We start from the raw sequence: 45,035 nt of genomic DNA, 5'->3' as shown, positions 1-45,035 counted from the left end.
CCGCCCCACCACCCACATCCACGACCCATCCCAGGGAGCGGCTATGACCGTCACCGAGCCCACCCCGGCCACGACACCGACCGACCAGGCCGTCGTCCTCGACACGATCGAGGAGGCCGTCGCCGAGTTCGCCGCGGGGCGGGCCATCGTGGTGGTGGACGACGAGGACCGCGAGAACGAGGGCGACATCATCTTCGCCGCCGAACTCGCCACGCCCGAACTCCTGGCGTTCACGATCCGCCACACCTCCGGCGTGGTGTGCGTCCCCCTGGAGGGCCAGGACCTGGACCGCCTCGACCTGCCGCTGATGACCGCGCGCAACGAGGAGAGTCTGCGCACCGCCTACACGGTGACCGTGGACGCGCGCGAGGGAGTCACCACGGGCATCTCCGCCGCCGACCGGGCCCGCACCATCCGTCTGCTGGCCGCGCGGGGCAGCGGCCCCGCCGACTTCGTGCGCCCCGGCCACGTGCTGCCGCTGCGTGCCCGTCCGGGCGGCGTGCTTGCGCGGCGCGGCCACACCGAGGCCTCCGTCGACTTCGCCCGCCTGGCCGGTCTGCGTCCCGCGGGCGTGCTCGCCGAGGTCGTCAACGACGACGGCACCATGGCCCGTCTGCCCCGGTTGCGGGCGTTCGCCGACGAGCACGGCCTCAAGCTGGTCTCGGTCGAGCAGCTCGCGGCCCACCGTGAGGCGCTGGGGGAGGCGCTCACCGAGGCCGAGGCCCACCCGCCGCTGGTCACCCGCGCGGTCCAGACACGCCTGCCCAACAGGTACGGCCAGTGGCGCGCGGTCGGGTACCGGGGCACCGCCGACGGGGCCGAGCACGTCGCGCTGGTGTACGGGGACCTGACCGACGGCACCGACGTCCTGGCGCGCCTGCACTCGGAGTGCCTCACCGGCGACGCGTTCGGCTCCCACCGCTGCGACTGCGGCGCCCAGTTGGACTCCGCCATGGCCGACATCGCCGAGGAGGGGCGCGGGGTGATCGTCTACCTGGGCGGCCACGAGGGCCGGGGGATCGGTCTGCTGCACAAGCTGAGCGCCTACAGCCTCCAGGACCAGGGGGCGGACACCGTGGACGCCAACCTGCGCCTGGGCCTGCCAGCCGACGCGCGCGAGTTCGGCGCCGGGGCGCAGATCCTGGCGGACCTGGGGGTGTCGTCGGTGCGCCTGTTGAGCAACAACCCCGCCAAGGCGCAGGGGCTGGAGCAGCACGGGGTTCGGGTCGAGGAGCGGTTGCCGATGCCCTCCTTCGTCACCGACGACAACATCGACTACCTGCGCACCAAGCGCGACCGCATGGGCCACGACCTGACCGGCGTCGTCCGCTGAGACAGGTCCCGCGGTGCGGCCGACCGGCCGTCCCGCCTCCGGCGCCCTCCGCGGGCCGGGGCGGTGCCCGCTCCGGCTGCGGCCAGGGGCCCCCACAGTTCGTTCGGATAGGAAGCAGGAGCCCATGAGTGGTGAAGGACGCCCCGACAGCAGCGGTGTCGACGCCTCGGGGATGTCGGTGGGCATCGTCGTGACCCGGTGGAACGCGGACGTGGTCCAGCCGATGCTCACCAGAGCCCTGGAGGTGGTGGGGTCCTCGGGCGCGGTCGAACCCGCCGTGGTGGAGGTGGCCGGGGCGGTCGAGATCCCGGTGGTCGCCCAGGAGCTGGCCCGCAAGCACGACGCCGTGATCGCCCTGGGCGCGGTCGTCCGCGGGGGCACCCCGCACTTCGACTACGTGTGCCAGTCGGTCACCCACGGCCTGACCGAGGTGGCGCTGCGCCATTCCACCCCCGTGGGCAACGGCGTGCTCACCTGTGACACCCTGGAACAGGCGCTCGACCGCGCCGGACTGCCGGGGAGCGCAGAGGACAAGGGCGCCGAGGCCGCGCTGGCCGCCTTGGACACGGCGGCGGTCCTGCGCGGGCTGCGCCGCTGATCCGGTCCGGTGGCGCGCACGGTGACGGTGGTGGGCTGTCCGCGCACGCGGGCGGTCGAAGAGAGGTGTCGCGCGCGGGTCCAGATCCGGCGGGTGGCCGCCGGTCGGTCCGTGGCGGGCGGTGCGCGCCGCAGGGCCCGGCGGGTCCGTCGGCCGTACGGCGTCGCGGGACGCGGTCCTGCGGCGCGCCGGGGCCCGGCGGACACGGTCCAGAAGTGGAGCAGTTGGTGCGGACGAGGGAACAGCCCGTGGACGGCGAGGAGACGGGACAGGCGGCGCTGCCCAGGACGTGGCGGCCCCGGTCGGTGCGGTGGGTCGCCTACGGCCTGGCGCTGCTGATCGTGGCGACACTGGCGGTCCTCGCGGCGATCCTGCCGGGTAGCTGGGGGGTCATGGACCGGGTCCTGATGGTGGGCCTGGGCCTGGCGATCGCGGCCGCCCTGCACCTGCTGGCCCGGCCGCGACTGGTGGCCGCTGAGGAGGGTGTGACGGTGGTAAACAGCATCCGCACCCACGTGCTGTCCTGGGCGGAGGTCGTGGACGTGCGGATGCCCGAGGGCGAGCCCTGGCCCTCGGCGGACCTGTCCGACGGCACGACCCTGGCGGTGATGGCCATCCAGAGCGCCGACGGCGAGTCCGCCCGGCGCGCTCTGGAGGAGTTCCGCGCGCTGCTGCACGAGCGCGGCGAGGGCCGCGAGCCCGATCACTCGTAGGAACCTCCCGAGGGAGCCGCCGAATTCCTGAGGATCGGTGGCTCCCGGGTGTTGTGCGGGGCGCGTACTTTGGTACCGAGAGCCACCGACGGAACGTGGAAGAGGTACCGCGTGCGCGACATTCGAGCGGCCGTGTCCGACCTGTACGCGTCGGGCGAGACGTTCGCGCTGGCCACCGTGATCGACACCTACAAGAGCGCTCCCCGCGACGCCGGGGCGGCGATGCTGGTCAGCGCCTCTGGGGAGGCGGTCGGCAGCGTGTCCGGCGGCTGCGTGGAGGGTGCGGTCTACGAGGAGGCCCTGGAGGTCATCCGCACGGGGGTCCCCGTGCGCCGCGTCTACGGGGTCAGCGACGACGACGCCTTCAGCGTGGGCCTGACCTGCGGCGGGACGCTGCACATGTTCGTGGAGCCGATCAGCCGGTCCTCCTACCCCCAGCTCGGCTCGGTGATCGGCGCGGTCGACGAGCACCAGCCGGTCTCCGTGGCCACCATCGTCTCCGACCCCTCCGGACAGGGGCGGGCGGGGCGGCGCCGGGTGGTCTGGCCCGGCCACGCCGAGGGGGACCTGGGCAGCGACAGGCTGGCCGACGCCCTGGACGACGACGTGCGCGGCATGCTGGCACAGGGCAGCACGGGCCTGCTGCGCTACGGCGCGGACGGGCAGAGGCGCGGGGACGAGCTGGAGGTGTTCGTGCAGTCCTTCGCGCCCGCGCCGCGCATGCTGGTGTTCGGCGCGATCGACTTCGCGGCGGCCGTCGCGGACCTGGGCACCTATCTGGGCTACCGGGTGACGGTGTGCGACGCCCGGCCGGTGTTCGCGACCGCCAAGCGCTTCCCCACCGCCGAGGAGGTGGTGGTCAAGTGGCCGCACGTGTTCCTGGACGAGATCGCCGACCAGATCGACGAGCGCACGGCCATCTGCGTGCTCACCCACGACCCCAAGTTCGACGTGCCGGTGCTCAGCGCGGCTCTGCGCACCCGTGCCGGGTACATCGGCGCGATGGGGTCCCGGCGCACGCACGAGGACCGGTTGGAACGGCTGCGCGAGGCCGGGGCGGGCGAGGCGGAGCTGGCGCGTTTGCACTCGCCGATCGGTCTGGACCTGGGGGCGCGTACCCCGGAGGAGACGGCGGTCTCGATCGCCGCGGAGCTGGTGCGGGTGCGGTGGGGCGGCAGCGGGCGGGCCCTGCGCGAGACCAGTGGCCGGATCCACCACGACGCGTCGAGTGAACCGCTGGTTCCGGCCGGATTCGGCCACCGTGTGAGGTGAACCGAAACCCGTCGGGCCGCGGAGTGCCTGGTCACGGCGGGCTCGTGGGTGCGGTCGCGGAACAGGGTGGGGCGGGCTGTGCCAGGTCGCCCATCCCGCGCGCCCGTGCGTGGCATCATCGCGTCATGGGTACTGGGGGGCAGGAACAGGGCGGGGAGCGCGCGTGTACGGGCCCGGTGGCGGGCCTGCTGTTGGCCGCGGGTTCGGGGAGCAGACTCGGGCGGCCCAAGGCGCTGGTCGAAGTGGGCGGCGAACGCCTGGTGGACCGAGGCGTGCGCACGCTGACCGCGGGCGGCTGCGCCCCGGTCATGGTGGTGCTGGGCGCCGCCGACACCCCGGTGCGCGGTGCCCACACGGTGCACAACCCCGACTGGCGGACCGGCATGGGGTCCTCGGTGCGCGCCGGGATCGACGCCCTGCCCGACACGGTCGACGCGGTGCTGATCGCGCTGGCCGACCAGCCCCTGGTGACCCCCGAGGCGGTGTGCCGCCTGGTGGAGGCGCACGAGCAGGGCGCCCGCGCCGCGGTGGCCACCTACCGCGGCAACCAGCGCAACCCCGTGCTGCTGGGCCGGGAGCACTGGTCGACGGCCTACGCCATGGCCGTGCACGACGTGGGGGCGCGCCCGTTCCTGCGCGCGTACTCCCATCTGGTCACCGCCGTGCCTTGCGACGACATCGCCAGCCCGGAGGACATCGACACGGTGGAGGACCTGGAGCGGCTCAGCGGCGTGCTGGGCCGGGAGCCCTCCGGTTCGGGATGAGCCCCCGCCCGGGGCCGGGCGCGCCGACGGGCCGGGGCTCAGACCAGGGGCTCGGCAAGGATGCCGAACACGTGCTCGGTCGTCTCCCCGGGAGCCAGCACGATCAGGTCGGTGCCGGTGGCCAGAGCGTTGGCCGGGCAGGTCATGGGCTCGGCGGCCAGGTGCGCCCGGTGGTCGTCCCCGCCGAGGGTGTCGGCGCTGAACAGCTGCAACCAGCCGAAGCCGCGGTCGCACCACAGCGACACCCGGTGCTCGGGGCCGCTCGCCCGTACCCACGCGCGCCCGGCGGAGTCCCTCTCCAGTTCGGTGAAGGCGGTGTCCAGGACGGTGTCGCCCAGTTGGCGGCCGGGCGTGCGGAAGTCGAAGTCGCCGCCGTCCACGGGGACGGGGCCGCCCACGGGCAGCATCTGCCCGTCCACCGGCTGGCGGGTGCCCGCGGTGACCTCCAGCGCGAACTCCCCGCGCGCGGCCAGGGCCGACAGCGGCTCGCCCAGGGTGAGGTAGGGGTGGAAGCCCAGGCCGAACGGCAGGGGGGAGCCGCCCGGGTTGCGGGCGGTGGTGGCGACCCTCAGTCCGTCGTCGGAGAGCCGGTAGGCGACGGTCATCGCCAGGGGGAAGGGGAAGCCGGGGCCGCCCCCGAAGTCCAGCCGCAGTTCGACAGCGTCCTCGGAGACCGACGCGGGCGTCCACGCCCGGTCGTGGACCAGTCCGTGGATGGCGGTGCCTGTGGCCGGGTCGTTGGGCTCGGGACGGTGCTCAACGCCGTCGAAGCGGTAGCCGTGCTCGGTCACGCGGTTGGGCCACGGCGCGAGCACCTGGCCCTGGAAGGCCTTGGGACCGTCCCCGTCGTAGGGCCAGACCACGTCGCGGCCGCGCCAGGTGAGTGCCCGCAGTCCCGCTCCCGTGCGGTCGACGCGCGCTCGGTACTCTCCCGAGCGCAGCTCGATCACCTCACCCACCTGACACCTGCTTCCCCGTCGTCGTCGTGCGTCCGTGTGCCGAACCGGGCGATCATAGCCCACGCGCCCCGCCGGGGGACACGACGGGACACGTGATGCGTGTGACGGAAGTCGTTCAGGGGGTTCGGAGGCGGAGCGCGGCGACCGTCGACACCCACAGCATGGCGGTGACGGCTCCGACGGCCAGGGCCAGCGGGCCGTACTGGCCGCCGGTCATCGCCCAGCCGTTGCCGACCAGCAGAGCGGTGCCCGCGACACGGGAGGCGGCGGCCGCGCTCCGGTGGCCGGTGCGGCCGTAGTGGTGCCCCAGTACGTAGCAGGCGGCGATCAGCGCGGCGAAGGAGACCGATCCGGCGGCCATGTGGCCGTAGCCGTGCCAGGTGAGCTGCTCGGGCATCCCCGCGGGGGTGCCGACGGGGAAGCCGTCGGCCGGGTCCATGACGAGCAGCCCCGCCGCGATCATGCCGAGGCCGTTGACCAGGATCAGCCGCGGCGCCCACGTGCCGCCGGGCGCATCGCTCATGGATCGGCGCAGCCCCAGGGCTCCGGCGGCGGTCAGGGCGCCCGCGACCAGGAAGTTCGTGATCTGGAGCCAGCCGAGTTCGCCGGTGCTGAGGGCACTCAGGGGGTGCCGGGTCGGGTCGAACCCCTCCCGCGCGGCGGCCTGCGCCAGGGAGGCGGCGGCCCATAGGGGCCCTGCGAGGGCCGCGCCGGCGAGCAGCGCGCGGGTGGTGCCCGCGGTGGCGCGGCGGACACGGGGTGCGGTGGCGGTGGTGGCGGTCATGGCCGGGGCCTTTCTCGTGTTCTGTGCTTCTCCCTCTCACGTCGCTGGGGCGATGTGAGAGGGAACGCGGTCGTTCCCTGTCACATCACCTCGTTCGACGTGTATCCGAAGGCGACGAAACGAGACGAAGGAGCACGCCGTGCGATTCCTGATGACCACCCGCCCCGCCGAGGACGTCCGCGACGACGAGGGCCTGTACGTCGAGATGGCCGCGTTCGTGGAGGAGCTCACCGCCTCCGGAGTCCTTCTGGCCACCGGAGGACTGGAGCCCGGCGGCGTCCGGATGGTCTCCGCCGGCGAGGAGATCACCGTGACCGACGGCCCGTTCACCGAGGCCAGGGAGGCCGTGGCCGGGTTCGCCCTGGTCGAGGTCCGCTCCCGCGAGGAGGCCCTCGATGTCGCCCGCCGCTTCCGCCGCATCGTCGGCGACGGTGAGAGCGTCATCCAGCAGGTTTTCGGTCCCTGACCGGCCGCGGAACCGGCCGGGTTGCGCACTCGCCCGGCCGGTGCTGTCATCTTCGGTGTGACCGATGTCCACCGCACCGTCGACGCGGTCTGGAAGATGGAGTCGGCGCGGATCGTCGCCTCGCTCACCCGAATGGCGCACGACGTCGGCGCCGCCGAGGAGTGTGCCCAGGACGCCCTCGTCGTCGCCTTGGAGCAGTGGCCGCGTGAGGGGATCCCCGACAACCCCGGCGCCTGGCTCATGACCGCCGCCAAGCGCCGCGTCCTGGACCGCCTGCGCCGGGAGCACCGTCTGGAGAGCAAGCACAAGGAGATCGCCCACGAGCTGGAGCGCGGCCCCGGGGCCGCGCCCGCCCCGGACGACGGTGTCCTGCGCCTGCTGTTCGTAACCTGCCATCCGGTGCTGTCCACTCCGGAGAGGGTCGCGCTGACCCTGCGCCTGGTGGCCGGGCTGACCAACGGGGAGATCGCCCGCGCCCTCCTCACCGGGGAGGGGCGCATCGCCCAACGCGTGGCACGGGCCAAGCGGCTGCTCGCCGAGGAGGGGGTGGCCTTCGGTCTGCCCGACGGACGGGAGCTGGCCGAGCGCCTCTCCTCCGTCCTCGGAGTCATCTACCTCGTCTTCAACGAGGGCTACGCGGCGACCTCGGGCGAGGACCTGATGCGCCCCGGCCTGTGCCTGGAGGCGCTGAGGCTGGGCCGCACACTGGCCGAACTGGTGCCGCACGAGGCCGAGGCGCACGGCCTGGTGGCGCTGATGGAGCTCCAGCAGTCCCGGGCCGGGGCCCGGACCGGTCCCTCCGGGGAGATCGTCCGACTGCACGAGCAGAACCGGGGCCGTTGGGATCCCCTGCTGGTGCGCCGGGGCTTCGCCGCCATGCTGCGCGCCCGTGACGCGGGCGGCCCGCCCGGTCCCTACGTGCTCCAAGCGGCCGTCGCCGTGTGCCACGCCCGGGCCACCGCCGAGCAGGACACCGACTGGGCCCGTATCGTCACCCTCTACGACCAGCTGGTCGTCCGACTGCCCACCCCGGTCGTGCGCCTGAACCGGGCCGTGGCGGTCGGCAGGGCCCGCGGGCCGGGGGAGGGGCTCGCCCTGGTCGACGAGCTGTCGGGGGACCCGGCCCTGCGCGACTACCACCTGCTGCCCGGCGTGCGCGGCGATCTGCTCCTGCGGCTGGGGCGGGCCGCCGAGGCGAGGCGGGAGTTCGAGCGCGCCGCCCTGCTCGCCGAGAACGCAGCCGAACGCGCCTTCCTGTCGCGCCGGGCCGAGGAGACCGCGGTCCCCGAGCCGACCGGGCCCGACCTGGGCGGAACGGCCCGGGAGTTCCTGGGCCGCGACGACCTGGACCCCGAGACGCTGCGCTCCTACGGCCAGACCCTGGACCGACTGCGCCGCTCACTGGGGGAGGGGCTGCCCCTGGCCGACCTGACCCCCGAACGGGTGGCGGGCGTGTTCGCCAGCGCATGGGGCGGTGCGGCCCCGCGCACGTGGAACCGGCACCGGTCGACCGTGCGCTCCTTCGGCGCCTGGGCGGGGATGGAGGATCTCGCGGCGGACCTGGAACGGCGCGGCGAGATCCGCTCCCCGCGCGCGCCCCTCGGCCCCGAGGTCGTGGCGAGCCTGTGCGACGGAGGGGGTTTCGCCCTGCGCGAGCGCGTGCTGTGGCGGCTGCTGTACGAGTCCGGCGCCAGGGTCAAGTCCGTGCTGGCGCTCAACGTGCAGGACCTGGACCTGGAGGACCGCCGTGCGCGGACGGGCGACGGCTGGGTGGGATGGCGGTCGGGGACCGCCCGGCTGCTGCCCGAGCTCGTGGCGGGGCGCGACCGGGGGCCGCTCCTTCTGTCCGACCGGCGTCCGGGACCGGCGCGGCGCCCCGCCGAGGCCGACCTGTGCCCGCTGACGGGGAGAGGGCGCCTGTCCTACCCTCGTGCGGAGTACCTGTTCAAGCTGGCCACCCGCTCCCTGGACCCGGCCGGGCGGGGCTACACCCTGAGCATGCTCCGGCCCTGAGCGCACCCGCGCGGAGCGGGGCGGCGGGGCCCGCCCGGGGTCCCGGTCGGCCCGCCGGGGGCGTTTCTCCCGGGCTCCAGAATCGGCGGGCGGCTGTCCGGGCGACCGCCCGCACGGCGGGTCCTAGCCGAGCAGGCCGTCCAGGGGGATCAGCACCCCCGAGCCCAGCGCCAGCAGTCCCGTGGACAACAGCACCACCACCATGAACAGGGTTCCCACCACGGCCAGGCGGAAGGCGCCCAGGCGCCGACGGGCCCGCGAGGTGGGCTTCCTGCTGGCCGCCGAGCGGCCCAGCGCCACCAGCAGCACCGACAGCAGCACCGGCAGCCACCACGCCGCGCCCGCGTCGCCGGGCAGGAGGCCGGTGACGGCGCCTGTCAGCTCCGACAGCCAACCCAGGACGGCACCGTCGCCGGCGTCCAGCAGCCCGGTGTAGGCCGAGGTCACGAACTCGCTCTCGGGGTAGAAGCCCTCCTGCGGGCGCACCACGCGGCCCAGCCCGTCCAGGAGCCCGAGCAGCGCCGCGGGGTAGGCGAACCGGCGGCACGCGCCCGCCTTCATGGCCCGCTGGATCTGGCCCATGGTCTTGTCGGCCCGGCGCCTGCGGCGCTCCTGTTCGCGGGGGTCGAGCGAGGGGTCCTGCGGTCCGGCCGGGTTGTAGGGGTGCGGGGCGGTCGGATCCTCCGGGCGGTCGGTCGCGGAGGCCCCGGCGGCGCGCTTGCGGACTCCGGCCGCCTTCTCGCGGACCCGGGACCAGCGTTCACCGGCCGAACCGGCCAGCGACGCCCACCGGTCCTGTCGGCGCGCCCTGCCGTCGGCGCGCTCGCGCTCGGCGACCGCGCCGCCGACCCGCGCCGCCTCGGGCAGCAGGAGCACCGCCGTGACCAGGGCCGCCCGGGTGGCCAGGGCGTCGCGGCCGTTGGCGTCGCGCAGGGCCAGGCGCCGCTGCTCCACCCACCACGGGGCGTGCGGGGCCGCGGTGCGCTGGCGCGGGTGCCAGGACTGGCGGCGCAGCAGGGACCGGCTCCGGGAGGCGGTGTCGGGGAGCAGGACGAGTTCGACCGCCCTGGCCCAGGCGGTGTCGGTCTCGTGGGCGTCCGGGCGCCGGGGCGCGTCGGGGCCCGAGCCGACCAGCTGGTCGACGTTCTCGGACACCTTGCGCATGATCAGGGGCACCTCGTGCTGGACGCGCTCCAGTAGTGCGCACCGACCCGAACCGCCCGAGCGGCAGGCCGGGTGCGGGCACCAGTGCTGGGCGCCCAGCCCGACCGCGCCCGAGGTCACGGCCTCGCGCACCACCGCGTGGCGGCTGGCGTCGCCGGTGGCCAGGTCCAGCAGTCCGTCGGCGCTGATCTCGTGGCCGCGAAAGCGTGGCGGCATCCCGGGCACGTAGCGGGCGGCCAGGGCGCTGATCGCCACGTGGGCCTGTTCGGGGCGGGCGTCCAGGCCGGTCAGGTAGGCGCGGTCGAAGGTGTAGTCGTTGACCTCGCGGTCCAGCCAGCTGCGCAGTTGCGACCAGTGGGTGCGCAGCCACATGGCGCCGGTCTCGGAGCGGTCGAGCAGGTCGAAGGCCAGGCTCGGCGGGTCCTCGTGGCTGGCTCCGGCGAACTCGATGGGGCGCAGGCGCGTGACCGCGCGGATCTGCGGGCGCTCGCCCGCCAGCCACTGCACGACCTCGTCGTGGCCCCAGCGGGCCGAGGGTGCGAGCGTGAGCAGGCCGCGGGCCAGCAGGCGCCAGCGCTCGTCGGTGATGGCGGAGATGTCCACCTCGGTGTTGCGGGCGGTGAGCCAGTTGCCGCCGCGTTCGGGGCGGCGCCCGGCCACCAGTTCGTGCACGATCACTCCCAGGGACCACCAGGCCGCGGGCGCCTCGCGGCGGCCCTCGACGACCTCCGGCGCGGCGTAGTCCTCGGTGACCGCCAGTCCGCCGTAGACGCGGCTCATGGTGGCGCGCACGGCGCCGCCGAAGTCGGTGAGCGCCACGACCGGTGGGTCCGGGGAGCGCACGAGCAGGTTCTCGGGCTTGACGTCGGTGTGGTTGTGCTGGAGTTCGTCCTGCCAGTGGTGCAGGCAGTCGGCTACGGCGGAGACCACGGCGCGGGCGCGCTCGTCCGACAGCGGGGCCTGGTCGATGAGCGATCGCAGCGAGCCGTGGGAGAAGTACTCCTGGGCCTCCCAGGCCAGGTCCTCGCCCCAGGAGCTGGCGGCGGTGCCGTACCCCTGGATGGCGGGGGTGTGCGGCGAGGCGGTGCCTCGGGCGCGCAGGCGGTCGAGGAGTTCGCGGTTGATGTCGTGGCCGGGCCGGTACACCTTGAGGGCGAGTCGGCGCCCGGGGGAGTCGGTGGGTTCGGCCAGGTAGACGACGGCCTCGCCGCCCGCGCCGATGTGGTCGAGCACGCGGTAGCGGCGGCGCAGTTCTGCGGGGACGGCGTAGTCGAGGTCGCTGGCGGGGCCGACCACCACGCGCGAGAGCAGGCGGGCCATCCAGTCCAGGAGCGGGCCGAACAGGGTCCGCCACCAGGGCGCGCGTCGGTCGGTGCGGCCGTCGCCGGGGATGGTGCGGGCGGGGCGCGTTCCGGGGGCCGCGGCGGCCGTGCGGGCGGCGTCCGCCTGACCGGTGCCGGGCAGGACGCTGGTGCGGTCCGCGGCCGGGGAGGACACGCGGGTGGGCTCGGTGTCGCCCCCTCGGGCCGTTCCCGGGAGGAACACACGGGTGGCCCAGCGGGTGCGGGCCGCGGGCGCGCGGTCCGCGTCGGGGCCGATGCGTGTGGTGGGCGAGGTGGGTTCGATCCGCTGGGTCGGCGCGTTCTCGTCACCGGGGTCGGGCGTGACCATCGGGGTCGGAGCCATCCTTCGGATAGGCGTTGGTGTCGTGGACCTGCGGGGGAACGAGGTCCCTCCAGGGTAGGTCCGCGCGGCGCGGTTCGCGTGGCGTTCGCGGCACCGGACCCGTGTCCCCCGTCGTTCCCTCCATCCCGTTTGACTCCCCACCGCTCCGTGAAGTTCCACCGAAACCGGGAGGGAGGCGGTCGGGCTCCGTCCGGACGTTCCCCCGGAGGCCGTCCACAGGCGCGGGCCGGGGCTGGCGCGAACGGGCGCCTGCGGGCTTTGCTGGAAACAGGGGTGCCACCCCTCCCGGCCACCGCGTGCTGCCCTCACACGTGTCCGCGTCCTGTGCGCCCCGTGTGCCTCAGCGCTGCTCGCGCGGGGTCACGTCGAGCCTGTCGCGGGCCTCCTGGTACATGCGCACGACCTCGGCGCGGATCTGGGCGCGCTCGGTGAGTGGCCGCGCCCACGGCACGCGCACGGCGTGCTCGGTTCCGTCCACGGTGACCGCGTAGTCGCCGCCGTCGCCGTCCAGGCCCGTCATGCGCGCGGCGGTGGCTTCGGGCCGACCGCCCAGCGCGCGGCAGATGAGCAGGGTGTCCTCGGGGTGGTCGCCGTTCATGTGGGCGGTGACGGCGGCGACGACCTCCGGGGAGAAGGGGTTGGACGGGGACACGGGACCTCCTGGTCGGCGGGCGGCGCGCACGTGTGACACGAGCGGGGGGAGGGCTGTGCGCCCTCCCCCCGCTGACGATATCCGAGCGGCCCCGAAGGTGATGACGATGTGTCGTCAAAGCTTCCGGAAAGCCGTCCCGACCCGTGTGCTCCCCTGTCCCGTGCGGCCCCGAGTCCGCCCGGCCGTCACGGACGTGTTCAGGCCTGGCGGGTGAACTCGGCGTCGATGTCGATGGTGATCTTGTCGCCGACGACCACGCCGCCGCCGTCCATCGGCATCTCGATGTCCACGCCGAACTCCTTGCGGCTGATCTGCGTGGAGGCGGTGAAGCCTGCGCGGTTGAGGCCGTAGGGGTCGATGGTGGAGCCGTTGAACTCCAGCGCGATCTCGACGGGGCGGGTGTTGCCCTTGATGGTCAGCTCGCCCCGCAGCACGAAGTCCTCGCCCTTGGCGACGGCGCCGGTGGAGCGGAAGGTGAACTGCGGGTGCTCCTCGACGTTGAAGAAGTCGGCGGAGCGGATGTGGTTGTCGCGGTCGCCGTTGTCGGTGTTGATCGAGCTGGCGTCGATGGTGGCCTCGACGGACGCCTGGGTGGGGTCCTCGGGGACCGTCAGCGTGGCGTCGAACTTCTCGAAGCGCCCGCGGACCTTGCTGACCATCATGTGTCGTACGGAGAAGCCGACGACGCTGTGGGCGGTGTCGATCTTCCAGGTTCCGGCCTGGAGTTCCTGCGCTGCCATGGTGTCTCCCTGTCGGGTCGGCGGACCCGGGGGCCGGGCCCGTTCGCTGAGGTGTAACAAGGCTTCTTAGAAGAATCTTCCTCGGAAGAGGAGTTTAGGCAATGCGAGGCCCTCGTGCAAGGCGTTTCCCGACCAGAGCCCACCAAGGACCGACCCGGGGCCCGGCGGTGTGGCGGTCCGGGGGTTTCGGGCACGCCGCTACGATGGGCCGCATGAACAACGCCGGGTGGCTTGACGTCGGAGAACAGCACGTCTGGCGTGGTTTCCTCAGGATGAACGCCTGGGTCTACGACGAGCTGGAGAAGGACCTGCGTGCCCGTACCGGGCTCTCCCTCATCGAGTACGGCATCCTGGTGCACCTGTCTGAGGCCGAGGGCCGCCGCATGCGCATGCGGGTGCTGGCCGACAGCGTCATCGTGTCCAAGAGCAGGCTCTCCCACCAGGTCGCACGGCTCGAACGCGGCGGCTACGTGCGCCGGGAGCACTGCGACGACGACCGCCGCGGGCTGTGGGCCGTGCTCAGCGAGAAGGGCTCCCTCCTGCTGGAGCGGGCCGCCCCCGGCCACGCCGAGCGCGTGCGCTCGCTGATCTTCGACCGCCTCAGCGGGGAGCAGGTCGCCCAGCTCGGCTCGATCATCGGCGCGCTGGAGGAGGGCGGGGCCGCCCGGCGGGGCTGAGGGCCGCGCCCGGCCTGCCCGCGGACCCGACCGTTTCGCGTGTCCCGATCCGCCGGAGGCGGACCGGACCCGGGCGAACGCCGCCCGGCCAGCGCCGCTTCGGGCGTGCCCGCCGCGGACCCCGCGCCCCACGGGTAGAGTCGGTGCACGTGAGCAGACCATCCATCATCGGCGCCCAGAACTTCCGCGACGACGACGGCAGCGTCGATCCCGAGGTCGAGGCACGCCTGCGCGAACACGCGGCGGGCACCACGGGTGACCGCCAGGTTCTGGCCGCGCTCAGCGGAACCCGCGTGCTCATCCCCGTGGTCGCCGTGGCCACCGAGACCGAGGAGGGGGTCGGCGGGCTCACCAAGGACAAGAACAGCGAGGTCGCCGTCCCGATCATGACCGGCAGGGACGGGCGGCGCGGCATGCTCGCCTTCACCTCCGTGGACGCGGTCCGCCGCTGGCGCCCCGACGCGCGCCCCGTGCCCTTCACCGTCAGGGACGCCTGTCAGGCGGCCCTGGAGGAGGAGGCGGACGCGCTGGTGCTCGACGTGGCCGGCCCCGTGCCCTACACCGTGCAGGGCCCCTTCCTCGGCATGATCGCCGAGACCGGCGCCGTCCCCGAGCCCAAGGACGACCCGCAGGTCCTCGGGCTCATCTACCGGGTCACCAAGGACGAGTTCGGCATCGAGCGCGTCCGCATCCACCCCTCCGAGCGCGGCGAGATCGGCGTCCGACTCGAACTCGACGAGCGCGACGACGAGGTCCTGCGGCGCGTGGCCGAGCGGCTCACCGCCGAACTGCGCCACGTGCTGCCCGGGGGCGTCGAACTGAGCGCCGTCGTGCGCGCCCAGCGCGGCGACGCGCCCCCGGGCGGGCCCGGGTCCGCCGACCGGGGCTGACCCAGTACCGTTCGCCTCCGTCCGGGCCGGGAACCCCGCGGTTCCGGGCCGCTGCGCGCCTTCGCCCCGCGCACGCGCCGTGCGGGCGTGCGTGCGGTGCCACGGCGTTCGCGGACGGGGAGTTGTCCACAGGCCGGACCGGGCGGTGTCGCCGCGGGCCCCGGAGGGGTAGCTTCCCATCATGCCCACCCCCTCGACACTCCTCCTCCACCCGCACCTGTGGACGGCGTCCGTCGCCGTCCTCCTCGCCCTGCTCGGAGCGGTGGTGGGCCAGGTCAACGGTCGCCTCGTCCACCTCTTCGGCCCCGCCGGCCCGCCGCCCGCGTCCGCCTCCCGCGGTTCGCTCACGCCCTCCGCCGACCGGCACGTCCAGCCCGCGCGCGACGACGCCACCGCGGTCCCCGACACGGGAGAGGACGTGCACGGCGAGCGCCGGTTCCCGCCGGAGGAGGACGACGACGGCCCGCCGCCGCCCCGCTGTCCCCACTGCCGCGCCGAACTGCGCTTCCTGCGCTGGTTCCCGGCGGTGGAGGCCCGGACGTTCCGAAGACGGGGGGCCTGCCCCCACTGCGAGCAGATCGTCCGGTCCCACCCCGCGGTCGTCGTCGTGACCGCCGCCCTCTTCGGCTGCGTCGGCCTGTGGGCCACCCTCCAACCCGACTGGTGCCCCTTCGGCGTGCTGGCCGTGCTCTGGCTGACCGCTGTCGGCGCGCCGCTGGCCGTCATCGACCTGCGGGTCATGCGCCTGCCCGACGCCGTCGTCTTCCCCGCCTACCCGGTCGCCGCGGTCCTGATCGGGCTGGCCGTCCTGCTGACCCCCGAGGGACCCGACACCGACCGGGCCTTCGGGGCGCTCGCCAGCATGGTCCTGGTCACGGTGCTGTACTGGCTGCTGTGGCGGGTGCACAGCGCGGGGCTGGGCTTCGGCGACGTCAAGCTCTCCGGGCTCACCGCGCTGTACGCGGGGTGGGCGGCGGGGACCCTCGGCGCGCTGGTCGCCGTGTTCTGGGCCTTCGCGGCCTTCTCCCTGGTGGGGGTCGTGCTCATGGCTCTGCGGCGGCTCACCCGCAGGGACCCCTTCCCGCTCGGTCCCTTCATGCTCGCCGCCGCGCTGGCCACCGTCCTGGCGGGAGGAGCGCTTTTTCCACAACCCTGAACCCGCGGTGCCACCGCACGGCGATCCGTGAAAGGATCGTGCACATGTTGCGTTGGCTGACCGCGGGGGAGTCCCACGGACCCGCACTCGTCGCGATTCTCGAGGGCCTCCCGGCCGGTGTGTCCGTCACCTCGGACGACATCGCCGCCGCGCTGCTCCGCCGTCGCGCCGGGTACGGGCGGGGCGCCCGGATGAAGTTCGAGAAGGACCAGGTCTCCGTCATCGGGGGCATCCGTCACGGCCGCACCCAGGGGGGTCCGGTCGCCATCGAGGTCGGTAACACCGAGTGGCCCAAGTGGGAGAAGGTGATGTCCCCCGACCCGGTCCCCGCCGAGGAGCTGGAGAGCGTGGCGCGCAACGCGCCGCTCACCCGGCCCCGACCCGGCCACGCCGACCTGGTCGGCATGCAGAAGTACGGCCACGGGGAGTCGCGGCCGATCCTGGAGCGCGCCAGCGCCCGCGAGACCGCCGCCCGCGTCGCGATCGGCGAGGTGGCACGCCAGTTCTGCCGCCAGGCCCTGGGCGTGGAGATCCTGAGCCACGTGGTGTCCATGGGGCCCGTGGCGGTGCCCGAGGGCGCTCAGGAGCCGCGCCCGGAGGACCTGGCCGCGATCGACGCCGACCCGCTGCGCTGCTTCGACGCCCAGACCAGCGCCCGCATGGTCCAGGAGGTCGACGACACCAAGAAGTCCGGTGACACCCTCGGCGGAGTGGTCGAGGTGCTGGCCTACGGCCTGCCGCCCGGCCTGGGCAGCCACGTGCACTGGGACCGGCGCCTGGACGCGCGCCTGGCCGGTGCGCTCATGGGCATCCAGGCCATCAAGGGGGTGGAGGTCGGCGACGGCTTCCGCACCGCCGCTCGCCGCGGTTCGGCCGCCCACGACGAGATCGAACCCGGTCCGGACGGCGTGCGCCGCCGCACCAACCGCGCCGGAGGCGTCGAGGGCGGCATGACCACCGGCGACCCGCTGCGCGTGCGCGCGGCCATGAAGCCCATCGCGACGGTCCCCCGGGCGCTGGACACCATCGACGTCGAGACCGGCGGGCCCGCGCAGGCCAACCACCAGCGCAGCGACGTCACCGCCGTCCCGGCCGCCGGTGTGGTCGCCGAGGCGATGGTCGCCCTGGTGCTCGCCGAGGCCGCGGTCGAGAAGTTCGGCGGCGACTCGGTAGCCGAGACCGCGCGCAACCTCAGGGGCTACCTGGACGCGCTGACCATCCGCTGACCTTCGGTCCCGACCTCGGTGCGCTTCCGTCCCGTTCGCCGACGGGACGGAAGCGCACCGGAGACCGCCCCGGCGCCCCTTGCCGGAACAGTTGTCCACAGGCGCGTCCCCGGGGCTGGCGGGGCACGAATGGAGGGGCCGCACTGGATTCGGGGCGCCCGTCGCGCTCAGGGGCGACCCAGCCGCCCCGAAATCCGGGCATAGGGTCGGATCGAACGTCCCCACCAGTGCCGTGGTCCGGTCGGTGGACGGCCTCCCCCACCGTCTCCGGGGACCGGAGCCCGCTGGAGCAGGAGGGCGCCGGCCCGCTGGAGTGGTACGGCGTCGTGGCCGTGCTGTCCGCGCACGCGCGGGGGCGGTTCGCGTCCCCCGGCGAGGGTTCGCGTCCCCACGGCGAAGCTAAGGTGGGGGGACGGCAAGACCAAGGCAGGGGGCAGCGCTTCTCAGCGCGCGGTGCCCCTGATTCTCCAGATGGGAAGAGCGTGGCAAAAGCGATCGCGGTGCTCATCGGTTCGCCCGGATCGGGCAAGTCCACCGTCGGCGAGGCCCTGGCCGGGCGCCTGGGCGCCGACCTGTTGTGCACCGACACCGAGGTCGAGAAGCGCGCGGGCAAGCCCATCGGCGACATCTTCGTCGAGGACGGAGAGGAGCGCTTCCGCGCCTTGGAGCGCCAGGTCGTCGCCGAGGGGCTGCGCACCTGGGAGGGCGTGGTCGCCGTCGGCGGCGGCGCGGTCCTGGACGAGGACACCCAGCGCGACCTGGCCGGGCACCACGTGGTCTACCTCCAGGTGGAGTTCGGCGAGGCCGCCAAGCGCGTGGGCATGGACGTGGCCCGCCCCCTGCTCGCGGGCAACCCCCGCACCCGGCTGCGCCAACTGCTCAACGAGCGCCTGCCCGTCTACGAGCGCCTGGCCAGCGTCACCGTCGAGACGACCGGCTACCACCCCGAAGAGGTCGTCGACGCCATCCTGCCCTCGCTGGCCGGACAGGACTCCGGAAAGGCTCAGCAGTGACCGTGACCCGGATCGGTGTGGGCGACTCCGCCGGCCGCTACGACGTGGTGGTCGGCAGCGGGGTCCTCTCCGAACTCCCCTCCCTGGTCGGCGACTCCGCCCAGGTGGCCGTCATCCACCCCCGGGGCCTGGACGGGATCGCCCGCCCAGTGGTCGGCGCGCTGGAGGCCGCCGGTTACCGGGCGCATTCCATGCCCGTCCCGGACGGTGAGGCCGCCAAGACCGCCGCCGTCGCCGCCGACCTGTGGTCCCGGCTCGGGCAGCGGGGCTTCACCCGCAGCGACGCCGTCGTCGGCGTGGGCGGGGGAGCGGCCACCGACCTGGCCGGGTTCGTCGCCGCCACCTGGCTGCGCGGCGTGCGCTCGGTCCTGGTGCCCACCACACTGCTCGGCATGGTCGACGCCGCCGTCGGCGGCAAGACCGGCATCAACACCCCCGAGGGCAAGAACCTCGTCGGCTCCTTCCACCCCCCGGCCGGGGTCCTGTGCGATCTCGCCACCCTGCCGAGCCTGCCCCGGGCCGACTACATCGGCGGCCTCGCCGAGATCGTCAAGGCCGGGTTCATCGACGACCCGGTCATCTGCGACCTGGTCGAGGACGACCCCGAGGGCGCGGCCGAACCCGAGGGCAGGCACACCCGAGAGCTCATCGAGCGCGCCATCCGGGTCAAGGCCGACGTCGTCTCCGGCGACCTGCGCGAGAGCGGCCGCCGCGAGATCCTCAACTACGGCCACACCCTGGGCCACGCCATCGAGCGCGCCGAGAACTACACCTTCCGGCACGGCTACGCGGTCTCCATCGGCATGGTCTACGCCGCCGAACTCGCCCGCTTGGACGGTCGCGTGGGCGACGACCTGGTCCAGCGCCACCGCTCGCTGCTCTCCTCGGTCGGCCTGCCCGTCTCCTACGCCCCCGAGGCCTGGCCCCAACTGCGCGCCGCCATGAGCGTGGACAAGAAGGCCCGCGGGTCCACCCTGCGCTTCGTCGTCCTGGACGGTCTGGCGCGGCCCGCCATCCTCAGCGGCCCCGCGCCCGGACTGCTGTACGAGGCGTACCGCGCGGTCACGGGCGACACCCAGGTTCCGCGAAGCCACTAGACTGCACACAGGCGACGTGCGCACCGGCGTGCCCGGGGAGCTCCCCGAGGTGCCCGTGCCCGGCCCACCGAACACGGACCTGTCCCCTCGGGGGCCGGTCCCCGACGTGTCAAACCCCTTGGAGAGACGACCGAAGTGGCCACGACGAACGACATCAAGAACGGCACGACCCTGCGGCTCGACGGCGGCGTCCTCTGGAACGTCCTGGAGTTCCAGCACGTCAAGCCGGGCAAGGGCGGCGCGTTCGTCCGTACCAAGCTGAAGAACGTCCTCACGGGCAAGATCGTCGACAAGACCTTCAACGCCGGGTCCAAGGTGGAGTTCGCCAACGTCGACCGCCGCGAGATGGAGTACCTCTACCACGACGGCGAGGCCTTCATCTTCATGGACACCAGCACCTACGACCAGATCCCGGTCCCGGAGGCCGTCGTCGGCGACGGCAAGGACTTCCTGCTGGAGAACACCAAGGCCACCGTGGCCACCAACGAGGGCAACCCCCTCTACATCGAGCTCCCCCCCGCCGTCGAGCTGGAGATCACCCAGACCGACCCGGGCGTGCAGGGCGACCGCTCCACCGGCGGCACCAAGCCCGCCACCGTCCAGACCGGCGCCACCATCCAGGTGCCCCTGTTCATCAGCGAAGGCGAGCGCGTCAAGGTCGACACCCGCACGGGTGACTACCTCGGGCGAGTCAACTGATGAGCGGAGCACGGCGCAAGGCACGGCGGCGCGCGGTCGAGGTCCTCTACGAGGCCGAGGTGCGCGCCACCTCGGTGGAGGACGTCATCCGGCGCCGGCGGGCCCAGCCCGAACCGCCGATCAACGACTTCACCGAGAGCCTGGCCCGCTCGGTCGACGAGCGGCGTGAGCGCATCGACGAACTCCTGGACACCTACGCCATCGGCTGGACCCTGGAGCGCATGCCGGTCGTGGACCGCAACATCCTGCGGATGGGCGCCTACGAACTGCTGTGGGCCGACGACATCCCGGACGGTGTGGCGATCGCCGAGGCGGTCGGCGTGGCCAAGGAGCTGTCCACCGACGAATCCCCCAACTTCGTCAGCGGGCTCCTGTCCAGGCTGATGGAGAACAAGCCGACGCTCTCGCTCTAGGGCGCGACCGGCACCGGCGGGCGGGGGACCGCCGCGGCAACGTGGATTGAGGGAACGCAGGTGACTGACAGGACCAGCGTGGCCGCGGGCGGCGGCCTCGGCGCGAGCGGGGCGACCGGCCCGGGGCGGGCCGCCAACGCGGCCCGGACCGCGGTCGTGTGGGACGCCCTCGTCGGACTGCTGGACCGGCTCGGGGACGGGCCCCTGGAGATCGTCGACGCGGGCGGGGGCACCGGAGGCGCCGCCGTCCCCCTGGCCGAACTCGGCCACCGGGTGACCGTGGTCGAGCCCAGCCCCGACTCGCTCGCGGCACTGGAGCGCCGCGCCGCGGAGCGGGGGGTGTCCGTGCGCGGGGTCCAGGGGGAGACCCGTGACCTGGCCGCCCTGTTCGCGTCGGCCAGCGCCGACCTCGTCCTGGTGCACAACGTGCTGGAGTACGTGGACGATCCCGCCGCGGCGCTGCACGACGTGGTCGGCATCACCCGCGGGGGCGGAGCGGTGAGCCTGCTGGTCACCAACGCGGTCGCCGGAGCCCTGCACCGCGCGCTGGCCGGACACATCACCGAGGCCCACCACCTGCTCGGCGACCCCGACGGGCGCTGGGGCGAGGGCGACCCGATGCCACGCCGCTTCACCCGTCGGCAGGTCCTGGAGCTGATCGGCCGGGCCGGGCTGTCCGGTGAGAGCGTCCGCGGCGTCCGCGCGTTCGCCGACCTCGTGCCCGGGCACGCCTGGGAGGGCGACGCCCACGCCGGGCAGCACCTGGTGGAGCTGGAGAGGGCCGCCGCCGAGCACCCCGAGCTGATCGGTATCGCCACCCAGTTGCACGTCGTCGCGTACCGCGCCTGAACCCCGGTGCCGGGGCCGGGGCGTTCCCGGAACGGCATAACCTGGCTGTATGAGCCGACGCCAACTGGAACGCGGCGCCGCGATGCGGGGCATGGTCTCCCCGGACGGTATCGCGGCGCTGGACGCGGACTTCCCCGCGGACGGCTCCGGACCGGACGGCGACTGCCACATCCTGCACCTGGACATGGACGCCTTCTTCGCGAGCGTCGAACAGCTGCGCCGCCCCGAGGCGCGCGCACGCCCGGTCATCGTGGGCGGCACCGGCCCGCGCAGCGTGGTCTCCTCCGCCGACTACCTCGCCCGCGCGCACGGCGTCCACTCGGCCATGCCCATGGCGCGAGCCCTGCGCCTGTGCCCGCAAGCCCTGGTCTTCCCGCCCGACGGCCCCGCCTACCGCCAGGCGTCGGAGGCCGTCATGGACATCCTGCGCTCCGTCACGCCTCTGGTGCAGCCGCTCTCCCTGGACGAGGCCTTCCTGGACGTGTCCGGCGCGCGCCGCCGCCTGGGCGGGCCGGTGCGCATCGCCGCGATGATCCGTGAGCGGGTGCGCAGGGAACAGCGCCTGACCTGCTCCGTGGGCGTGGCCGCCACCCGCTTCACCGCCAAGCTCGGTTCCACCCACTGCAAGCCCGACGGCCTGCTCCTGGTGCCCACCGCCCACGTGCGCGGCTTCCTGGACCCGCTGCCGGTCGGGGCGCTGCCCGGGGTGGGGGACCGGACCGAGCAGACCCTGGCCAGGCTGGGCGTGCGCACGGTCGGCCAGTTGGCCCGCTACGAGCCGGACCTGCTGCGCATGGAGCTGGGCGACAAGGCCGGGACCCGCCTGGCCGAGCTGTCGCGGGGGGTGGACACCAGCCCGGTCGTGCCCGAGTCCCAGGACAAGAGCATCGGCTCGGAGGAGACCTTCGACGAGGACGTGGCCGACCCCGGGGTGGTGGACCGCGAGCTGCTGAGGCTGGCCGAGAAGGTCGGGCGCCGCCTGAGGGCATCGGGGCAGGCGGGGCGCACTGTGAGCGTGAAGCTGCGCCGCGGCGACTTCTCCACCATCACCCGGTCGCGGACCCTGGCCGAGGGCACCGACGTGGCCCGCGAGATCAGCGCCGTCGCCCGCGAGCTGTACACCGCCTCCGGCTTGAGGGGGGTGCCGCTGCGCCTGGTGGGGGTGCGGGTGGAGGGGGTCGTTCCGGTGGAACAGGTGCACCGCCAGTTGGCACTGGGAGAGGAGGAATCGGGTTGGAGGGATGTTGAACGGGTGATGGATCGCGTAACGGCACGTTTCGGGCCGGGCGCGATACAGTCGGCCGTATTGGCCAAGCGTGACGAAAACGACGTATGATGCGGCAACTTCCGGGGCCCTCGGAGCGTTCCCCAGGGTAGGACCGGAATGAGGGTAAGAAGAGAGGCATGGGAGCCGGTGTTTCCGATACAGGGCGGGGGTATCGTGGCCTCTGGTGGTCAGGTACGCACGCAGCTTTTCTTTCCACCGGGCGCTAGCTCATCGTATTCTGGGCATACCACTGACCAAGAGACTGTTCTTCAGTACCCGTCACCCCAACCGGGGACTGCCGTAGGGAGGCGCCGTGCCGCTCTCTGAACACGAGCAGCGCATGCTCGACCAGATCGAGCGGGCGCTGTATGCCGAGGACCCGAAGTTCGCGAACACCGTTCGGCAAACGAACCCCGCGGTCCATTACAAGCGCTGGATCATCAAGGCCGGACTCGGTTTCGTCGTCGGTATCGTGCTGCTGATGACGGGGTTGATGCTCCAGTCCACAGTCGCCCAGGTCGCCATCAGCGTCCTCGGTTTCCTCGTCATGCTGCTGTGCTTCCTGTGGGGCGCCAACGCCTGGCGCAAGGCCTCCGGGAGCGGCGGCGCCGACCAGGGCGCCGTGGCGGCCGAGCCCAAGCAGAAGCGCCGGGGCGGCGGCCGTCCCGGCATGATGAACCGTTTCGAGGAGCGCTGGCGCCGTCGCCAGGAGGGTGAGGAGTAGGACCCCGGTCCCACGCCCTCGGCGGTCGCGCTCGGCCGTGCTCCACCGGTCGGGGATTCCGGAAGGGATCCGCGCCGGACACGCAGTTCCCAGTGGTGGGCTCCGCACAGTGGTGCGGGGCCCACCACGTTTTCCGTGGGCTCCCGTGCGCGCGGCGGGCGGGCATCCGCACACGGAACGGAGCGAGTGGGGGACAGGGCTCGCGTGCGCGGGGCCCGGCCGCCACCGCTAGGACGTCACGGGCTCGGGATCGGCCGCGCGGCGCGGACGGTGCCACGGGGCCAGAGACCGGGGCAGCAGCACCGCGCGGACGCGCGCTGCCGCGCCGACCACCCCGTTCAGCCCCGCCAGGGCCGTCCGCAGGTCCTCGCGCAACCCTTCCCGAGCCCCGGGAGAGGGCGCGTAGCGGGCCTCCTCCTCGGCCAGGGCCAGCCTCCGCAGCGCCGCCGCGGCCTCCGGCGCCACCGGCCCCGGGGCCGCACCCGACATCAGCCCCACCGGAGCCGCGTCGGGCCGGGGCGCCGGACCGGAACCGGCCAGGCGTTCTGCCGTGGCGCGCGGGCTCTCCGCCAGCGACCACGTACCGCCCAGGTCCAGGCAGGTGTCCCGCAGTTCCCGCCACGCGGTGTGCGCGCCGGCCGCTCCCGCGCCGCCGTTCAGCGACGCCGTCCGGGACCAGCGCGTCAGGGAGCGCACCAGCGCGGGCAGGGCCAACAGCAGCAGCACACCCGCGACGGAGCCCGCCACGGGCAGCCACGACAGGTCCGGGCCGTTCCGCGCGTCGTCGCCCGGGGCGGCCACCGACGAGGAGGGTTCGTCCTCGTGCTCCTCCTCGGCGGCCCCGCTGGGCTCCTCGGCCTCCTCTTCGGCCTCGTCCCGCGGAGCGTCGGGCTCCTCGGGCGAGGTCTCCAGCGGCTCCTCCGCGGCCCCGTCCGGGTTGTCGACGCCCGTCTGCCCGCTCCGGGAGTAGTCGGGCACCGACGCCGAACCCTGCCCCCCGGCGGAGGAGGGGGTCGGCTCGAACCGCACCCAGCCCGCGCCCTCGAAGTACAGCTCCGGCCAGGCGTGGGCGTCGCCCACGGACACCGCCCAGCGGCCGTCGCCCTGCTGCTCGCCCGCGGTGTAGCCCACCGCCACCCGCGCCGGGATGTCCACCTGCCGGGCCATGACCGCCATCGCCCCGGCGAACTGCTCGCAGTAGCCCACCCGGTCCTCGAACAGGAAGTAGGCGAGCGGGTCGGCTCCGTCGGGCACCGCGGGCGGGGACAGGTCGTAGGTGAACGCTCCCCCCGCGAAGTGCTCCTGGAGCGCCACCGCGCGCTCGTAGGGGCTCCGCGCGTCCTCGGTCAGGTCCTCGGCCAGCTCCCGCACCCGCGGGTCCAGGCCGCCGGGCAGGTCGCGGAAGTCGCCCGGCAGCGACCGCGGGCCGCCGCTGTCGGCCAGCTCCTCGGCGGAGGGCTCCGGGCCCAGGGTCTCCACGGTGAAGTTCAGCCCCGTGGGCGCGCTGTCGGTCGTGAACACCACGTGGCTCGCCGGGTCGGCGTACCACTCGCCGGGCACGTCCACCGTCCGCGCCCAGTACGGCAGCGGCAGGAAGTCGATCCCGGGCGCGTCGGAGTCCATCGAGATCCGCGTGGTCACCGCCTCGCCGGAGGGCTCCGAGCCCCACCCGGCGGGCAGCGGCAGCTCCCCGTCGACCAGGTTGTCGCCCGAGGCGCTGACCGGCGTCATCGTCCAGTTCGCGCCGTCGAACTCGTCCAGCACGTACGTGCGCAGGTAGTCGGGCCGTTCGGCGTCGGTCCGGTAGGTCAGCACCGTGCGGTCGGAGGAGGAGGCCAGCTCGCGCCGCAGCGAGACCAGCGGGTGCGTGGTGGTGATGCGGCCCCCGCCGGTGCCGATGTAGGTGCCGTCGGCCATCGTGTGGAGCACGTCGGTGCGCAGCGACGGCACCGCGAGCGGCACCGTCAGCGCCAGCAGTACCGAGGCGGCCGAGGCCAGCGCCACCGTCGTCGCCCTGCCCACCGCGCTCAGCACGCGGGCCGAGGAGTCGTGGCCGTCGGGTACGCGCACGCCCCACTCGCGGCCGCGCACCCACACGTCCACCGCGAGCAGCAGCAGGAAGCCGACGGCGCCGCTGCTCGCGGGCAGCCAGCCCAGCCCGGCGCCGTCCACGATCAGCGGGACCGCCATCAGCACGGCCACCAGGGCGCCGACCGTCCCGGGGCAGCGCGCGGTCACCGCGAGGAGGTCCGCGACGATCGCGAACAGCACGAACACCAGCGCGACGATCAGCATGACCCCGGCGGTGGAGGATACCGGGGGCGTGCTGGTGTCGACCGTCTCCAGGCCCTCGTCGAACACCCGCAGCAGGTGTGCCGCCACGTCACCGGAGGGCAGCAGACCCAGGGGCGCGACGTGTCCGGCGAACAGCGGAGTCATCAGCAGCGCCGCCGCCAGTACCTGGAGGAACGGCACCGGGAAGGAGCTCCAGCCGCTGAGGCGGTACAGCGCGGACACGCCGCCCACCGCCGCCGTCATCACGAGGGCCGGAACCCACCAGGCCTCACCCCGTACGATGCCGCCCAGCAGCGGCAGCGCCATCAGCAGGCAGGCCAGGGTGGCCAGGGGCATCAGTGCTCTCAACGCGCAACCTTCCGGGGGGTGTGCGGCCCGGCGGCGGGAGCGGGCGCGCAGGCGCGGCGCCACAGGTCGGGCAGTTCGGCGGTGGAGCCCAGGACGAGGACGCGCCATCCGGCCCCGGTCAGCACGTCGTGGACCCCGCGCAGGGTGTCGGGGCCGGTCCAGGCGGCGTGCGCGCACAGCACGGCGACGCGCGTGCCACGGCCGCCCGTGCGCGCCAGGGCGGCGGCCTCCTCGGGGTCCACCGCGCCCAGCACCGCCACGGCCAGGCCGGTCGTCCCGCGGGATTCGGCCAGCACGCCGATCCCGCCGAGCAGCCCGGGGGCGTCGGAGGGCTCGGCTGAGGCCAGGCCGTCCAGCACGCCCGACGCGCTCGTGGCCCCGACCCGGCCCCGCTCGGTGTGCAGGCGCAGTTCGTGCCCGCCGTCGATCAGGTGCACCGCCACCGAGGCGGCGGCGCTCACGGCGGTCTCCAGGGACCCCGCGGGACCCGGGTGCCCGTGCGCCCCGCGCCGCGTGTCCAGCAGGACCGCGCTGCTCTCCCGCGAGTGCTGCTCGTCCCGGCGCACCATCAGCTCACCGTGCTTGGCGGTGGACCGCCAGTGCACCTTGCGCAGGTCGTCGCCGTACCGGTACTCCCGGGGGACGGGGTCCTGCTCCCCGGCGCCGCTCATCGAACGCCGCGGCGAGTCCTCGCCCTTGGAGCCGTCCGCGGCGCCCAGCGGGGTAAGCGGGACGGTCGCGGGGGTAACGAGCAGGCGCGAGGGGCCGCCCACGTCGCGGCTGACCCGCACGCACCCGAGCGGGTCGGTCACGCCGACCCACAGCGGTCCCACCGGGTAGTCCCCGCGTACGGCCGGGCGGACCAGGTAGGCGATGTCGCGCACGGCGCGCGGGCGCAGGTAGCCCACCGTGTAGCGGGGTTCGCCGCCCAGCGGCACGGGCAGCGTGTCCCGCACCGACAGCGCGGCCACCGGCCAGGTCCGCGAGGAGTTGCCCACCCGCAGTTCCACCCGGGCGTTGTGTCCGGCCGGGATGCGCACGGGGGACAGGGTGCGGCTGTGCACGACCCGGGAGGCGGCTCCCAGGACGGTCAGCGCCGACAGCGGCGGGAGCGCGGTGAGCAGGACGCCCAGGCCCACGATCTCGCGTTGTCCCACGACCAGGCCGGCCACCAGGGCGGTCAGGCCGAGGATGAGCAGGCAGACGCCTCGTGCGGTGAGGGTTCGGTGCGGGCGCATGGACCCTCTCTCGGGGCGGGTGCGTACGGGGCGGGGCGGAGGGCCTCGGGCGCCGGGTCTACTGCGGTCCGGGCACGGGCAGGCGCGCGACCAGCTTGGCCACGATCTGCTCGGGGGTCAGGCGCTCCATCTGCGCCTCGGGGCCGGGCAGCAGCCGGTGCGCGAGCACCGGCACGGCCAGGGCCTGCACGTCGTCGGGAACGACGTAGTGGCGTCCGTCGAGGGCGGCGTAGGCGCGGGCGGCCTGCACCAGGTGCAGGGTGGCCCGCGGTGAGGCGCCCAGGCGCAGTTCGGGGCTGGTGCGGGTCGCGTTGACCAGGTCCACGACGTAGCGGCGCATGCCCGGGGCCACGTGCACCGTGCGCACCCGGTCGGCCAGGTCGCGGACCTGGGCGGCGCTGGTGACCGGGGCCAGGTCCTCCAGCGGAGAGCTGGAGCTGTGCGAGTCGATCATGTCGAGTTCTGCCTGGGGAGCGGGGTAGCCGACCGAGACACGGGCCATGAACCGGTCGCGCTGGGCCTCGGGGAGGGCGTAGGTGCCCTCCATGTCACCCGGGTTCTGGGTGGCCACGACCATGAACGGCCGCTCCAGGGCGCGGGTCTGGCCGTCCACGCTCACCTGGCGCTCCGCCATGCACTCCAGGAGGGCGGCCTGGGTCTTGGGCGAGGCGCGGTTGATCTCGTCGCCCACCACGATGTTGGCGAACACCGGGCCGGGGTTGAACTCGAACTCGCGCCGGTCCTGGTGGTACACGCTGACGCCGGTGATGTCGCTGGGCAGCAGGTCCGGCGTGAACTGCACGCGCTGCACGGAGCAGTCCACGGCCCGGCCAAGGGCCTTGGCCAGCATGGTCTTGCCGACGCCGGGGACGTCCTCGATGAGCAGGTGGCCCTCGGCGAGCAGGACGGTCAGCGCCAGGCGCAGCACCTCCGGCTTGCCCTCTATGACCGTCTCGATCGCGGTGCGGACGCGGTCGGCCACGGCGACGATCTCACCGACGTCCCCCTGGACGTCGCCCCCGCGACCGCCGTGGTGTGTACCGAGTGACACCAGACCCCTCCCGCTCCCTGTGGCTCCGCGCGTCGCTGTTCGGAACTGAGGCTAAGCCCATTCGAACCGATTGCAAACCGAAGTGCCGGAATCAGCGGCCGATCGGTTCCAGGAATGGCCGAAGAGGTCAAAGGGCTCCAATCGTCCTCCTGTTTCCTCGGCGGTGGCACCGCTGCGGCGAGGGAGGGCGCGGAGGGGGTGGGGCCCGGCTCCGGCCGGCCCGGGGCCCGCTGCGCCGGTCCGACACTCCGGGCCGCCCCGCCGCGCACCCGCCCTAATCCCCGCGCACGCGCGCGGGCACGCCCGGCGTCGCCTCAGGTCGCCGCGGCCCAGAGGGGGCGCCCCCGCGACACACCCCGCGCCCTCCACCTTCCCCCACCAGCATGACCAACGCTGTGAACTGCGTTTTCGAGGCTTCCAGAGGTCGCAAAAGCCGGAAAGATCTGTTGACGGTGGGGAAGAGTGGAGTAAGGTGGGGCAACGTGGAGAGGGTGAATTCTCCACTTCGAGGGTGAGGGAGGTGGAAGTGTGTTCCTCGGCACCCACACGCCCCGGCTCGACCAGAAGGGGCGGCTCTTCCTCCCCGCGAAGTACCGCGACGAGCTGTCGGGGGGTCTGGTGATCACCAAGGGCCAGGAACGCTGCCTCTACGTCTTCCCGACGGAGGAGTTCCGGCGCATCACCGACGCGCTCGCCACCACCCCGGTCACCGCCAAGGCTGTGCGCGACTACAGCCGGGTCCTCTTCGCCAGCGCCTCGGACGAGAACTGCGACAAACAGGGCAGGGTCACCATCCCGGCCAAGCTCCGCGACTACGCGGGCCTGGAACGGGAGTGCGTCGTGATCGGCGCCAACACCCGCCTGGAGATCTGGGACTCCCGAGCGTGGTCGGACTACGAGACCGAACAGGAACCCGCATTCGCGCAACTGTCGGAGGAGGTGCTGCCCGGGGTGCTGTGACCCCGGCGAAACACCGTCGGGCCGACCAGCGCACAGTCCACACCCTCGCAAGCCGGAGTCCGGCAACGGCCTCCGGGCGCGGTATCCACGAGCTGGCGCGACTTCCCCGGTGCCAGGTCGTGAGCGCGAAGCCACCGGAAGGTGGACAATAGCGCCCGTGTCCGGAGGCCCGCCGGAACCCGCCGGGCCGTGTCAAGGACACCGTGGAGCGCACCGACCGCGGCGCTACCACGGAGACTCGGGGGGAGACGGCGACAGCGTGGAGGAACAGCAGCACATGGGGGACATCGGGCAGGACGGCGGGAGCGGGGGCGCCCGCCCGGGCGCGGGAGGTGCGCCCGCCGAAGGGGAGCACGCGGCCGGGGAGCGGGCGCGATTCGACGCGGCCCGCTCCGGAGCCGAACCCCTGCACGTGCCCGTCATGCTCGACCGGATCGTGGAACTGCTCGCTCCGGCCCTGGAGCGGCCCGGCGCCGTCCTGGTCGACGGAACCCTGGGCCTTGGCGGCCACTCCGAGGCACTCCTGCGCGCCTGCCCCGGCATGCGCCTGGTCGGCGTGGACCGCGACACCACCGCCCTGGAGCGCAGCGCCGCACGCCTGGCGCCCTACGCCGACCGCACCCGATTCGTGCACGCGGTCTACTCCGACATCCCGCGCGCTCTGGACGAGGCGGGGGCCGCCGAGGCCGACGCAGTCCTGCTCGACCTCGGCGTCTCCTCGCCGCAACTGGACGAGACCGACCGCGGTTTCGCCTACGCCCACGACGCGCCGCTGGACATGCGCATGGACCGCGACCAGTCGCTGACCGCCGCCGAGGTCGTCAACACCTACCCGGTCGCCGAGCTCACCCGCGTGCTGCGCACCTACGGCGAGGAGCGCTTCGCCTCCCGTGTGGCCAGGGCCATCGAGCGGCAGCGCGCCCAGGCGCCCATCGAGTCCACCCGCGCGCTGGCCGAACTGGTGCGCGAGGCGATCCCGGCGGCCACCCGCCGCACCGGCGGCCACCCCGCCAAGCGCGCCTTCCAGGGCCTGCGTATCGAGGTCAACGCCGAGCTGTCCATCCTCGAACGCGCCCTGCCCGCCGCGATCGAGCGCCTGGCGGTCGGCGGCCGCGTGGCCGTGCTGTCCTACCACTCACTGGAGGACCGGATGACCAAGAGGGCCCTGGCCGCGCTGGCCACCGACACCACGCCCGCCGACCTGCCGGTCCCCCTTCCCGAACGGCAGCCCGAACTCCGGCTGCTCACCCGGGGGGCCGAACTCCCCACGGACGAAGAGAACGAACGCAACCCACGCGCGCAGTCGGCCCGCCTCCGGGCGGCCGAACGCGTGCGACCGCCGCGGCAGTAGGGAGACCCAGATGAGCACGAGGACGGACACGCGCCGCACGCCCGTACGCGGTGGCAAGGCCCCCGCCGGGAAGGTCCCCGCAGGAAAGGGCGCTCCCGCGCGGCCCAAGCCCGCGCCCGCACCGGCCAAGCGCGCCCGGTCCGGGGGCGGTGCGCAGAGCCGGGCGCCGCGCATCCCCTTCGTACTGCTCGTCCTGTTCCTGCTGGGGGCCACGCTCGTCGGCCTGCTCGTCCTGCGCAGCGTCGTGGCCGAGGAGGCGTTCGCGATCGCCAACCTCAAGGAGGAGAACCGGGAGCTGTCCTACGAGGAGCAGCAGCGGCGCAGCACGGTCGCCGAGCTGGAGAGCTCCGAGCGCATCTCCGACGAGGCCGAGGCCATGGGCATGGAGCAGGGCGGGGAGCCCCCGCTCTTCCTCGACCCCGAGACCGGTGAGATCAGCGGTGCCACCGGGAGCGGTGAGTGAGCACTCCCAGAGACCGGCGGCCCCGGGACCCCCGCAGGCCCGGAGCGGCCAACCGCTCGGGGTCCCGGCCCAACAGGAGGCCCCAGCGCGAGCCGCGCCGCCCCGACGGCGGCGCCCGACCCCCGGCGCGCACCTCGGGGCGTCCGGCCCGGGAGGCGCGCGGCGGCGAGCGAACCCGCCGCGGCGGCTCCCCGCCCCCGCTCCCGCCCCTGCTGCGCCGCACCTTCCGCAGGGGCGAGCCGCCGGGCCGTATCAAGATCGGCGGCGCCCTGATCATGGCCGTCCTGCTGCTCTTCGCCGGACGCCTGGTGCAGATCCAGGTCGTGGAGGCCGAGCACTACGCCGAGGCGGCCTCCAACACGCGCCTCCAGACCATCGACATCCCCACCCTGCGCGGCCAGATCACCGACGCCGACGGCAACCCCTTCGCACTGTCGCTGGAGGTGCGCACCGTCTTCGTCGACCCCGAGACGGTCACCGAGGAGGATCGCGACCAGCTCGTCGAGGAGCTCGTCACCCGCTTCGGCCTTAAGGAGGAAGAGGTCGCCCAGAAGGTGGACGCCGCGCCCAGCCGCTACGAGGTGGTCGCCCGCGGGGTCCTGCCGGAGGAGTGGGAGGAGCTGGCCGACCTCAACCTGTCCGGTCTGGGCTCGCAGGTCTCATACGAGCGCGTCTACCCCGAGGAGACCGGCGCCGCCGACCTCGTCGGCTTCGTCGGGGCCGAGGGCCACGGCCTGGAGGGGCTGGAGGGCTACCTCAACGACACCCTGGCCGGCGAGGCGGGCAAGCGCCGTGTCGAGGTGGGCGCCGACGGCACCCAGATCCCCATGGCGGGCGGACTGGTCAGCGAACCCGAGCCGGGCCAGGACGTTCGCCTGACCCTGAACCAGGACATCCAGTGGTACGCCGCCCAGACCCTCGCCGAGCGCGTGGAGGAGCTGGACGCCCAGGGCGGCAGCGTCATCGTGGAGCGGGTCGGCACCGGTGAGATCCTCGCCATGGCCGACTACCCGACCTACTCCCAGAGCGACATCTCCTCCAGTTCCCCCGAACAGTGGTCCAACGGCGCGGTGGCCGCGATCTTCGAGCCGGGCAGCACCAACAAGGTCGTCACCATCGGCGCCGCGCTGGAGGAGGGCGTCACCACCCCGGAGACGGTCTACACCGTGCCCGACAGCATGCGGTACCTGGACGTGACGTTCAAGGACTCCAGCCCCCACGAGACCCTGCGCCTGACCGCCAACGGCATCATGGCCCAGTCCAGCAACGTGGGCACCATCAAGATCGCCGACCAGGTGGGGCGGGGCGTTCTGCACTCCTACCTGGAGGACTTCGGGCTCGGCCAGCCGACCGGTCTCCAACTGCCCGGTGAGCAGGCGGGCGTCCTCAAGGACCCCGAGGACTGGTGGGGCACCCAGCTGCCGTCGGTCTCCATCGGCCACGGCCTGTCCGTGACCGCCGCGCAGATGGCGTCGGTGTACGCCACCGTCGCCAACGGCGGGGTGAGGGTGGAGCCCCGGGTGGTCGCCGGGACGGTGAACGCCCAGGGGGAGTTCACCCCGTCCGAGGAGCCCGACCAGCGGCGCGTGTTCAGCGAGGAGACCGCCGACCAGCTCGCGCTGATGCTGGAGGCGGTCACCAGCGACGAGGGCACCGCGCCCCAGGCACGCATCGACGGGTACCGGGTCGCGGGCAAGACCGGTACCGCCAACCGGATCGATCCCGAGACGGGGGAGTACGACGGCGGCGGGTACACGTCCACCTTCTCCGGGTTCGCGCCCGCCGACGACCCCGAGGTCGTGGTCCAGGTGGTGCTGCACGACCCGCAGCAGGACTACTACGGCGGCGAGGCCGCGGGCCCGGTGTTCAACGACGTCATGACCTTCGCGCTCAAGACGCTGAAGGTCCCGCCGTCGGGGACCGAGCCGCCCGCCATCCGGCTGTCGGAGGACCAGGGCGCCGGCTAGGCGGGTACGCCGGGGCGCCGGCGTCAGACCGCGGCGCGGTCCAGGTGGGCGCGCACGGAGCGCACGTGCTCGGGGCCGGTGCGGCAGCACCCGCCCACGAGCACCGCTCCGGCCTCGTACCAGCCCACGGCGGCGCGGCCGAACTCCTCGGGGTCGGCCGTGCCGGTCCACCGCCCCCGGGCCGCGTCCCAATCCTCCCCCGAGTTGGGGTAGGCCACCGCCGGCAGACCGCACGAGGCGACCGCGCGCACCAGCGCGGGGACGTGCCGGGGCGCGGTGCAGTTGGCGCCCACCGCCACCAGCCGCCCTTCGGCGTGCAGCGGGGCGAGTCCGGCGGCCGCCTCGCGCAGGGGCGTGCCGTCGCAGATGCGTTCGCCGTCGCGGCAGGAGAAGCTGATCCACGCGCGGGCGCCGGGGGTCTGGGCGAGCAGCCGGGCCAGCGCCCGGGCCTCGGCCGCCGAGGGCACCGTCTCGCAGGCGAGCAGGTCCGCCCCGGCGTCGGCGAGCACCCGCCAGCGCTCCCGGTGCCAGGCGTACAGGCCCTCCTCGTCCAGGTCGTAGTCGCCGGTGTACTCCGAGCCGTCCGCCCGGGCCGCACCGTAGGGGCCCACTCCTGCGGCCACCAGGCCGGAGCCGAACGCGTCGCGCTCGGCCAGCGCCAGCTCCACCGAACGGGCGATCAGGGCCAGGGCCTCGGACTCGGTGGCGCCCCGTGCGGTCAGCGCCGGAACGCTCGCCTGGTACCCGGCGGCGACGGCCACGTCCGCGCCCGCCTCGAAGTAGTCCCGGTGCACCCGGCGGACGAGGTCGGGCTCCTCGGCCAGCAGCCGCGCCGACCAGAGCCCGCCGCCCAGGTCGCGTCCGTAGGCCTCCAGGCGTGTCGCCAGCCCGCCGTCGAGGATTAGCGGGCGCCGCGAGGGGAGGGTTCCGGTCATGCGCCACCTCCGCGTTCGGGCGGATTCGAGGACGCCTCCAGCCTAGACCCGGACGGGCCGCCCGGCCCGCCGCCTCGTCCGGCCGACCCGTCGGGGGCGCGGCCGCTCCCGCCCCCGGCCGCGGATTCGCGGGCCCGCCGGAGGAGGGCTGGCCCCCGCCCGGGAGGGACACCGCACGGTCATCGACGCGTACGGCGAACCTGCGTAACCTGGGCGAAACGCCCGGTTCGGGAAACCTCGGCGAACGCAGCGTGGAAATTACCGGCCGGTCGTCGACAGCGGTTAACCTCCACACGTGCCACCGGTAATGCGACCTGAACACACGCCACTTCGTCCACTGTCCGCCCTCGCAGCGCTGCTCGGGCCGGACGCCTCCCTCCTGCGCCCGGACCTGGGCTCGGACCGACCCCCCGAGGTGCCCGGCAGGGAGGTGCACGTCCGCGGCATCACCCACGACTCCCGCAAGGTGGGGCCCGGAGACCTGTACGCCGCCCTGCCCGGGACCCGCGCGCACGGCGCCGACTTCGCCGGGCAGGCGGCCGAGGCTGGCGCCGCCGCCGTCCTCACCGACGGGGACGGGGCCGAGCGGGCCGCCGCCACCGGGCTGCCCGTCATCGTGGTCCCCGACGTGCGCGCCGCGCTGGGCAGGGCGGCCTCGTGGGTCTTCAAGGACCCGGCGCAGGACCTGCTGCTGATCGGCACCACGGGCACCAGCGGCAAGACCACCGTCACGTACCTGGTCGAGTCGGGCCTTCGCCACGCCGGAATGCGCACCGGCCTCGTCGGCACCGTGGAGATGCGTGTGGGCGACGAGCGCGTCGTCTCCTCGCTCACCACACCCGAGGCCACCGACCTGCACGGCCTGTTCGCCCTCATGCGCGAACGCGGCGTCTCCGCCGCCGCCATGGAGGTCTCCAGCCACGCCCTGGCCCTGAGCCGGGTCGGCGGCACCCGCTACGACGTCGCGGTCTTCACCAACCTGTCCCAGGACCACCTGGACTTCCACTCCGACCTGCGCGACTACTTCGACGCCAAGGCCCGCCTGTTCACCCCCGAGTACTGCGACATCGCGGTGGTCAACGCCGACGACCGCTTCGGCCGCGCGCTCGTGGACATGGTGGAGGCCGACGGCCGCGTCCCCGTCACCACCTTCGCCGTGGACGGCTACAGCGACGCCGACCCCGCCACCGCCATGGAGGCCGACTGGCGGGCCGTGGACGTGCGTCTGGGCGCCATGGGGAGCGCCTTTCGCATCGTGGGCCCCGGCGGCATGGAGGCCAACGCCTCCGTCGCCCTGCCCGGCCCCTTCAACGTCTCCAACGCGATGGCAGCCATCGTCGGACTGGTCGAGGCCGGGCTGCCGCTGGAGACCGCGATCGCCGGTGTGGCCGCCGCCCCGGGCGTGCCCGGCCGCATGGAGCCGGTCGTGGCCAACGCCGTGCCCCACGCCTTCCAGGACTTCACCGCGCTCGTGGACTACTCGCACAAGCCCGGCGCCATCGAGGCGGTCCTGACCTCCCTGCGCGCCACCACCGAGGGCGGGCTGACCATGGTGGTCGGCTGCGGGGGCGACCGCGACCGCGCCAAACGCCCGCTCATGGGCGAGGCCGCCGCGCGCCTGGCCGACCAGTTGGTCATCACCAACGACAACCCGCGCACCGAGGACCCCGTGAGCATCGCCGCGTCGATGCTCGAAGGGGTCGCCAAGGTCCCCGAGGATCACCGCGCCCGGGTCACGGTGGAGTTCGACCGGGCCGAGGCCATCCGTCTGGCCGTCGAGCGCGCCCGCCCGGGCGATGTGGTGGTTGTCGCCGGGAAGGGGCACGAGACCGGCCAGTACGTCAAGGGCGAGGTGCTGCCCTTCGACGACCGCGAGGTGCTGCGCGCGGCTATCGAGGACCACCTCGGCATGAGCGCCCGAGAGCGGCTGGGCGTCGCCCTCCAGGACATTCACCGGGTTCCTGACCAGGGCTGACACCCCGACACTCCCGGACTGCGAAACCTCCGGACGAGGGGGCGCGGGCACGGCCCGCGCCCCCCGCGCGTCCGCGCCGGAGGGCCCGCGAGCGCTTCCGGGCAGGTGCGGGCCGACGGTCACGAAGTGGCGCATATTGCCACTAGTGGGGGCCCGGCGGGATTCCGGACGCCCGAAGATGTTCTAAGGTAGGTCCGGCAATCGCAGCCCGACACGTGACGCCCCCGGCGGCGACCACGACGCGGCCCATGCCGACACCGTGGTGAGGCCCGGCGCGGCAACGCGCGGCATCCGCGGTGCCATCCCCTGACCTGAGACTCCGGCCGGGTGGCCAGCCGCCCCTGTGGCGTCGTGGACCGGGCCTGACATGAGGAGTGGATTTGATCGCGCTCACGCTCGATCGGATCGCTGAGATCACCCAAACCGCCATCGGCGGATCAGCGCGCCCCGAAGCCGTCGTCGACGGCCCCGTCGTCATCGATTCGCGGCAGGCAGTGCCCGGCGCGCTCTTCGTCGCCTTGGGCGGCGAACGCGTGGACGGACACGACTTCGCCGCCTCCGCGGTCGCGGAGGGAGCGGCGGCGGCCCTGGTCTCCCGGCCCGTCGCCGCCCCCCACCTGCTGGCGCGGGGCGGCGACGAGGGAGTCGTCGCCGCCCTGACGCGGCTGGCCCGGCACGTGGCGCGAGAACTCAGCGATCCCCGCCGCGGAGCGGAGCGCGCCGAGGTCGTCGCGGTCACCGGATCCTCCGGCAAGACCACGACCAAGGACCTCATCGCGCAGGTCGTGGCCCGCATGGGCCCGACCGTCGCCCCGGCGGGCTCGTTCAACAACGAGATCGGCCACCCCCTCACCGTGCTGCGCGCCGACACCGGCACCCGCTACCTGGTCCTGGAGGCCGCCGCCCGCGGTATCGGGCACATCGCCCACCTGTGCGGTGTGGCTCCTCCCCGGATCGGCGTGGTCCTCAACGTCGGCAGCGCCCACATGGGGGAGTTCGGCGACCGCGACGCCATCGCCAAGGCCAAGGGCGAGCTGGTCGAGGCGCTCCCGCCGGGAGCCGGGGCCAGGGGCGCGGGAGGGGTCGCCGTCCTCAACGCCGACGACCCGCGCGTGAACGCCATGGCCGCGCGCACCCGTGCGCGCGTGGTCACCTACGGACTGGGGGAGGACGCCACCGTGCGCGCCACGGACGTGGTCCTGCGCGAGACGGGCGCCCCCTCCTTCACCCTCCACCTGGCCGGGCGCACCGCCCGGGTGGAACTGGCCCTCGTCGGCGCCCACCAGGTCCACAACGCGCTGGCCGCCGCCGCGGTCGCCGACGAACTGGGCATGGGCGCGGACGAGATCGCCGAGGCGCTCGGCGCCGCGACACCGGTCAGCCGGTGGCGCATGGAGGTCACCGAGCACGCCGGCGCCACCCTCGTCAACGACGCCTACAACGCCAACCCCGAGTCCATGCGGGCGGCGCTGACCACCCTGGGCGCCCTCGCCCGGGACCGCCGCTCCATCGCCGTCCTGGCCCACATGGCCGAGCTCGGCGGGGACGGCGGGGTCGAGCACGAGAGGATCGGTGAGCTCGCCGCCCGCACGGGGGTGACCCACCTGGTCGTGGTCGGTGGGGCGGCCGAGGGCATCGCCGTCGGCGCAGAGGGCGCCGCGAGGCAGGGACTGTGGCAGGGCGAGTGCGTCCGCGTGGCGGACGTTGGCGAGGCCGCCGCGGCCGTGCGCGCGCGGATGCGCACAGGAGACGTCGTCATTGTGAAGGGATCACGCGTGGCAGGGCTCGAAAGGGTTATCGACCTCATCACGGAGGGTGACGCCCGGTGATCGGCATCACTCTGGCGGCGGCCCTGGCGCTCGTCGTCTCCATGGGGCTCATGCCCCCGCTGATCAAGCTCCTGTACCGGTTCAAGTTCGGCCAGGAGGTCCGCGACGACGGCCCCGAGGGCCACAAGACCAAACAGGGCACGCCCACCATGGGTGGCGTCGTCATCATCCTCGGCGCCGTCGTGGGCTACTTCGGCTCCCATGTGGTGCTCCTGATAGTCCAGCCCAGTGCCAGCGGGCCCACCGCGTCGGGCCTGCTGGTTATGTTCCTCTTCGTGGGGATGGGCTGCGTCGGCTTCCTCGACGACTTCATCAAGATCTACAAGCGCCGCAGCCTGGGTCTGCGCAGCGGCGCGAAGATGGTCGGCCAGGCCATCGTCGGCGTGGGCTTCGCCTACGGCGTCACCCTCTTCCCCAACGGCTACGGCTACACCCCCGCCGCCCCCAGCATCTCCTTCCTCCGCGACTTCGGCCCCCCGCTGATGATCGGCCTGTTCGTCCTGTGGGCCCTCTTCCTCATCGTCGGCTTCTCCAACGCGGTGAACCTGACCGACGGCCTCGACGGCCTGGCCACCGGCGCGACGATCCTGTCCCTGGTCGCCTACGTCATCATCGGCAACTGGCAGCTTCGCCAGTCCTGCGTGTCCTACCTCTCGGACAGCTGCTACACGGTCCGCGACCCCCTGGACCTGGCCGTGGTGGCCGCCTCCGTGCTCGGCTCCTGCATCGCCTTCCTGTGGTTCAACGCCCCGCCCGCCAAGATCTTCATGGGCGACACCGGCTCCCTGGCCCTGGGCGGTCTGATCGTGGGCCTGGCCATCACCACCCGCACGCAGCTCCTGCTGCTGCTCATCGGCGGCCTGTTCGTCATCATCACCCTGTCGGTGATGGTCCAGATCACCTCGTTCCGCCTCACCGGCAAACGCGTGCTGCGCATGGCGCCCCTCCAGCACCACTTCGAACTCAAGGGCTGGGCCGAACCCACCATCGTGATCCGCTTCTGGATCATCCAGGGCCTGTTCGTGGCGACCGCCATCGGGCTCTTCTACCTGGAATGGATGCCGAGGTAGGCATGGCGCACCACGCTTCCCGAACACCGTCCGGCAGCGCGCCGGAGGGCGCGCACCTCAGGGGACGCCGGGTCTGCGTCGCGGGCCTGGGCGTGTCCGGGCCCCCCGTGGCCAGGGTGCTCCTGGCCCGCGGGGCCCGCGTGACCGTCGTCGACGGCCGCGACGACGACACCGTCCGCCCGGTGGCCGACCGGCTCCGGGCCGAGGGCGCCGAGGTCGTCCTCGGCGACACACCGCTGCCCGCGGACTGCGACCTGGTCGTCACCTCGCCCGGCTGGCGCCCCGACTCCCCGCTGCTGGTCCGGGCCGCCGAGGCCGGCATCGAGGTCATCGGTGACGTCGAACTCGCCTGGCGGCTCAAGCCCGCCGACCAGGTGTGGCTGGCCGTCACCGGCACCAACGGCAAGACCACCACCGTGCGCATGCTGGAGGCGATGCTGCGCGCGGACGGGCGCGACGCGCTCGCCGTCGGCAACGTCGGCACCCCGGTCGTGGAGGCGGTCCAGCCCGACGCCGAGGGCCGCTTCCGCGAGGTCCTGGCGGTGGAGCTGTCCAGCTTCCAGCTCCACTGGTCCTCCAGCCTGCGCCCGCACGCAGCGACCGTCCTCAACGTCGCCCCCGACCACCTGGACTGGCACGGCGGCCTGGACCCCTACGCCCGGGCCAAGGGCCGGATCTACGCGCGGGGCACCCTGCGCGTGGTCAACACCGCCGACGCCTGGTCGGCGCGCCTGGCCGAGGAGGACGGCGATCCGCACACGCCGCTGGTCGGCTTCCGCCTGGACACGCCCCGCGCGGGCGAGGTCGGCGTGGTCGAGGACCTGCTCGTGGACCGGGCCTTCGTCGAGGATCCGCACAGCAGCGCCGAGGAGTTGGCCACGCTCTCCGACGTGCGCCCGGCCGCACCGCACAACGTCGCCAACGCCCTGGCCGCCGCCGCCCTGGCCCGTTCGGTGGGCGTGTACCCCGGTTCGGTCCGGGCGGGACTGGCCGCCTTCGAACCCGAGCCGCACCGCATCGCCTTCGTGGCCGCCGCGGGGGGTGTGGACTACGTGGACGACTCCAAGGCCACCAACCCGCACGCCGCCGCCGCGTCCCTGGGCTCCTACCCGTCCGTGGTCTGGATCGCGGGCGGCCTGCTCAAGGGCGCCGAGGTCGACGACCTGGCCGCGATGGCCGCCGACCGGCTGCGCGCGGCCGTGCTCATCGGAGCCGACCGGGCCCGGCTGCGCGAGGCCCTGGCCGAGCACGCCCCCGGTGTGCCGGTGGTGGAGGTCGAGGGCGCCGCCGAGGGGGGCGGCACCGTCATGGACGCGGTCGTCGAGGCCGCCGCCTCCCTGGCGCGGGAGGGCGACACCGTCCTGCTGGCGCCCGCAGCGGCCTCCATGGACATGTTCACCGACTACTACGAACGGGGCCGCCTCTTCGCCGAGGCCGTACTCCGCTTGCCCTGAGTGGCGCTCCGCCGCCCGTGCGTGACAGAAAGCGCGCGGGCGGCGCCCACTGTGCCCTCCGCCACGCCCCGGGCCGCCAAAGATGGCCAACACGCGCGAAATGTCCACGGCCCCGCACCCGCCGGTACGCCAGTATTGAGGCGCGAATTTGGTGCGGAGGGTGTGGATGGCGGCGACGACGGCGGTTCCCGGGGCGACCCGGTCCAAGGCGCGTGCGGCGGCGGGCGGACGTGAACGCGCACTGTGGCGTGAGTGGGTCCGCCTGCTGGACCGGCCGCTCACCTCGTACTACCTGATCCTGAGCACCTCGGTCCTGCTCATCGCGCTGGGCCTGATGATGGTGCTGTCCTCCACGATGGTCAACTCCATCGACGAGACCGGCTCGGCCTTCTCCATGTTCCAGCGGCAGATGGTCTCGGCCGCCCTGGGCCTGCCGCTGATGTTCCTGGCCTCCCATCTGCCCCAGCGGATCTTCCGCCTGATCGGCTACCCGGCGATGATCGTCTCGGCGGCGCTGCTGCTGCTCACCGTCTTCCAGGGGGTGGAGGTCAACGGCGCCACCCGCTGGCTGGACCTGGGCGGGCTGATCATCCAGCCCTCCGAACCGGCCAAGCTCGCCTTCGCCCTGTGGGGCGCCAACATCCTGGCCCGCAAGGAGGAGCTGCGCGAGCTCACCGAGTGGCGGCACCTGCTCATCCCGCTGCTGCCCGGATGCGGCCTGCTGGTCCTGCTGGTCCTGATGGGCTCCAACCTGTCCACGGGCCTGGTGTTCCTGGTCACCTTCCTGGGGCTGCTGTGGGTGGTCGGCGCGCCCGGCAGGCTGTTCGGGGCCATGTTCGGCCTGGTCCTGGGACTGGCCGCCATCGCCATCGCCGTCGAGCCCTACCGCATGGCGCGCGTCACCTCCTTCCTGGACCCCGAGGCCGACCCGATGGGCTCCGGCATGCAGTCGCTGCACAGCCTCTACGCCCTGGGCACCGGCGGGATCCTCGGCGTCGGCATCGGCGAGAGCCGCGAGAAGTGGGGCTTCCTGCCCTTCGCCGAGTCCGACTTCGTCTTCGCCATCATCGGCGAGGAGTTCGGCCTCATCGGCACCCTGCTCATGCTCGTCCTCTTCGGCATGCTCGGCTACGCCGGGATGCGCGTGGCCTACCGCGTCAAGGAGCCCTTCCCGCGCCTGGCCTCCTTCGCCATCGTCGCCTGGATCATGGGCCAGGCCATGATCAACATGGGCGCCGTCATCGGGCTGCTGCCCGTCACCGGCGTCCCGCTGCCCCTGGTCTCCTACGGGGGCTCGTCTCTGGTCACCACGATGGCGGCCCTGGGCGTGCTCCTGGCACTGGCCAAGACCGAGCCGGAGGCGCGCAAGGTGCTGGAGGCCCGGGGTCCCAGCCGGGTGCAAAGGGCTCTAAGCTGGCTGGGCCTGGACAACATCGCCGCCTCGGTGAACAACCTCGGAGGCGCGGCGGCGTCCGGGCGAACCACCACGGCACGCGGCCCGCGCACGGCGGGCGCCCGCGGTGGCAGGACAACGGCCAAGCACAGGAGCGGACCGGTCCCGGCGGGTGACCGGCCAAGGAGGAATCGGCGACGATGAGGGTAGCCCTAGCCGGAGGCGGCACGGCCGGGCATATCGAGCCCGCACTCTCCCTTGCGGACGCGCTGCGGCGTATGGACCCCGGCACGGAGATCCTCTGCCTGGGCACCGAGCGGGGTCTGGAGACCCGCCTGGTGCCCATGCGCGGCTACGAGCTGGGCATCATCCCGGCCGTACCCCTGCCGCGCAGGCTCACCCCGCAACTGCTCAGCGTGCCCGGCAAGCTCGCTGGCGCCCTCAGCGCGGCCGGCGAGCAGCTTGACCGGCTCCAGGCCGACGTCCTCGTCGGCTTCGGCGGCTACGTGGCCACGCCCGGCTACCTGGCCGCCCGCCGCAGGCGCATCCCCATCGTCGTCCACGAGGCCAACCCCCTGCCGGGGCTGGCCAACCGGCTGGGCGCGCGCCTGACCCCGCACGTGTTCACCGGCCACCCCCACACCCAGATCCGCAACGGCCGCTTCGTGGGCATCCCGCTGCGCGAGCAGATCACCTCGCTCGACCGGCTGGCCATGGGCGACAAGGCCCGCACCTACTTCGGCCTGCGCCACGACCTGCCCACCCTGCTGATCTTCGGCGGCTCCCAGGGCGCCCAGCGCATCAACGAGACCGCCTACGCCGCCCGCGACGCCTTCCGCGACAGCGGCGTCCAGGTGCTGCACGTGGTCGGCCCCAAGAACGCCGACGAGCCCCAGGACCTCACCCAGATGGGCATCCCCTACGTCGCCGTCCCCTACGTGGACCGCATGGACATGGCCTACGCCGCGGCCGACGTGGCCATGTGCCGCTCCGGGGCGATGACCTGCGCCGAGCTGACCGCCGTCGGCCTGCCCGGCGCGTTCGTGCCGCTGGCCATCGGCAACGGCGAGCAGGCCCTCAACGCCGAGCCCATCGTCCAGGCGGGCGGCGGGATGATGGTCAAGAACGCCGACGTCTCCGTCGAGTGGATCACCCGGCAGCTCATCCCTCTGCTCACCGACACCGACCGGGTCGTGGCCATGTCCGAGGCCGCCGCCCGGATGGGCCGCCGCGACGCCGACATGGAGCTGGCCCGCGAGGTCACGGCCATCGCCCGCGGCGACAGACCCACGCCCGACATGCCGGTGTCCGAGGACGACGGCGACGAGGCCTTCTACGACGACGGGAAGGACACCCGATGAGCCTGGTGCGGCCGACCGAGCCGGTGCCCGTGGACAAGCTGGGCCGTACCCACTTCATCGGCCTCGGCGGAGCGGGTATGTCCGGCATCGCCCGCGTGCTGCTCCAGTCGGGGGTCGAGGTCTCGGGCAGCGACGCCCGCGACAGCGACGCCCTGCGCGAACTGGAGCAGATGGGCGCCGACGTCCACGTGGGGCACGAGGCCGACAACCTCGGCACGGCGGAGACCCTGGTGGTCTCCTCCGCCATCCGCGAGGACAACCCCGAACTGGTCGAGGCCCGCCGCCGCGGCCTGCGGGTGCTGCCCCGGGCCGCGGCCCTGGGCGCACTGCTGCTGGGCCGCGAGGGCGTCGCCGTCTCGGGCACCCACGGAAAGACCACCACCACGTCCATGGTCGCGGTGGTGCTCCAGCACGTGGGCGCCGACCCCGGCTACGTCATCGGCGGCAAGCTGGTCACCACCGGGCTGGGCGCCGACGCCGGCATCGGCGGGGTCATCGCGGTGGAGGCCGACGAGAGCGACGGCTCCTTCCTCATGCTCTCACCCAAGATCGCCGTGGTCACCAACGTCGAGGCCGACCACCTGGACAACTACAGCGGCATCGAGGAGATCCACGCCAACTTCGCCTCGTTCGTCGACCGGGTCGAGCGCACGCTCGTCGTGGGCGTGGACGACCCCGGCGCCCGCCGGGTGGCCGAGCTGGCCCGCGAACGCGGCAAGCGGGTGATCACCTACGGCGAGGCCGGGGACGCCGACTACCGCGTCACCCGGGTGCGCGCCCGCGGCTTCACCACCGAGTTCACCATCCGCACCGCGGACGGTGATCCCGTGGACGGCCAGCTCGCCGTGCCGGGCCGCCACAACGTGCTCAACGCGGCCGCGGCCGTCGCGGTCGCCGACGAGCTGGGCCACGACCTTGAGGTGGCGGTCGAGGGCATCGCCGACTTCGCCGGGGCCGCGCGCCGCTTCGAGCCCAAGGGCGAGGCCGGGGGAGTGGCCGTCTACGACAGCTACGCCCACCACCCCACCGAGATCGAGGCCGACCTGCGCGCGACCCGTGCGGCCCTGGAGTCCCTGGCCGAGGAGGCGCGCGAGGACGGCCGGGAGCACGCCGGGGGCAGGGTCCTCGCCTTGTTCCAGCCGCACCTGTACAGCCGCACCCGCATCTTCGCCGAGGAGTTCGCCGCCGCGCTGGGCCTGGCCGACGAGGTCGTGGTCACCGAGGTCTACGCCGCCCGAGAGGACCCCGAGCCCGGGGTCACCGCGGAGCTGATCACCTCCCGTGTCGCGCACGACCGCGTGTGGTACGTGCCCGGCCGCGACGACGCCGTGCTCCGGGTGGCCGAGCTGGCCGGTCCCGGTGACATCGTGCTCACCATGGGCGCGGGCGACGTAACCGAGCTGGGTCCGCGCATCGTCGAGGCGCTCGCCCGGAGGGCCGACGGCACAGGGGGCTGAGGCCGTAACGGCCAGCGGTGGGCAAGCGGTCGCGCAGACACATGGAAGGGGCGCAGGTGGTCGCTGAGCAGGGGGAGGTGACTGGGCGCGCGGTTCCGCGCAAGCGGTCCGACCCCTGGAAGTTCGCCTTCGTGGCGCTGCTGGTGGTCGCCCTGGTCTGCGTGGTCGCCTGGCTGCTGCTCGGTTCCCGCCTTCTCGTGGTGCGCGACGTCGCGGTCACCGGCCTGGAGCGGACCCCCTCCGAGGAGGTGGTCGCGGCCCTGGGCGTTCCCACCGGGACGCCCCTGGTCAGGGTCGACCTGGACCGGAGCGAAAAGCGCGCGGAGGCGCTGCCGCTGGTGGAGTCGGCCACGGTCACCCGCGGCTGGCCCGCCACCCTGGAGGTCGAGGTGGTCGAACGCCAACCGCTGCTGGCCGTCCGGGCGGGGGAGGACTACCGGCTGATCGACGCCGACGGTGTGCGCATCGAGGACGCGCCGAGTCCGCCCGACGCCTACCCGCTCGTCCGCGTGACCGGGGAGGTCGAGGGCAACGGGGCCGTCGCCGCCGCCGCGGACATCGTCGAACGGGCACCGGGCCCCCTCCTCTCCCGGATCCGCCTCATCGACGCCACCGACCCCGAGGCGATCGCGATCGAACTCGCCGAGGACGCCCGCGTCGAGTGGGGCTCGCCCGAGGAGACCGCGCGCAAGAGCGACGTCCTGCGGGTGCTCATCGACGAGCACCCGCAGGA

At 73.7% G+C, this 45,035-nt stretch carries 39 protein-coding genes; 30 read left to right on the top strand and 9 right to left on the bottom strand.

Annotated elements, in window-relative coordinates; genetic code table 11:
• The first annotated feature begins 43 nt into the window (after positions 1-43).
• From ABD54_RS07995 to ABD54_RS07975, 5 genes are all read left to right on the top strand, one after another.
• Positions 44-1,333: a bifunctional 3,4-dihydroxy-2-butanone-4-phosphate synthase/GTP cyclohydrolase II gene (locus ABD54_RS07995; protein WP_047868788.1), complete on the top strand. Its 1,290-nt coding sequence runs from the start codon at positions 44-46 to the stop codon at positions 1,331-1,333.
• A 124-nt stretch (positions 1,334-1,457) separates the two neighbouring features.
• Positions 1,458-1,931: a 6,7-dimethyl-8-ribityllumazine synthase gene (gene ribH / locus ABD54_RS07990; protein ID WP_047868787.1), complete on the top strand. Its 474-nt coding sequence runs from the start codon at positions 1,458-1,460 to the stop codon at positions 1,929-1,931.
• Between the two features lie 248 nt (positions 1,932-2,179).
• The gene (locus ABD54_RS07985; protein ID WP_047868786.1) at positions 2,180-2,644 is read left to right on the top strand and encodes a PH domain-containing protein; all 465 of its coding nucleotides are present in this window, start codon (positions 2,180-2,182) and stop codon (positions 2,642-2,644) included.
• 111 nt (positions 2,645-2,755) lie between these two features.
• Positions 2,756-3,916 (top strand): XdhC family protein, encoded by a 1,161-nt coding sequence (locus tag ABD54_RS07980; RefSeq protein ID WP_047868785.1) that lies wholly within the window; start codon positions 2,756-2,758, stop codon positions 3,914-3,916.
• A 176-nt stretch (positions 3,917-4,092) separates the two neighbouring features.
• Positions 4,093-4,680, top strand: coding sequence for an NTP transferase domain-containing protein (locus tag ABD54_RS07975; protein WP_047868784.1), 588 nt, complete (start codon positions 4,093-4,095; stop codon positions 4,678-4,680).
• Positions 4,681-4,718: 38 nt separating this feature from the next.
• Here the strand turns inward: ABD54_RS07975 and ABD54_RS07970 are convergent, their stop codons facing one another.
• Complete coding sequence (locus tag ABD54_RS07970; protein ID WP_047868783.1) at positions 4,719-5,639, bottom strand: aldose 1-epimerase family protein; 921 nt, start codon at positions 5,637-5,639, stop codon at positions 4,719-4,721.
• A gap of 115 nt (positions 5,640-5,754) precedes the next feature.
• Positions 5,755-6,423, bottom strand: coding sequence for a DUF998 domain-containing protein (locus tag ABD54_RS07965; protein ID WP_047868782.1), 669 nt, complete (start codon positions 6,421-6,423; stop codon positions 5,755-5,757).
• Between the two features lie 139 nt (positions 6,424-6,562).
• Here ABD54_RS07965 and ABD54_RS07960 point away from each other — a divergent pair, with 139 nt between their 5' ends.
• Together ABD54_RS07960 and ABD54_RS07955 are read left to right on the top strand one after the other, a co-directional pair.
• On the top strand, positions 6,563-6,889 hold the full coding sequence (locus tag ABD54_RS07960; protein ID WP_047868781.1) for a YciI family protein: 327 nt from the start codon (positions 6,563-6,565) through the stop codon (positions 6,887-6,889).
• A gap of 57 nt (positions 6,890-6,946) precedes the next feature.
• Positions 6,947-8,902 carry a sigma-70 family RNA polymerase sigma factor gene (locus ABD54_RS07955; protein WP_047868780.1) on the top strand — a complete coding sequence of 652 codons (1,956 nt, stop codon included), beginning with the start codon at positions 6,947-6,949 and terminating at the stop codon, positions 8,900-8,902.
• Between the two features lie 123 nt (positions 8,903-9,025).
• Here the strand turns inward: ABD54_RS07955 and ABD54_RS07950 are convergent, their stop codons facing one another.
• From ABD54_RS07950 to ABD54_RS07940, 3 genes are all read right to left on the bottom strand, one after another.
• Positions 9,026-11,737: a serine/threonine protein kinase gene (locus ABD54_RS07950; protein WP_047868779.1), complete on the bottom strand. Its 2,712-nt coding sequence runs from the start codon at positions 11,735-11,737 to the stop codon at positions 9,026-9,028.
• A 355-nt stretch (positions 11,738-12,092) separates the two neighbouring features.
• Entirely contained in the window at positions 12,093-12,404 is a 312-nt protein-coding gene (locus ABD54_RS07945; protein WP_047868778.1) for a DUF2470 domain-containing protein, read from the bottom strand.
• A 197-nt stretch (positions 12,405-12,601) separates the two neighbouring features.
• Positions 12,602-13,144 (bottom strand): YceI family protein, encoded by a 543-nt coding sequence (locus tag ABD54_RS07940; RefSeq protein ID WP_047868777.1) that lies wholly within the window; start codon positions 13,142-13,144, stop codon positions 12,602-12,604.
• A gap of 203 nt (positions 13,145-13,347) precedes the next feature.
• Here ABD54_RS07940 and ABD54_RS07935 point away from each other — a divergent pair, with 203 nt between their 5' ends.
• The 11 genes from ABD54_RS07935 to ABD54_RS07885 all read left to right on the top strand — a co-directional run bounded on the left by ABD54_RS07935 (position 13,348) and on the right by ABD54_RS07885 (position 23,155).
• Positions 13,348-13,821, top strand: a complete 474-nt coding sequence (locus tag ABD54_RS07935; RefSeq protein ID WP_394324535.1) for a MarR family winged helix-turn-helix transcriptional regulator — start codon at positions 13,348-13,350, stop codon at positions 13,819-13,821.
• 149 nt (positions 13,822-13,970) lie between these two features.
• On the top strand, positions 13,971-14,711 hold the full coding sequence (locus ABD54_RS07930) for an SseB family protein (protein ID WP_047868791.1): 741 nt from the start codon (positions 13,971-13,973) through the stop codon (positions 14,709-14,711).
• Positions 14,712-14,892: 181 nt separating this feature from the next.
• Entirely contained in the window at positions 14,893-15,867 is a 975-nt protein-coding gene (locus ABD54_RS07925; protein WP_047868775.1) for an A24 family peptidase, read from the top strand.
• A 44-nt stretch (positions 15,868-15,911) separates the two neighbouring features.
• The gene (gene aroC, locus ABD54_RS07920; RefSeq protein ID WP_047868774.1) at positions 15,912-17,093 is read left to right on the top strand and encodes a chorismate synthase; all 1,182 of its coding nucleotides are present in this window, start codon (positions 15,912-15,914) and stop codon (positions 17,091-17,093) included.
• Positions 17,094-17,593: 500 nt separating this feature from the next.
• Positions 17,594-18,106 (top strand): shikimate kinase, encoded by a 513-nt coding sequence (locus ABD54_RS07915; protein ID WP_047868773.1) that lies wholly within the window; start codon positions 17,594-17,596, stop codon positions 18,104-18,106.
• A complete protein-coding gene (aroB, locus tag ABD54_RS07910) occupies positions 18,103-19,203 on the top strand; it encodes a 3-dehydroquinate synthase (protein ID WP_047868772.1) in 1,101 nt (366 codons plus the stop codon). Before ABD54_RS07915 ends, aroB begins: the two co-directional genes overlap by 4 nt.
• A gap of 135 nt (positions 19,204-19,338) precedes the next feature.
• Complete coding sequence (efp, locus tag ABD54_RS07905) at positions 19,339-19,902, top strand: elongation factor P (RefSeq protein WP_047868771.1); 564 nt, start codon at positions 19,339-19,341, stop codon at positions 19,900-19,902.
• Positions 19,902-20,315, top strand: coding sequence for a transcription antitermination factor NusB (gene nusB / locus ABD54_RS07900; protein ID WP_047868770.1), 414 nt, complete (start codon positions 19,902-19,904; stop codon positions 20,313-20,315). Before efp ends, nusB begins: the two co-directional genes overlap by 1 nt.
• Before the next feature lie 60 nt (positions 20,316-20,375).
• Positions 20,376-21,164, top strand: a complete 789-nt coding sequence (locus ABD54_RS07895) for a methyltransferase domain-containing protein (RefSeq protein ID WP_047868769.1) — start codon at positions 20,376-20,378, stop codon at positions 21,162-21,164.
• An 82-nt stretch (positions 21,165-21,246) separates the two neighbouring features.
• Entirely contained in the window at positions 21,247-22,500 is a 1,254-nt protein-coding gene (gene dinB, locus ABD54_RS07890) for a DNA polymerase IV (RefSeq protein WP_047868790.1), read from the top strand.
• A gap of 244 nt (positions 22,501-22,744) precedes the next feature.
• Positions 22,745-23,155: a DUF3040 domain-containing protein gene (locus ABD54_RS07885; protein WP_047868768.1), complete on the top strand. Its 411-nt coding sequence runs from the start codon at positions 22,745-22,747 to the stop codon at positions 23,153-23,155.
• A gap of 228 nt (positions 23,156-23,383) precedes the next feature.
• On the opposite strand, the gene ABD54_RS07880 is transcribed toward ABD54_RS07885, so the two are convergent.
• Genes ABD54_RS07880 through ABD54_RS07870 form a run of 3 tightly spaced genes read right to left on the bottom strand, consistent with a single transcriptional unit; the run spans position 23,384 to position 28,087 of the window.
• Positions 23,384-25,786, bottom strand: coding sequence for a DUF3488 and transglutaminase-like domain-containing protein (locus ABD54_RS07880; RefSeq protein ID WP_047868767.1), 2,403 nt, complete (start codon positions 25,784-25,786; stop codon positions 23,384-23,386).
• 8 nt (positions 25,787-25,794) lie between these two features.
• Complete coding sequence (locus ABD54_RS07875; protein WP_047868766.1) at positions 25,795-27,036, bottom strand: DUF58 domain-containing protein; 1,242 nt, start codon at positions 27,034-27,036, stop codon at positions 25,795-25,797.
• Between the two features lie 58 nt (positions 27,037-27,094).
• Complete coding sequence (locus ABD54_RS07870; RefSeq protein ID WP_047868765.1) at positions 27,095-28,087, bottom strand: MoxR family ATPase; 993 nt, start codon at positions 28,085-28,087, stop codon at positions 27,095-27,097.
• A gap of 528 nt (positions 28,088-28,615) precedes the next feature.
• Between ABD54_RS07870 and mraZ the strand changes: the two genes are divergently transcribed.
• From mraZ to ABD54_RS07850, 4 genes are all read left to right on the top strand, one after another.
• Complete coding sequence (gene mraZ / locus ABD54_RS07865; RefSeq protein ID WP_047868764.1) at positions 28,616-29,047, top strand: division/cell wall cluster transcriptional repressor MraZ; 432 nt, start codon at positions 28,616-28,618, stop codon at positions 29,045-29,047.
• A gap of 277 nt (positions 29,048-29,324) precedes the next feature.
• Positions 29,325-30,398, top strand: a complete 1,074-nt coding sequence (gene rsmH, locus ABD54_RS07860) for a 16S rRNA (cytosine(1402)-N(4))-methyltransferase RsmH (protein WP_047868789.1) — start codon at positions 29,325-29,327, stop codon at positions 30,396-30,398.
• 10 nt (positions 30,399-30,408) lie between these two features.
• The gene (locus ABD54_RS07855; protein WP_047868763.1) at positions 30,409-30,861 is read left to right on the top strand and encodes a hypothetical protein; all 453 of its coding nucleotides are present in this window, start codon (positions 30,409-30,411) and stop codon (positions 30,859-30,861) included.
• Entirely contained in the window at positions 30,858-32,828 is a 1,971-nt protein-coding gene (locus ABD54_RS07850; protein WP_047868762.1) for a penicillin-binding protein 2, read from the top strand. The genes ABD54_RS07855 and ABD54_RS07850 overlap by 4 nt, the downstream gene beginning before the upstream one ends.
• Positions 32,829-32,851: 23 nt before the next feature.
• Here the strand turns inward: ABD54_RS07850 and mmuM are convergent, their stop codons facing one another.
• Positions 32,852-33,763 carry a homocysteine S-methyltransferase gene (gene mmuM, locus ABD54_RS07845; RefSeq protein ID WP_047868761.1) on the bottom strand — a complete coding sequence of 304 codons (912 nt, stop codon included), beginning with the start codon at positions 33,761-33,763 and terminating at the stop codon, positions 32,852-32,854.
• Between the two features lie 307 nt (positions 33,764-34,070).
• Here mmuM and ABD54_RS07840 point away from each other — a divergent pair, with 307 nt between their 5' ends.
• The 8 genes from ABD54_RS07840 to ABD54_RS07805 all read left to right on the top strand — a co-directional run.
• Positions 34,071-35,738 carry a UDP-N-acetylmuramoyl-L-alanyl-D-glutamate--2,6-diaminopimelate ligase gene (locus tag ABD54_RS07840; RefSeq protein ID WP_047868760.1) on the top strand — a complete coding sequence of 556 codons (1,668 nt, stop codon included), beginning with the start codon at positions 34,071-34,073 and terminating at the stop codon, positions 35,736-35,738.
• A gap of 380 nt (positions 35,739-36,118) precedes the next feature.
• A complete protein-coding gene (gene murF, locus ABD54_RS07835; protein ID WP_047868759.1) occupies positions 36,119-37,567 on the top strand; it encodes a UDP-N-acetylmuramoyl-tripeptide--D-alanyl-D-alanine ligase in 1,449 nt (482 codons plus the stop codon).
• The gene (gene mraY, locus ABD54_RS07830) at positions 37,564-38,637 is read left to right on the top strand and encodes a phospho-N-acetylmuramoyl-pentapeptide-transferase (RefSeq protein ID WP_047868758.1); all 1,074 of its coding nucleotides are present in this window, start codon (positions 37,564-37,566) and stop codon (positions 38,635-38,637) included. The genes murF and mraY overlap by 4 nt, the downstream gene beginning before the upstream one ends.
• 2 nt (positions 38,638-38,639) lie before the next feature.
• On the top strand, positions 38,640-40,091 hold the full coding sequence (murD, locus tag ABD54_RS07825; RefSeq protein WP_047868757.1) for a UDP-N-acetylmuramoyl-L-alanine--D-glutamate ligase: 1,452 nt from the start codon (positions 38,640-38,642) through the stop codon (positions 40,089-40,091).
• A 166-nt stretch (positions 40,092-40,257) separates the two neighbouring features.
• Positions 40,258-41,688: a putative lipid II flippase FtsW gene (gene ftsW / locus ABD54_RS07820; protein WP_047868756.1), complete on the top strand. Its 1,431-nt coding sequence runs from the start codon at positions 40,258-40,260 to the stop codon at positions 41,686-41,688.
• Positions 41,685-42,845 carry an undecaprenyldiphospho-muramoylpentapeptide beta-N-acetylglucosaminyltransferase gene (gene murG / locus ABD54_RS07815; protein ID WP_047868755.1) on the top strand — a complete coding sequence of 387 codons (1,161 nt, stop codon included), beginning with the start codon at positions 41,685-41,687 and terminating at the stop codon, positions 42,843-42,845. The genes ftsW and murG overlap by 4 nt, the downstream gene beginning before the upstream one ends.
• Entirely contained in the window at positions 42,842-44,302 is a 1,461-nt protein-coding gene (gene murC / locus ABD54_RS07810) for a UDP-N-acetylmuramate--L-alanine ligase (protein WP_047868754.1), read from the top strand. The genes murG and murC overlap by 4 nt, the downstream gene beginning before the upstream one ends.
• A 56-nt stretch (positions 44,303-44,358) precedes the next feature.
• The coding region (locus ABD54_RS07805) for a cell division protein FtsQ/DivIB (protein ID WP_047868753.1) at positions 44,359-45,035 on the top strand (677 nt) is incomplete at its 3' end.

The organism is Nocardiopsis sp. RV163 (genome assembly GCF_001029525.1).
Lineage (GTDB): Bacteria > Actinomycetota > Actinomycetes > Streptosporangiales > Streptosporangiaceae > Nocardiopsis > Nocardiopsis dassonvillei.
Note: the sequence above shows the minus strand (reverse complement) of the source record. Positions and strands in the feature narration are given on the sequence as shown.

Bases quoted from the DNA above. Each gene is read 5' to 3' on its own strand.
- ABD54_RS07875 (WP_047868766.1), bottom strand. From the start codon at position 27,036: ATGCGCCCGCACCGAACCCTCACCGCACGAGGCGTCTGCCTGCTCATC.
- ABD54_RS07880 (WP_047868767.1), bottom strand. From the start codon at position 25,786: ATGCCCCTGGCCACCCTGGCCTGCCTGCTGATGGCGCTGCCGCTGCTG.
- ABD54_RS07940 (WP_047868777.1), bottom strand. From the start codon at position 13,144: ATGGCAGCGCAGGAACTCCAGGCCGGAACCTGGAAGATCGACACCGCC.
- ABD54_RS07925 (WP_047868775.1), top strand. From the start codon at position 14,893: ATGCCCACCCCCTCGACACTCCTCCTCCACCCGCACCTGTGGACGGCG.
- ABD54_RS07950 (WP_047868779.1), bottom strand. From the start codon at position 11,737: ATGGTCACGCCCGACCCCGGTGACGAGAACGCGCCGACCCAGCGGATC.
- dinB (WP_047868790.1), top strand. From the start codon at position 21,247: ATGCGGGGCATGGTCTCCCCGGACGGTATCGCGGCGCTGGACGCGGAC.
- nusB (WP_047868770.1), top strand. From the start codon at position 19,902: ATGAGCGGAGCACGGCGCAAGGCACGGCGGCGCGCGGTCGAGGTCCTC.
- aroC (WP_047868774.1), top strand. From the start codon at position 15,912: ATGTTGCGTTGGCTGACCGCGGGGGAGTCCCACGGACCCGCACTCGTC.
- murD (WP_047868757.1), top strand. From the start codon at position 38,640: ATGGCGCACCACGCTTCCCGAACACCGTCCGGCAGCGCGCCGGAGGGC.
- mmuM (WP_047868761.1), bottom strand. From the start codon at position 33,763: ATGACCGGAACCCTCCCCTCGCGGCGCCCGCTAATCCTCGACGGCGGG.
- ftsW (WP_047868756.1), top strand. From the start codon at position 40,258: ATGGCGGCGACGACGGCGGTTCCCGGGGCGACCCGGTCCAAGGCGCGT.
- murG (WP_047868755.1), top strand. From the start codon at position 41,685: ATGAGGGTAGCCCTAGCCGGAGGCGGCACGGCCGGGCATATCGAGCCC.
- ABD54_RS07935 (WP_394324535.1), top strand. From the start codon at position 13,348: ATGGGCCGCATGAACAACGCCGGGTGGCTTGACGTCGGAGAACAGCAC.
- ABD54_RS07995 (WP_047868788.1), top strand. From the start codon at position 44: ATGACCGTCACCGAGCCCACCCCGGCCACGACACCGACCGACCAGGCC.
- rsmH (WP_047868789.1), top strand. From the start codon at position 29,325: ATGGGGGACATCGGGCAGGACGGCGGGAGCGGGGGCGCCCGCCCGGGC.
- ABD54_RS07855 (WP_047868763.1), top strand. From the start codon at position 30,409: ATGAGCACGAGGACGGACACGCGCCGCACGCCCGTACGCGGTGGCAAG.
- ABD54_RS07965 (WP_047868782.1), bottom strand. From the start codon at position 6,423: ATGACCGCCACCACCGCCACCGCACCCCGTGTCCGCCGCGCCACCGCG.
- murC (WP_047868754.1), top strand. From the start codon at position 42,842: ATGAGCCTGGTGCGGCCGACCGAGCCGGTGCCCGTGGACAAGCTGGGC.
- ABD54_RS07840 (WP_047868760.1), top strand. From the start codon at position 34,071: ATGCGACCTGAACACACGCCACTTCGTCCACTGTCCGCCCTCGCAGCG.
- ribH (WP_047868787.1), top strand. From the start codon at position 1,458: ATGAGTGGTGAAGGACGCCCCGACAGCAGCGGTGTCGACGCCTCGGGG.